Here is a 57,671-nt window from a genome sequence, read left to right as displayed (position 1 = left end):
AGCACGGTCAGCGCGTCCGCTGGGGTCTGGCCCTCCTCGAGGATGGCGGCGGCGCGGCTGAGGATGCGGTCGACGTCGAGGCGGACGGCGGGGTCGAGGGCGATGGCGCCGCGCGCGGTCCGGACCAGGCCGGGGTGCTGGTGCCGGATCCGCCACAGGGCGGAGCGGAGGGCGCCGTGGGCGTGGCGTTCGTTGCACTCGGGCCAGAGTTGGCCGGCGATCCAGGCGCGGTCGTGCGGGCCCTGGAGGGCGAGGAAGGCGGCGAGTCGCTGGACGGCGGGGGTGGTGGCGACGGGGTCGGCGCCGCTCCGCAGCTCCCAGCGGTCGATGAGGGTCATCGACCACACGAGGGTGGGAAAGACGCCGAACACCAGTCCAGGTTTGTCCCCATTTGTCGCAGGGTCAATCGACCGAACGTGGCCGCTGCTCCCACATACGTCCCGCTTTTCTAGCTGGTCACCGGTCCGTTATCCGCGATCCGGTGACTACCCGGCGGTAGTAGCCCAGTGTGACGGCACGGTGACGCAGCGACAACGGAAGTGGTGTTAGCCACGGAGGGTTACCTGACGCACGCCGACCTGGGAGGCGGGGAACCCATGACGACATTGACGTGGCGGGCGCGCGGCCGATCGGCCCTGGCGCCGCTCCGGATCGACGGCCACGCTCTCCGACCTCGGATCAGCGTCGTCGTCCCCGCCCTCAACGAGCAGCGGAACATCGCCTGGGTCCTGCGCCGGATGCCGGCACTGGTGGACGAGGTGGTGCTGGTGGACGGGCGCTCGGCCGACCGCACCCGGGAGGTGGCGGGTGCGGTCCGCCCGGACCTCGTGGTCGTGACCCAGCGTGCCCGTGGGAAGGGTGAGGCGCTGCGGACCGGGTTCGCGGCCGCCAGCGGCGACATCATCGTGATGATCGACGCCGACGGCAGCATGGACCCGCAGGAGATCCACCGGTTCGTCACGCCGCTGTTGAACGGGTACGACTTCGTCAAAGGCTCGCGCTTTCTCAGCGGGGGCGGCTCCACCGACCTCACGCCCCTGCGCCGGCTGGGCAGCCAGGCGCTCGTCCGGATGGCGAACGGGCTCTTCCTCATCCGCTTCACGGACCTGTGCTACGGGTACTGCTCGTTCCGGCGCGCCTGCCTGCCCGCGCTGGCCCTCACCGCGCACGGGTTCGAGATCGAGACCGAGCTCGCGGTGCACGCACTCAAGGCCAACCTGCGCATCGCCGAGGTGCCCAGCTACGAGCTGCCCCGGCTGTCGGGCAGCTCGCACCTGCACACGTTCCGGGACGGGCAGCGCGTGCTGCGCACCCTGCTCCGGGAGCGGGTCTCCCGCCGGCCGCGGCCGGTCGTGGACCCGATCGACCAGCGCGCCCTGCGCGACTGGTGGGCGGTGCTGGAGGTCACCCGATGACCGTCGCCCTGCCGCGCCCGGCGCCGGCCAGCGAGTGGCCGGCGCCGGACCTACCCAGCCAGACGCCCGCCTGGCTGCGGTGCGTCTGCGCGGTCGGCGGCTACCGGGACGCGTCGCGGCTCTACGAGGTCGGTGACGGGCGGCGCCTCGTGCTCCCGCTGGTATGGCGCCGGGGACGCGGCGCCTCGCTGCCGCTGGGCTGGGGGCCGGGCGGGATCGTCGCGGACGGCGGGGTGCGCCCCGGCGACGTGCGCCTGGTCGGCGCCGACCTGGCCGGCCTGCGCGCGCTGGGTGTCCACATCAGACCCGACCCGGCGTACGCGGCGGTGTGGGAGGCGGCGATGCCGGCCGGCGTACGGCGTGAACGGCGGATGTCGCAGGCGCTGCCGCTGGACGGCGGCTTCGACCGGGTGTGGCGGACCCGCTTCCACTCCGACGCCCGCAACCGGGCGCGCCGCGCCGAGCGCCACGGCGTCACCGTCGAGCGAGACGACACCGGCCGGCTGCTGCCGGTCTTCCACGCGCTGTACGCGGAGTCGGTGGACCGCTGGGCGCGGCACGAGGGTGTGCCCCCGGCGCTGGCCCGGTGGCGGGCGGCCCGCCGGGAGCCGCCACGCAAGCTGCGGGCGGTGATGGCGGACCGGGCCATCGCCTGCCGGCTCTACGGCGCGTTCCTGGACGGCCGGCCGGTCGCCGTGATCGTCGTCCTCTTCGGCACCGGCACCGCGGTCTACTGGCGCGGCGCGATGGCGGACCGGCTCGCCGGCCCCTGCTACGCCAACTACCTGTTGCAGCGCACCGCCATCGAGGACGCGGTCGAGGCGGGATGCGCGGTCTACCAGATGGGCGACTCCGCACCGGACTCGCCGCTCGCGCTCTTCAAGAGCCGGTTCGGTGCGGTGGCGCAGCACTACGCCACGTACGACATCGAGACCGTGCCCGTCTCCGCGGTGGCCGGCCGGGCGCAGGCCGCGGCACGGCGGGTCCTGCGGGCGCGGGCGGACCGGAGCTAGCCATGGGTGCGGCGCGGTGGGTGGTGGTCGGGACCGCGGGCCTGGCCGCGCTGCTCGCGCTGACCGCGCTGCCACCGCGCCAGGAGTCGGCGCCGGTGGTGTCCGGGTACGACTGGGCGGCGCCCGCCGGCCACCGGCCGCACCCGAGCGGGTTCGCGGTGGGCGTGACGCACACCCAGTACTCCATCGACGACTGGGGCGACGAGGCCGCCATCGACTCCGCGCGCGGCGTGCTCAGGGCGGCCGCGACGTACCAGAACCAGCATCTGTTCGGCTGGGGCGCGCTCAACCCCGAGCCGGCGCCGGGCGTCTACGACTGGGAGTCGCTGGACCGCCGCATGGAGCTGATCCGCGCCACCGGCGGCACGCCGGTCCTCACCCTCTGCTGCGCGCCGGACTGGATGAAGGGCGGCCGGGCCGGCGAGACCGACTGGAACAGGCTGCACACCGCGCCACTGCCCGAGCACTACGGCGACTTCGCCGACCTGGCGGTGCGGGCCGCCGAGCGCTACCCGGACGTGCGGCACTTCCAGGTGTGGAACGAGCTGAAGGGCTTCTGGGACGACGCCGCCGAGCGCTGGGACTACGAGGCCTACACGCGCCTCTACAACACGGTCTACGACGCGCTCAAGCGGCGCGACCCGGGACTGTCGGTGGGCGGGCCGTACGTGGTGGTGGAGACCTGGGCCAGCCGCTCGGCCGGCGGGCACCCGTCCGTCCTCTCCGGACAGTGGGGGACCGTCGACCAGCGCAGCCTCGACGTGCTCGGCTACTGGCTGCGGTACAAGCACGGCGCGGACTTCGTCGCCGTGGACGCCGGCATGGTCACCCGGGACGAGGGGCCGCTGTCCCGCGACGCCCGGGTCAACACCGCGGTCTTCGGGGCCGTCACCGCCTGGCTGCGGCAGATCACCCCGCTGCCGGTGTGGTGGAGCGAGTTCCACGTGGGCCGCGCCGACTCGGGCGGCCAGCCGCGGCTGCTGGCGACCGCGGTCACCGCGCTGCTGCACATGGCCGAGCAGGGCGCGGCCGTGGCACTGGTCTGGCAGCCACAGCGCGGCGCCGAGGAGGCACACGGGGTACGGCCGCCGGCGCTGTGGAGCTCCACCGAGGTGGCCGGCGGCGGCCGCCCGCTGGCCTTCGCCGAGGCGCTGGCGTGGATGCAGGAGGTGCTCGCCGACCCGGCCGCGACGCCCGTCGCCTGGCCGGCGCCACACGTCGGCCGGCTGAACGGGCGGACCGGCTCCGTCGCCGTCGACACGCTGCCGCCGTACGAGGTGCGGTACGTACCGGCGGGAGGTGCGCCGTGACCGCCGTCCAGACGGGACTGTCCGCACTCGACGGTGCCGGCGTGCGGTGGTCGCTGATGCACGGCTGCGCCGGCGGGCGGGACGTCGACGTGCTGGTCGCCCCGGCCGACCTGGACCGGGCGATCGCCGCGCTGGAGCGGCGCGGCCTGCGCCGGGTGGGCCGGCGCCGGAGGTCCGGCGCGTTCCTGACCGGGTGGGCGCGGTTCGACCTGATGACCGGCTTCGCCTTCGGGCGGCGCGGCGAGCTGCGGATGGCGGCCGCGCGTGCCTGCCTGACCCGGCGGCGGCGGGCGGACGGCGCCTGGCTGCTCGCGCCGGAGGACGAGTTCTGGGCGCTGCTGCTGCACTGCCTGCTCGACCGCGGCGGCTTCGCCGACCGGCACCGGCGCCGGCTCGGCACGCTCGCCCCGGCCGCCTCGCTGTCCGGCCCGGTCGTGCGGGCGCTGCCCCCGGGCGTACCGATCGCGATCCTGCTCGCGCACGCCCGGGCCGGGCGCTGGCCGGCACTCGTCGCCGTACGACCCCTGGTGGTGCGTGCCTGGTGGCGGGCGGCGCCGGTAGCCGTGGGCGCGGCGCGTACCCGGGCGGCGGTACTGCGCACGGCCCGGCCGCTGCTGCGCGCGTGGAACCGGCGCGGCGCGAGCGTGGTGCTGCTCGGCCCGGACGGCGCCGGCAAGTCGACGCTCGCCGTCGGGATCGCGGCCCGGTCCGGCCGGCCCGTGCGCCTTGTCTACATGGGACTGTGGCCACGCAGCGGGGCGCCCTCGCCCGGACCGGTCGGTGTGGCACTCCGGCCCGCCCTCGTGTGGTGGCGGTACCTCGGCGCGCTGCGGCACCGGGCGTTGGGGCGGCTTGTCGTCTTCGACCGGTACGTGTACGACGCCATGCTCCCGCCGAGCCCGCCGCTGGTCCGGCTCAAGCGCCCGTACCTGTGGCTGCTGCGCCGCTCCTGCCCGGCGCCCGACCTGACCGTGGTCCTCGACGCACCGGGCGGTGTGATGGCGCGGCGGTGCGGCGACCGGGGCCGGGCCGAGCTGGAGGCCGAGCGGGCGCACTTCCGCCGGATCGCCGACCGCGTCCCGCGCGCCGTCCGGATCGACAGCGACCGGCCGCCCGAGGTCGTGCTGGCGGACGTCCTGGCCCACATCGGGCGGCTCCACGCGTCCCGGCGGCTGCGATGAGACGGCCGTCGCGGGCCTGGTTTTCCGCCGCCGCCGCCACGCTGCCCGGCCCGGCCTGGCGGGTCACCCGCGTCCGGGTCAGCGACACGCTCGTGGCGGTCGCGGTGGCCAGCTGCGACGCGACCGGCCGGCGGGTGGTGCTGAAGGTGCCGCACACCGCCGAGGGCGCGGAGAACCTGCGCCGGCAGGCCACGGCGCTCGCCGCCCTGTACGCCGACCCGCGCCTGGCCGGCTGGCGCGCGGTCGTGCCCCGCCCGCTTGGCCAGGCCGCACTGGCGGGACGGCCGTACTGGGTGGAGGAGGCGCTGCCGGGTGCGCCCGCGCGTACCCTCGACGGCGCCGAGCGGGTCGTCACCGACCTGCACGCCCGGACCGCACAGTGGACGGTGCTCGGCGCGGCCGAGGTCGACGCGTGGATCGATCGGCCGCTGCGCCGGATCGGGCGGGGGGCCGACCGGCTGCGGGCCGAGCTCGTCACCGCCGTCGCCGGACGCCGCGCCCGCACCAGCTGGATCCACGGCGACTTCTGGACCGGAAACGTGCTCGCCGAGGGCGGCCGGGTCACCGGGATCGTCGACTGGGACCGCGCCGGCCCGGGCCAGCTCCCGCTGCACGACCTCGTCCACATCAGAGTGATGGCGACCCGCGCCGAGCTGGGGGACGTGGTGGTCCGCGCGCTGCGCCACGGCCTGGCCGCCACGCTGCGCGTCGACACCGGGACCGCACTGTCCTGGCTGGACGGCATGCCCGAGCGGCCCGCCCTCCTTCTCTACTGGCTGCGCCACGTCGCGCTCTTCATCGACTCGGAGGGACACCGTGACAACCCACGCTGGCTACGCGGCAACGTCGACCGCGTACTCGCCCGTATCTGAGCCCACCGTCGTCATCTGCGCCTACACCTCGCGCCGCTGGCCGATGATCGTCCGTGCGGTCCGCTCGGCACGCACCCAGCGGACCGCCGCCGAGCGGGTCGTGCTGGTCATCGACCACAACCCGGCGCTACTGGCCCGGGCGGCAGCCGCGTTCCCCGGCGTGACCGTGGTGCCCAACGCCGGGCCGCGCGGCCTCTCCGGCGCCCGCGACACCGGCGTGGCCCACGCCGGCACGGAGATCGTCGCATTCCTCGACGACGACGCCGAGGCGGACGGCGAGTGGCTCGCCCGGCTCACCCGGCTGTACGCCGACCCGGACGTCGTCGCCGCCGGTGGTGCCGCGGTGCCGGACTGGGAGACCGGGCGGCCGCGCTGGCTGCCGCCCGAGTTCGACTGGGTGGTCGGCTGCGCGCATACAGGGCTGCCGCGGGCGGTCGCGCCGGTGCGCAACCTGATCGGCTGCAACATGTCCTTCCGGCGCGACGCGCTGCTGCGGGCCGGCGGTTTCGACCCGGCGCTCGGCCGGGTCGGCGGCGACGCGGCCGGCTGCGAGGAGACCGAGCTGTGCATCCGCCTGCGCGGCACGGTGCTCTACGACCCGGCCGCGGCGGTGCGGCACCGGGTGCCCGCCGAGCGCGGCACCTGGCGGTACTTCCGCCGCCGCTGCGCCGCCGAAGGCCGCTCCAAGGCCGTCGTGGCCCAGCTTGCCGGCGCCGGGGCGGCGCTGTCGGCCGAGCGGGACTACGTGCGCCACACGCTGCCCCGCGCCTTCTGGCGTTCGCTGACCGCCGGAAGGTTGCGCCAGGCGGGGGCCGTGGTCGCGGGGTTGGCAATCACCGCGGGCGCCTACCTCGTGGCACGGGCCGGCTACTTCGTCCACAAGCGACCGCCTCCACCGGAGCGGGTCCTCGCGGTGGATCTGGAGGACGGGATACCGGCGGTGCCGGCCGACGACCGGTACGCCGCCGCCCGGGTGCTGGTCCGCGTGCGGGGGGAGGTCCTCGGGGTGCTCCGCACCGACCTCCCGCCCGGCGGCCTCACCGCGCCGGCGCTCTCCGAGCTGATCCGGCGCCAGCTCGGCTGGGAGATCGACCACCAGGTCCGGCGGGCACCGGCCGAGACGCCGTTCGCCAGCGTGGTCGTGCCGACCTGCGGCCGGGAGACGCACCTGCGCCAGGCCTTGGCCAGCTTGACCACATTGGACTATCCACACTACGAGATCGTCGTGGTGGACAACCGGCCGGAGCGGCCCGGCACCGCCGGCCTCGTCGCCTCCTACGGCCCGCGGGTGCGGTACGTCGCCGAGCCCCGGCACGGCGTGGCGTACGCGCGCAACCGCGGGCTGGCCGAGGCGACCGGCGAGATCGTGGCGTTCGCCGACGACGACGTGGTGGTCGACCAGTGGTGGCTGCGTTCCCTCGTGGACCGTTTCGCGGACGCCGGCGTCGCCGCGGTCACCGGCCACGTGCTCGCCCGCGAGCTGGAGACGCCCGCCCAGCTGTGGATCGAGCGCTACGGCGGTTTCGGCAAGGGCTGCCTGCGGCGCCGCTTCGACGCCAGCGGGTACGAGACGGTCGAGCGCGGGCGGGTGCGCCGGGTGGCCGCCGCACCGCGGTCGCTGTACCCGTACCTGCCCGGCACCTACGGCACCGGCGCGAACGTCGCCTTCCGCACCGGTGTGCTGCGCGCGCTGGGCGGCTTCGACCCGGTGCTCGGCTCACCCGCCGCGGTACCCGCCGGCGAGGACATCGACGTGCTGATGCGGCTGGTGCTGGCCGGGCACGCCCTCGCCTACGAGCCGTCCGCGATCGTGTGGCACGCGCACAAGCGGGAGCTGCGGGCGCTGCGGCGCACCATCTACGCGTACGGCGTCGGCCTCGGCGCGGTCATGGCCAAGAGCCTCGTCACGGCCGACCGGGTGGGCCGGCGCGAGCTGATCCGGCGGCTGCCGCGCGGCATCGTGTACGCCTTCTGGCCGCGGTCGCCGAAGAACGCCGGCAAGCGCGACGGCTACCCGGCCTCGCTGACCGCGCTGGAGCTGTGCGGCATGGCGCTCGGGCTCGCCTACTACGCGTGGGCGGTGTGCTTCGGGTCGGAACGAGCGCGGTCGTGAACGACCTGCGGCCGACCGCCGTCCCGGTGCTGTGCTACCACAGCATCAGCGACGACGCGCACGACGGGACCCTGCGCTGGTCGGTGTCGCCGGGCGACTTCGACGAGCAGATGGCGCTGCTGAAGGAGCGCCAGTGCACGCCGCTGACCGTCACCCGGTACGCCACCTGGCTGCTGGGCGACCTGCCGATGCCCGAGCGGCCCGTGCTGGTGAGCCTCGACGACGGGTACCGCGACCTCGCCACGGCCGCGCTGCCGGTGCTGCTGCGGTACAAGCTGTGGGCGACCGCCTACGTGGTCACCGGGCGGATCGGCGCGGGCCGGCCGGAGCTCGACTGGGACCAGCTCGCCGCGCTGCGGGCCGGTGGCGTCGAGATCGGCTCGCACAGCCACACCCACCGGCCGCTCGACTGCCTCGGCGCCGACGAGCTGCGCGCCGAGGTGACCGGCAGCCGGCACGTGCTGGAGGACGGGCTGGGCGCCGCCGTCGACTCGTTCGCCTACCCGTTCGGATACCACGGCGACCGGGTGCGGCGGGCGGTGCTGCTGGCCGGGTACACCTCCGCCTGCGCGGTGAAGCACGCCCTCAGCCACGGCGGCGACGACGTGTACGCGATCGCCCGCGTGCTCGTCGAGCGGGACGCCGGCGCCGCCGGCATCGACGCCCTGCTGCGCGGCGAGGGCCGGCCGCTGGCCTGGCGGGGCGAGCGGCTGCGCACCAAGGGCTGGCGGGTCTGGCGCCGCTTCCGATGGGCACTGGGGCCGGGGTCATGACGGCCTTGGGGGTGCGCAGCCCGCTCTACACCAACGTGTACGCGCTCAGCCTCAACACCGTGGCCAGCCTGCTGCTGGGCGGCGTGTACTGGGTCGTCGCCGCCCGCCTGTACACCCCCGAGGACGTGGGCACCGGCGCGGCGGTCGTCTCGACGATGCTGCTGCTGAGCAGCGTCTCCCAGCTCAGCCTCAACGGTGCCCTCGCCCGGTTCCTGCCGACGGCGGGCCGCGACGGCGGGCGGCTCGTCGCGGCCGCGTACGGCGCGAGCTGCGCCGCGGCGGTGCTGCTGAGCACGGTGTTCCTCGTCGTCGTGCGGCCGTCCTCGCCGCTGGCCGCGTCCGCGTTCGTGCTGTCGGTCGCGGCGTGGAGCGTGTTCACGTTGCAGGACAGCGTGCTGACCGCGCTGCGCGGCGCCGCCTGGGTGCCGGTGGAGAACGCGGCCTTCGGGCTCGCGAAGGTCCTGTTGCTGGTGCCCTTCGCCCTGCTGGTGCCGGGCCTGGGCATCTTCCTGTCGTGGAGCCTGCCGGTCGCCGTCGCGATTGTCCCGGTCACCCTGCTCGTCTACCGCCGCCTGCTGCCGCGCCTCGACGGGACACAGTGGACCGGCGGGCTGCCCGGACGTGGCGTGCTGATCCGCTTCGTGACGCTCGACTACGTCGCGTTCCTCTTCCTCCAGGCCGGCACGAACGCGCTGCCGGTGCTGGTGACCGCGGTGCTGGGCGCCGAGGCGAACGCCGTCTTCTACGTCGGCTGGCTGGTCGGCGGCTCGATCGGGCTGATCGCCGACCACTTCGGGATGTCGCTGACCGTGGAGAGCGCGGCCCGGCCGGGACACCTCGCCACGTACACCCGGCACCTGCTGCGCAAAGGGCTGCTGCTGTTCGCCCCCGGCGCGCTCGTGCTGTGCGCGTTCGCCCCGATGCTGCTGCTGCCGTTCGGCGACCAGTACGTCCGGGACAGCGCCACCCCGCTGCGGCTCTTCGCCCTCGCGGTGGTGCCGCGCTTCGCGGTCGCGGTCTACGTCGCGGCCTGCCGGGTGCGCCGCCAGGTCGGGCGGATCGTGCTCGCCGAGGCGGCGGTCAGCACGATCGTGGTGTCCCTCGCGGTGCTCACCATGCCGTCCTGGGGCGTTACCGGCGTCGGCGCCGCGTACCTCGTGGCCCAGCTCGCGGTGGCGGCGGCGGTGGCGCCGGCCCTCGTGCGCCTGGTGCGGAGCGCGCCGTGAGCGGGCCCGGCGCGATGCCCGCGCGCGCCCTCCGGCCGGCCACCGCGTGGCGCCGGGTGGCCGAGGTCGCGACCGCCGCACCCGCCCCGGTCGCCCTGCTGGCCGGCCACGCCGCGCTGCGCGGGGCCGAGGAGGACGCGATCGGCTCACTCGGTCTCGTGGACGTGCTGCCGATGCGCTTCTGGGCCGCGATCCTGCTGCTCACCGTCGGGTTCGCCGCCGCGCTTTTCCTGGCCGCGCGCCCGGTCGTGCTGGCGGGTTACGTGGTCGCGTTCACCGTCCTGCTGCACGGCGCGGCCTCCATAGTGGAGTCGATGCCGCGCTTCGTGCCGGCGTGGCTGCACGTCGGGTTCGCGGACTACATCGCCCGCACCGGCCAGGTGGCGCCCGACCTCGACGCCCGCTTCAGCTGGCCGGGCTTCTTCACGCTGTCGGCGATGCTCACCCGCGTCGCCGGGCTGCCCGACGCGATGCCGCTGCTCGACTGGATGCCGGTCGCGGCCAACCTCTGCTACGCGGCCGTCGTGTACCGCCTGGCCCGGTTGAGCTTCCCCGACTCGCCGGGCGCCTGGCTCGTGGTGTGGCTGTTCGTCCCGGCGAACTGGGTCGGCCAGGACTACTTCTCGCCGCAGGCGGTCAACTTCCTGTTCTACCTGCTGATCTTCGTCGCGCTGCTGGTGTGGTTCCGCACGTCCAGGTTGGACCGCCTGCGGCACCGCCAGCACGGAAGGCCGCGGCACGGCGCCGGCCCACCCGGTCGCACCCTCCGGCTCCCGCGTCCGATGTGGATACTGCGCCTGGCCGGGCTGCCACGGGCACCACTGCGCGGCGAGCCGGAGCCGGTCGCCGCCGGCGGCCGGACGCTCGCCGGCGTCATGGTCGTGGTGCTGTTGCTGTTCACCGCGAGCACGATGAGCCACCAGCTCACCCCGGTCGCGATGGTCGCGCCGGTCGTGACGCTGGTGCTGGCCCGCCGCTGCGCGGTACGCGCGCTGCCCGCCCTGCTCGTGGTCATCCTGGCCGGCTACCTCAGCTATCTCGCGCAGGCGTACTGGTCGGGCCACCTCGACGAGCTCCTCACGTCGTTCGGGCGGCTCGGGCAGACCGTCGACAGTGGAATCGCCGACCGCGTGCGGGGCGACCCCGGGCACCTGTTCGCGTTGCGGGTGCGGCAGTGGCTGACGCTCGGCGTGTGGGGGCTGGCGGCGTTCGGGGCCTGGCGCTCGATGCGGCGCGGCCGCGGCGACCTGGCCGTGTTCGTGCTCGCGCTGGCCCCGTTCCTGCTGCTGTTCGCGCAGAGCTACGGCGGCGAGGTGTTCCTGCGGGTGTACCTCTTCGCGCTGCCGTTCGCGGTCGTCCTGGCGGTCGCCGCGCTGCTGCCGGCGCGGCACACCGCGGTGGCGGCGGTGCTCACCGTGGTGGTCAGCCTGGCCATGACCGGCGCGTTCTTCGTGGCCCGCTACGGCAACGAGAGCTTCGAGCGAGTACGCCCCGGCGACGTGGCCGCCGTCGAATGGCTGTACGCCAACGCGGCACCGGGCTCGACGTTCGTGGCCTTGACGTTCAACGTGACGTGGCGGGCGCGGCACGTCGACGAGTACCGGTACACGCCGCTGACCGACGACCGGGGACCCGACGAGGTGACGGACATCGAGGCGACGATGCGCACCAACCCGCGCGGCGCCTACCTGATCCTGACGCCGGGCCAGTACGTGATGGCCGAGTCGTTCTTCGGCAGGCCATCCGGCTGGGGCGAGGCGATCGAGCGCCAGGTCGCCACCTCCGGCCTGTTCCGGCTCGTCTACGCCCGCGAGGGCGCCAAGATCTTCGTCCTGGCTTAGGAGGCACCGATGAGCGTTCCCGCCCGTATCCTGCGACCGGACCCGCTCCCGGCCCGACCCGGCCCGGTCACCGGCGGCCGGCCGCCGTGGTGGCGCCGCAGCGGCGCGCCGCTGCTCCTGCTGCTTTCCGGGCCGACCGTCCTGCTGCTCGCCGCGCTCGACGCGCCGGCCCGCGCGGTGCCGGTGATCCTCTACGTCCTCGCCGTCCCGGGGATCGCCGTGGTGCGGCTGATCGGCGTGGCCGACCGGCTGATGGAGACCATGCTCGGCGTCGGCCTCAGCCTCGCGCTGGGCATGCTGGTCACCCAGATCATGGTGTACACGGGCGTCTGGTCACCGATGGCCGCCCTCGCGATCCTTGTGGCGATCGCGACCGCCTGCCTCGCACCCGCGCTGCGGAGAGGTGCGCCGTGAGCCCCGCGCTGCCGCCCACGCTGACCGAGTTCCTAGGCCGCGGCGACGCGGCGTCGTCCGTCTCGGTCGGCCTCGTGGTGCTGGGCGTCCTGCTCGCCGTGCTCGTCGCCCGCGTGCTGATCCAGTCCGCCGACCCGTTTCCGCGGCGCGACGTGCTGCACCTGCTGACCGTGGTGGCCGCGCCGCTGCTGGTGGTCTTCGCCGCGATCGTCCTGGAGCGCTTCCGTGACCTCTCCTAGCCTGGCACCGGCTCACCCGCCGGACGGCGCGGCGCCGGCGCCGGCACTTCCCGTGCCACTTCTCGGCGGCTACCTGGGCGGCCTCGTCGTCGCCGAGCTGCTGCTGACCGTGGACGTGCCATCCGGCGCGGCCGCGTTCGGAGCGCTGGCGCTCGCCGCGTGCCTCGGCCCGCTGCTGCCGCTCGACCGCCCCGGCGCGATGCTGCTGCCGGTGCTCGCCGCGCTTCCGGCAGTGCGACTGTCCATGATGGCCATCCCGGCCGCCGACCTCAGCCCGGTCGGTCGGAGCGCGGCACTCGCGGTGCCCGCCCTCGTCGCCGTAGGCGTGGTCGCCGGCGTGCGCCCGAGGTGCTGGCGCCTCCTACGCCGCGGCCCGGGCGGCTGGCGCCAGCAGGCGGCCGTGGCACTCGTGGCGCTCCCGCTAGCACCCTTCGCGGCCTGGCTCGCGCCACCACTGCCGGCCGGCGGCCTCGCCGCGGTCGCCGTGCTGGCGCTGACCGTGGTGCCCGAGGAACTGCTGTACCGCGGCCTGCTGGTCCCAGCACTGGCCGGCGTCGTGGGAAAGCGCGCGGTGCCGATCGCGGCCGCGGTCTACGCCGCCACGTTCCTGGGCTACGGCTCACCGCCGTCGGTCGCCTGCGCGTTCGCGGTGGGCCTGCTGCTCGGCTGGCTCCGCCAACACACCGGCTCCGCCGCCGGCGTGGTAGGCGCACGCGTGCTGCTCGTGCTCCTGACGGGGTGGCTGCTCGCTGCCTAGAAGACCTATTTCGAGAGGGCTACCGCGATGTGCGCCGTGGCCCATGCCGTCGCTCCCGCGGCCTCACCCGTCCGCCGCTGGTCACCGCCACCTCGCCGCCTCCGGCGAGAGGTGACGTAGTAGCCGTCGCACGCCCGGGGGTCGACCGCGGCGCACGCGGGCCTTTGACTGGCGCGCGTCGCGCGCTCTGGTCGTCGCGGTGCGCTCAGCTCGTCGCGGTGCGCCCGACTCGCCGCGGGAGCTGTGTTTCTTGGCCAACGTGGACGTCGAACGTGGGCACCGATCCAGGAATGGAAGACGGCGTCGGGTAAGTCGCCCCTTCGACGGGATGCCGATAACGGAGCGTAAACAGGTCGGCGAGGGGCTTTGAGATCTAGGAGACTTAGGGTTGAAATGGCGCCCTAACTCTCCTAGGTCTGGAATGTTGCGCTGTTCATGCTGCCGTCGCGGTTACTCGCGGCGACGACGCCTTAGCTGCGGCCTCCCGCAGTGGCCGAAACGGGCATTGTGGTTACGCGTGCTTACGATTTGTCTTCGCCCGGACTGATCCTTAGTGAAGCCACACTGAGCGCGCGTATTCGAACTCTTGGCATGTCGGAAACCGCACGGTCTGGCCAGGCAAATTGCGCATGATCGATCGCTGTCCGGGGCAGAAATTTCGCTACGGGTGCGGGATAATTGGTGGATGCGGCAGCTTCAGCTGTTCACCTCGGCGGCGCTTGCCAAAATGCGTGACCGGACCGCGTCGCGTAACTATTCTCCCGCGGCTGAGGAGTTTCGTGGCGCGCATGAGCGTCATCGTGCCTGGGGGCTGGCCCAGCGTCACGGCGAGCGCCGGCGCCGCCTGCGCGACAGCTCTTGTGCGACTCGAGCGGTGAGCCCGCGTGAGAGCCGCCCACGAGAGACGGCGCGACTCGTGCCCTCGGCGCCCGTGTCTGGCGTGGTCGAGCAGCGGCAACGCCCGGTGTCGGGCACTGACGCCTCGACCAGCCGAGAGTCCACGCGCCGGGGCGGGACGGACGGCGGCGTTCCGGCATCCGCACGCCAAGGTCTGCCCGCCCAGGCCGCCCAGGCCGGGCTGGTCGATGCTCGCGACCGTGCCGCGCCGCCTCGAAGGCCGGTATCTACCCCGGACGGACCCGCGCCGGCCAGGTCGCCGCTTCGCTCACCACAGCGAAAAGCCTTTGCCCACCGAGCGGGGCCGCGGTCCGGCATTGCGATTGCCGGTGCGTCGAGATCCGCGTTCCGTCATCCGGAGATTTCGCCCAAGCGGCCCGATCGCGGGATTGTGGAAACATTCCTGTCGCGCGGAGCGCCGACCGCGAGACGAATGCGAAGTCCGCCGATTCGCCGTGGCCGTGAGCCGCGTCGCCGAGCCGCTGAGAGCGAGCGGGGATGGACCGAACGCGGCCCGGAGTGGAGGTCGGGGGTTTGGCTCGCTTTGTGAGCCGCCGGCCTCCACTCCCGGCCGCGGGAAGGTACCCAGGAAATCCGCAGGTGTCGCGGACCGAAGGTGCCTCAGGCTGGTGCGGGTAGGCCGACCGTGTATTCGTGGGCGGCGGTGGTGGGAGCGGTGGCGGTGAAGCGTACGACGCCGGCCTCGTCCGCCGTCACCGTCGTCAGGGTCGTGCCGTCGCGGCGGACCGTGTAGCGGACGCGGGCGTGTAGGCCGGACACGGTGAACGCGATCGACGTGCCGGCGGTCTGGGCGGTGATGCGGACGGTGGTCGGGCCGGTGGGGGTGACCGCGGCGGTGCCGGACGACGGCTTGACGGTGAACGGGTGCGGGGTTATCGACGCGGCTGTCGTCAGGTGTAGGCGGGTGCCGGACGGGGTGGCCGTGGTGGCGGGGCCGCCGGTGAAGACGCGGCCGCTGGCGCTTGTCAGGTTGGCGGTGCTCGCCGCGTCGAGGGTCAGCCGGAGCGAGGCTTTGGGCTCGGCGACCGTCAGCGACGAGCCGACCAGCTCGATCTGCTGGCGGGCGGGCATCCGCACGCCCTGGAGGACGGTGCCGGCGGAGTTCACGAAGACCAGTGGGGCGCCGCTGGCGGTGCTGCCGGCGATCCGGTTGCCGTCCGCGTCGGTGAACTTGACCAGGTTGGCGCCGGCGCCCTCGATGGTGTTGGTGTCGAAGACGTTGCCGGTCGGGCGGCCGCTGCTCGTGCTGTAGGTCGGCAGGTCCGTGCCCTTGAAGAGGAAGATGCCGTACTTCGTGCTGGTCCGGATCACGTTGCGGCTGATCGTGTTGCGGGCGGAGCCGACCGAGAGCCGGACGCCGACCATGTTGTCGTCGAGCTGGTTGTTGGTGACCGTGTTGCCGGCGCTGTCGAAGATGGCGATGCCGGCGCCGTGCGGGTGGTTCCACACCCGGTTGCCGGAGATCACCGTGTTGGTGACGCCGCGGTGGATCATGATGCCGTGTACCTGGCCGGCCACGTCGGAGTCGCCGGTGGGTCCGGCCCAGGGCCGGCGGCCGTTGTCGTGGCTGGCGTTGTCGACGATCCGCAGCCGGTCGCAGCGCTGCGAGCAGATCACGCCGTGGTTGCCGTTGTGGGCGAAGGTGTTCTTCTCGATGACGAGGTTGGACGAGGCGTCGTGCGGGTCCAGGCCGTACGACACGTTGTGCTCGTACCGGTTGCCGCGAAACGCCATGTCCCGCGCGCCCCACGTGTACGTGCCCATGTAGTTGTGGTGGAAGCGGCTGCCGATCTGCGACCCGGTCACCTTCACCCGGGCGCAGAGCGCCGGCGCGGTGCGCGCGCAGGGCCGCGACTTGTAGGTGACGCCATAGCTCTCGGCGCCGTAGTAGCCGAGGTGCGACACCTCACTGTCCACGATGTCCAGTCGGGACTCCAGCGGGGTGCGGCCGTCGGCGGCCAGTGTGGACAGTACCCGGATGAACGCGCGGCCGCGGGCGCCGCCGGCCGGGACGGCCGGGTTGGTGTCGGGGCCGCCGGCGAGGTCGTCCCACGAGGTCACGCTCGTGGAGCGCATGTCGACGGTGCCGTGGTTGGCCATGATCTGGCTGACCTCGGTCGCGGCGCCGCTGGGCCGGCTGCGCAGGCGGAGCGTTTTCACCTCGCCGCCGTGCAGGCGCAGCGTGCTCCCGTTTTGCAGTACGAGGTCGGCGTCGAGCTGCCACACCCGCCGCGCCGCGTCCACCTGGACGAGCGGTGCGGTCGGGCAGGCCTGCTTGATGGAGGCGAGGGTGAAGGCCTGCCGGGCCACGAGGTAGATCGTGTTGGTGGACGCGGCGTACCGCACCGGTGCGGTGCAGGCGGCCGCGGATGCCGGCGTGGGCAGGCCGATCGGAGTGAGTGCGACGGCGGCGGTGGTCAGGACGGTGACGGTACAAGCGCTACGGCGAATCACAACAAGCGGTTCCTCGGTTAGGCGGTGTTGGTCACGTGGTCGGGTGCGGAGACGGTGCGTTCCTCGCGGCGTTCGCGGAGCCGGCGCAGCACCTCGAGGGTGATGGCGGCCGCGACGACGAGCAGGCCGAGCAGGGCGATCCAGCGCACCGGCATCGCGGGCAGCTCGGTGGTGCCGCGCAGCCGTACGGGGCCGCGGGCACCGGTGGGCGCTTCGACGCTGGTGTCCTCGAGCACCACGGCGGACAGGTCGTGGGCCCGTACACCCACGCTCTCCCCGCCCAGCCGGCCGCCGGTGAACGTCACGCTCGCGCCCGGCCCGGCGTAGAGCGCCTCGTCCTTGGCGGACACGCTGCTGAGCCGCACGGTGGCGACGCCCTTGAGGTGCATGCCGAGCGCCGCGCCGTCGACCGTACTGTCCACGATGGACATGCCGTCGGCGGCGGAGCGGATGCCCTGCCCACCACTCTGGGCGATCCGCAGGTGTTCGATGGTCACGGCGTGCGAACCGGTGTTGGCCTGCACTCCGGTGCGGGAGTTGGCCACCCGCAGACCGTGGACAACGGCGGTGGTGGCGTCGCCGCCGATCCGCACGCCGGTCAGGGCGCCGGTCACGGCGGTGTCGACGACGCTCGTGCGTTCGCCGTCGGTGGACACGGCGATCGCGCCGCCGTGAAACGCGCCGGACTCGACCCGGGCGTCCGGCACGCCCGGTGGCACGCGCAGCCCCACCGCGCCGGCCGCCGACTCGACGGTCAGCCGGCGGATCCGCACGCCACCGGCGGCGACCATCACGCCGACCCGCTGGGCGGCCCGCACGGTGCCGCCGTCGACGGTGCTGCCCGCCGACTGCCGCTTCACCAGGATCCCGGTGCGGTCGCCGGTGGCGTCGACGCCGGCGAGCACGCACCGCGGGCAGCGGTCCAGGACCACCCCGGACCGCCGGTTGTGCGCGGTGCGCAGCGGGCCGACGGACACGCCGCCGAGCCGGGAGAGCTCGACGCCGGTGCCGTTGGCCTCGCTGGCGACCCGGACCAGCGCCGGGGCGCGCAACGGCCCACGCAGCACCAGCCCGGTGCCGGGGTTGTCGCCGGCCGTCACGTCGGTGAAGGCCACCCGGCCGGCCTGGTTGACCAGCACGCCCGCCTCGGTGTTGCCGGTCGCCCGTACCCGGGTGAGGTTGACCCGGGCGGCGCGGTAGACGTCGATGCCCCGGCTGCTGGCGCGAAACGTGCTGTCGACCGCGTGCAGCACACCGCCCGCGCCGACCGTCACGCCGTGGTTGCGGGTGGACGCCGAGCCAAGCCCCTCGAAGGTGCTCGACACGATCGAGACGGTGGACCGGTTGAGGTAGCGCAGGTAGGGCCGGTGCGGCGACTCCGGCGCCGGGCGGCCGCCGGGTGCGGGCGCCGACGTGACGGTGACGCCGCGGAAGTACACCCGGGCGTGCGTGCCGGCCAGGAACGCCGCCGAGTCGACGAGGCGCAGCGTGCGCACCGGGGCCCGCACGTAGAGCTCGGTGCCGGGGCGCTGGGAGATGCCGGCGCGCAGGACGACCTCTCCCTGCCGGGACAGACTGGCCCAGGCCGGATCCCGGACCGTCCGCACCAGCGTGGCGATGGTGACCGCCCGGCGGGGCAGCGGCACGGTCCGGTGTACGACGCCGTCCTGTACGAGCTGGGCGTGGCCCGGGCGCAGGACGATGACCCGGCCGCGGTCGGCGGCGGCCGTGGCCGGCGCGGGTGGGAGCAGCGCCGCGGCGGCCCCCACCGCGGCCGCCACGAGCAGCGCGGGTCTCACGCGCCCTCCAGGGCGGGCTCGCCGGTGCGGACCACCGCACCGTCCACGACGGCCACCTGGCGGGTCAGCCACCGCTGCCTGCGGATCGTGGCCAGCGCGATGATCCGGATGACCGCCATGCCGAACGACAGCAGCACGAACGGCGGGATCAGGAAGAACGACGAGGGCCGGCGGCGCAGGTGCGGCAGCATCTTGACCGCCCGGCTGAACCACCACCAGCCCGCGAGGAGCCCGACGAAGAACCAGTCGTGGCGGATCACCGCGAGCGCCATGAACACCGGCGAGGCGAGCAGCGTGAAGCAGCCGATCGCCTTGTCCAGCATCGTGTACGCCAGGAACGGGTAGCGCCACGCCCACCGGTCGATGAACAGCGCCCGGATGTCCGACCGCCAGGTGTTGCGCGACCAGCGCAGCCGCTGCCGGAAGAAGGTCCGCGGGTTGCCGGGAAACGTGGACCAGACCCGTGCGGTGCGCTGGAGGACGGTGCGGTGGCCGCGCTTGAGGATCTGCGAGGTCAGGCACTTGTCGTCGCCGGACATGCACGGCACGCCGAGAAACTGCTCCGCCATGAAGTCGCCGGAGACCTCCAGCAGCAGGTCGCGGCGGTAGACGGCGGTCCGGCCGGACAGGCAGGAGATCGCCTGGCCCATGACGGTCTGCGCGGCGTTCTCGTCGAAGTAGCGGTAGTCGAGGTACATGTCGTTGACCCGCTGGAGGAAGCCGACCGGGTTGTAGACGTTCTGCCGGGTGCTCACACCGCCCACGCCCGCGTCGGCGAACGGCATCCGCACCCGCGCCGCGACGTCGTCGGCCCAGATCGTGTCCGAGTCGACGAGCGCGACGAGTGGCGTCGAGGCCGCCTCCCAGCCGCGCCGGAGGGCGTCCCGCTTGCCGGGCACGTCGGTGACCACGACCCGCACGGGGTAGCGGTCGGCGACCTCGCGGCACGTGTGGTCGCTCTCGTCGATCACGAGGATCACCTCGGCGACGTCGTTGCGCAGCCAGGACTCGATCGCGTACGCGAGGATCCGCGGGTCCTCCTGGTAGACCGGCACGACCACGGTCAGTGGCTCGCTGTGGTCGTTGGTCACCGGCCGGTAGAAGGCGGCCGGCACGCGGCGGACCAGCCAGCCGACCCAGCGCACCAGGCCGATGGTCGCGATCGGCAGGTAGTACAGCCAGTCGCTGAGAAACCGTACGTCAGAGCGCATCCGGGCCGCCTCAGCGCGCCACGCTGGAGTCGGACTCGGCCTGGAGTGTGGCCAGCTCGCGCTCGACAAGGTCGGCCATCTGCTCGTTCACGTCGACGACCGCGCTCAGCAGGGGCATGTCGATCTCGTGCTGGGCCGCGAAGCCGAGGAACCCGTTGGTGTCCTTGGGCAGGCACACGCCGCCGTACGGGGCGCCGCCGCGGATGCCGTACTCCGGGTTGTACGAGGCTTCCGCCGAACGGGCGACGGTCGTGGCCACCTCGTCGTGGTCGACGCCGATCGCCTGGCAGACCCGCCACATCTCGTTCCAGAAACTGATCTTCGCGGCATTGAAGATGTTGTGCGCGCATTTGATCATTTCGGCGGTGGTGGGCTGGTCGAACACCCGCAGTTCCCCGCCGAACGGGGCGAGCAGTGCCGACAGCCGCTCACGCACCCGCTTGCTCCGCGCGCCGATGACCGTCATCCACGGCCAGCGGAAGTCCTCCACCGCCGAGGCGGCGCGCAGGAACTCCGGGTTGCTGGCCAGGCAGAAGCCGGTGCCCTCGACCTTGCCGGACGCCTGCTCGAGCAGCGGCCGGACGAGGTCCTCGGTGGTGCGCGGCGGCACGGTGGAGCGCACCACGACGGTGTGTACCGCGTCGGCCTGTGCCAGCGCCGCCCCCACGTCGCGGACGCCGCGCTCGAATACGGACAGGTCGTACCGCCGGCCGTGGTGCGGCGTCGGCAGCGTCAGGAAGACGAACGACTCCGGTTCGTCGCGCAGGTCGAGCCCGATGCGGGCGTCGAGGCCCTCGGCGCGCAGCGCCTCCACCCGTTCGGGCAGGACGTCGATCAGCGTGACCTTGTGCCCGCGCTCCGCGAAACCATGGCCGGTCGCCTTACCGACGACGCCCGCGCCAACAACGAAGACCCGTTCCATGACAATCGCCCCCCGTGGAATAAATAGGTCGAATTACCCCTATAAACCCTATGGAGCATTTGCGGTGTACGGCGATTGCCACGCCTGTTCTTTCGGATTTGATTTAGGTCACGCGGCCGGCGTGGGGCTTGCCGCGGGATCCGGCGACGCGGTCGGTGCCGTGGACGGGCTCGGTGACGCCGGCCCGGTGGCGCCGAGCACGAGCCGGCCCGGCCCGGTGAGCCGGAAGCTCGTCATCTCGCCGTCGCTCTCGCCGGCCACCGCGACACCCTCGAAGGTGGCCGCGGCGTGCTGGCCGGCGACGCTGAGCACGTACTCCTGACCGGACCGCGCCGCGACGTCCACCACCGGATGCTCGGCGGTGAGGTCGGCGGTGAGCGAGAGCCGCTCGCTCACGGTCGCGTAGACCCGACCGCCGTAGCCGAGCCGGGTGCCCTCGACGAGGTGCCACGCCGTCAGCGCGTCGCCCGCCTGCCGGGCCCACCCGAGGTGGCCGTCGGTGGTGAGGCCGCCGGCCGTCCGCTCGGTGCCCTCCACCTGCTTGAGGACGGTGTCGGTGTGCCCGTCGTACGCGACGGTCGCGGCCAGGGCGCCCGGCTGGCTCAGGTCGGCGAAGACCGGCGGCGCGGCCGACGCGGCACGCGGCACCGCGAGGCTCAGGAACTGCGCGTCCGCCGCCCGCTGCTGGACCCGCAGGTACGTGGTCGCCTCGGTGTCCGGCGCCTCCTTCTTGGCGCCGAAGAGGTTGCTCCAGCCGCTGCCGACCGACTCCTGGCCGCCGGCCGGGAGGGTCAGGGCGTACAGCTTGGCGCTGTCGCCGAAGACGTTGTCCGGGGTGGTCCAGACCGCGACCGGGCCCTGCTGCGCGAACGCGCCGCGGGCCCGCAGATAGCTCGTCCACTCCTGCTGCTGCGGCGAGCGCAGGCTGTCGGCGACGACCACGTAGTCGTGGGCCGGGAAGAGCACGCCGCGCCGCCACGACTTCGTACCCGGCTCGCCGGCCACCGTCTGGTCGTAGTAGGCGAGCTTCTCGCTGTAGTCGGCGGCGGCACCGGCGAGGTTGACCGTGTTGGCGAAGACGTCCCGCACGCCGGCGCCGTCCATCGTCACCACGTTGTGGCGGTCCGGCGGCGTCCACGCCGAGCGCTCCGAGAACCGCTTCGGCCCGTACCCGCTGTCGTTGAGCAGCACCGTGTTCTCGGCGTTGAGCAGCACCTGCATGACGTCGCAGTGGTCGTGGTTGTTCGACTGCGGCGCCCCGTAGAACATCACCCAGCGGGTGGCCCGGTCGCCGTACCGCCAGTCGCTGCGCATGACCGTCGTGTTGCCGCCGCGGTCGTAGAAGTCGAACCCGTCCGCGTCCGGCGCCACCTCGGCGATGTCCTGGTCGATGTGGACGATCTCGTCGGGCCACAGGTAGACCTGGTTGGAGGCGCCGGTCCAGTTGTCCGGGTAGCGGGTGGCCGCCCAGTCCTGCGCGAAGAAGCGCCACTGGAGCACGTTGCCGAGCTTGGCGGTGCCGCTCAGCTTGGTCTCCGTGGCGCGGTAGGCTCCGGCCACGACGGCGGTCCAGGCGGTCTTGACCCAGGAGTCCTCGACGTTCATCAGCCAGCCCTGCGGGCCGCTGTCGCGGACCATCCACTCGAAGACCGGCCGCATCACGCCGAACGCGTCGACGCCGGCCGCGTTGCGCGCCGCGTAAAGGAACGGCACGACCTGGAAGATCTGGTACGTCCAGTAGTACGCGTAGCCGTCGAGGTAGACGCCGTCCCGGGTGAACATGTACCGGTACACCGTGTTGACCTGGTCCACGGCGAGCCGGAGCCAGTCGCGGGCGGCCGGGTCGGCGGAGAAGCCCAGGGCCCATAGCCCGAGCGCGAGGGCCGCCTTGGAGCGGTGGTTGTGCGGGCGGGGGTTGCTGCCGTGCGGCTGCTCGCCGTTGAGCCAGTCGGCCAGCCACGCCGCCCCGCGCTTGATCGACGCGCGTGCCTCGCTCAGGTCGGCGTCGCCGGCGCCGCCGGCCAGGTAGTCGTACGCCTGCGTGTAGTTGGTCAGCTGCGCGGCGATGTAGGCGTCGTCGGCGTCGAAGTCCCGGAAGGCGGATGCCAGCGCGGACAGCGCCTGGTCGCGGTAGCCGGGGTTGCCGGTGACCGCGAACGCGAAGGCGTACGCCTTGGCCCGCCGCGAGCCGATGTCGTCGGGATGGTCACCCTCGAACTCGCCGTTCGTCACGTCGGCGAGGATCTTCTGCCAGTTGCGCGCATAGAGCCGGTGCGGGTCGGCCGCCTTGCCGGTGACCCGGTCCCGGATCGCCGGCAGGTCGGACTCGACGAAGTCCAGCCGCGGATGCCGCTCGTCGGCGGGCAGCGGTATCTCCGGCAGCGCGATGCCACGGTCCGGATAGGACGTGAGCTCGGAGTCCGAGTCGCCGCAGGTGAGCAACGACGAGTCCGCCGCGCCGGGCGGCGACGGCGTGCCGCCGACCCCGCCGTCGCCTGACGACAGCATCGCGACGCGAGGCGTGTAGTTGGCCGCGACGACCGCGCCGACCAGGAGCGCCGCTCCGATCCCGAACAGCGCCAGACTGGTCCGGCGTCGCTTCAGCAGTCCCAAGGCTCGAGTCCCATAATGTCGCCCTTATCTCAGATGCCTGGTTTGCCCAAGCTAACCGCGCAGCGCGACGCCAGCGGCGATGCCACGCCGACACGACAAGGGGGCTTTGGGCTTGAACCGCGGGCCCGCCGGCCCGCGGGAGCGTGCGGTCCGCAGGTGATGCGGACGTGGGCAAATCTGCTTATAAAAGGCGCTGGTAGCGGTGGGCGAGGGCGGAGAGGGCGAGCGCCGCGGCGGCCGTGGCGGCGGCGGACCACATGATCGCGGTGAACGTGTGCGGCACCAGCCACTCCGTCGCCACCACGAGGCCGGCGCAGGAGATCCAGAGCGGGGCGGACGGCCAGCGCGCGCCGGCGGCCACCTGGGCGTTGACGACCACGAAGACGAGCGCGTAGAGCGCGCCGGTCAGCGCGAACACCGGCGCGTAGCGTCCCAGGTCGACGTAGTCGGCGCCGCCGGCGAGGCGGAAGGCGAGCGCGCCGGACAGCGCCGACGCGGCGACCAGCGCGGCGCCGGACGCGGCCACGACCGCGGTCGCGACGAGGAGGCTGCGCCGGCTGCCGCGGGCGAGGCGGGGGAGCGCGATGACCGTCACCACCTGGGGTGCCCAGATCGCACCCTTGGTGAGGACGGTGCCGACCGCGTACGCGCCGGACGACGCGGCCGGCAGCAGGTGGCGGGCGAGCAGCAGGTCGGCGTACGAGACGGCGAGCATGGCCAGCGTCGCCGAGCTCGCGGTGACGACCTGGCGGGCGGTGATCCCGCCGCCGGCCGCCGGCGTGGCGCGGGTGAGCAGTGCCAGAGCCGGCGGGATCAGCAGCGCGGTGGCCGTGCCGGCCAGGACCGAACCGGTGAGGCCGGCGCCGAGCAGCAGGCCGGCGACAAGGCCGCCGTACCGGCCGACCGCCAGGATCGCCATGCCCAGGGCGAGGCGGCGGAAGCGTTCGTCGCCTTGCAGCTCGCCGAGCCAGCGGCCGGCGACCACCACGGCGCCGGTGTAGAGCGCCAGCGGCGGGACCGTCGCCAGCGGGAGGTCGAGCAGGCCGCCGGCGACCGGGGTGAGCGCGAGGACGGCGCCGGCGCAGGCGGCCGCGGTCAGCCAGCCGACCCGCCCGGCCGGTGCGCCGGGATGCCTGGCGCGGTGGACGGCGCCGGCGATCTGGAGGCCGAGGCCGGGCACGCCGGCGATCGCCGCGACCGCCGCGATGGTGACCAGCGCGCCCAGGTCGCCGGCGCTGAGCTGGCGGGCGCCGAGCACCGGGACCAGGTAGGCGATCGCGTTTCCCGCGACGCCGGCCAGCCACACCCAGGCGGCGGACGCGCCGACACGTGGGGCGGGGGAGCGGACCGCCTGGGCCTGAGCCATCGTCGCAGGTTACTGGTGGGAAACTTGGCGGTCCACCCGGTACCTGTAAAGCGAGCGAGGAGGCTAAGGTTCCCCACCATGGCCGGCAGCTTGTCATCCACCCTGAGTGCCCGGTTCGCGGCGGGCCTGCCGGCCGGCCTGGTCGGGTCCGCCATCAGAGCCGTGTACCCGCGGGTAGAGCCCGAGCTGGCCCGGCTCGCGAGCTACGCGCCCCGCGGCGGCACCGCCGTCGACGTCGGCGCCTGGTACGGGCCGTGGACCCGTGGCCTGCGCCGGCTCGCCGACCGGGTGGTGGCCCTGGAGCCCGCCGCCGACCTGGCCCGGCTCGTCGCCGCCGCGTACCCGGACGTGCGCGTGGTCCAGGCGGCCGCCTCCGACCACGTCGGCACGGCGACGCTCTACCTGCCCGACGGCGGCGCCGGGGTCGGCACCTCCTCGATCGAGGGAGCGGGCGGCGAGGGCCGGCCGGTGACGGTGCCCCGGGTGAGCCTGGACAGCCTGGAGCTCACCGGCGTCGGCTTCGTCAAGCTCGACGTCGAGGGCCACGAGATGCCGGCGTTGCGCGGCGCCGAGCGGACCATCCGGCGGGACACGCCGCTGCTGCTGGTCGAGCTGGAGGAGCGGATCCAGCCCATCTCGCCGATCCTCGACCTGCTGGGCGGGTGGGGCTACCGGCCGTACGTGATGCCGGGCCGGCGCTGGCTGCCGCTCGACGACTTCGACCTCGTGGCGCACCAGAAGGCGGCGGTGGGGCGGGTGCGGCACAGCTTCGCGCGCCGGGTGGTCGCGCCCTGGCCGCGGTACGTCAACCTGGTCCTCTTCCGGCCCGAGGGGCGCCGATGAGCGTGGAAACGGCGCCGCCGCGGGCGACCGTCAACATCAACATCGCCATGCCCGCGTGGGTCCTGCGCGACCCGATACACGTCGTCGCGGCGGTGCTGATCGTGGCCAGCGTGGTCTGGCGGGCCAGCATCACCACCCGGGGCTACCTCGCCGCCGACGACTTCGTGCTGATCTCACAGGCCGACTCGGCCAGCCTCAGCGTGGGCCACCTCTTCGAGCTGTACAACAACCACCTCATGCCGGCCGGCCGCCTGGTCATGTGGCTCGTGCAGCAGGTGACCGAGCTGGAGTACTGGCCGTACGCGACGCTGATGGTCGCCGGCCAGGCCGCCGTGAGCATCGCCTTCTACCGCCTGCTGCGCCTGATGCTGCCGGCGACCTGGGCGCTGCTCGCGCCGCTGTGCCTGTTCCTGTTCTGCCCGCTCACCCTGGAGATCAGCGCGTGGTGGGCGGTCGGCGTCAACCTGCTGCCGATGCAGCTGGCACTGATCATGGCGGTGACCGCCCAGGTCCGGTACCTCCGCACCCGCCGGCCGCGGCACCTCGCCGCGCTCGCCGGCTGGGTGGTGTTCGGGCTCGTCTTCTTCGAGAAGTCGCTGCTCGTCGTCGCGCTCGTCGCGCTGCTCACGGTCTGCCTGTACGCGCCCGGCGGCCCGATCCGCGCGGTCGTCACGGCCATCCGCCGCTGGCCGCTGTCCTGGCTCGTGCTCACCGGCGTCTCGGTCGCGTTCCTGGCCGTGTACCTGACGCTGTCCACGTCGTCGCTGCGCGAGCCGTCGTCCGGTCGCGAGGTGGCGACGTTCCTCCAGCAGTTCTTCGGGCAGTCGGTCAGCGCCGGGATGCTCGGCGGCCCCTGGTCGTGGCTCGACACCGGCGACGGGCCGGCGGTCGCCGCGCCCACCTCCACCGCCCAGCGGGTCTCCTGGGTCCTGGTGCTGGCGTTCGTCGCGCTGACCCTGTGGCTGCGCCGCGGCGTCGCGCTGCGCGCGTGGACCCTGCTGCTGCTCTACTCCTCGCTGTCCGCGGCGGTCATCGGCGCCACCCGCCTCGGCTCGGCGTACAGCGGCGTGGCCGGCCTCGTCCCGCGCTACATCGGCGACGTCCTCGTGGTCGCGGCGATCTGCGTGGGCGTGGCGCTGTGCGGCCTGCGCCCGATCGACGAGGAGAAAGAGCCGGAGCCCGTGCCGGCCCTCCCGCGGCGGTTCGGCGGTGCGCTGGCGGCGGGCACGGCGCTGCTCGTGGCCAGCAGCCTCTACAGCGGCGTCGACTTCGGCACCGACTGGGCGTCCAAGCTCGGCCGCGACTACGTGAAGACGGCCCGGGCGGGCCTCGCCGAGGCGCCCGCCGGCACCGTCTTCTGGGACCTGCGGCTGCCCGCGACGATCGTCGACCCGCTTTCCTATCCGTGGAACATGCAGTCGCGCTTCTTCGCGCCGCTCGACCGCGACCCGGTCTTCGTGACCCAGGGGCGGCAGCTGTGGGTCTTCGACGACTCCGGGAAGGTACGCCCGGCGTGGGTCAAGGGCGTCAAGGCCCAGCCGGGGCCGGCGCGGGGCTGCGGCTACCAGGTCGCCGGCGGGCAGACGGTCACCATCCCGCTCGCCGGTACCGTCACCGAGTACTGGCAGGCGGTGCGGGTGGCGTACATCGCCGACCGGGACACCAAGGCGACGTTCCGGCTGGGCACGGGCGAGGTGCGCTCGTTCGACGCGCACCGCGGGCTCAACGCCGCGTTCATGCTCGTCTGGGGCGGTGGCGGCCAGGTCGAGATGACCATGCTCGACCCGCGGGCCAACCTCTGCACCGACGAGATAGAGATCGGCCAGATCGTGCCGCAGCCGGTCGGCTAGCCGGTGCGCCAACGGCTCGTCCCACACGCCGCGGCGGCGCTGATCACCGCGGTCGTGCTCGCCCCGCTCGCCGCGCCCGGCTACGTCCTGCGGTACGACATGGTCTTCGTGCCCCGGCAGCGGCTGAGCTGGGAGATGGTCGCGCCGGCCGGCGAGCTGCCCCGGGCGGTGCCGCTGGACGCCCTGGTGTCGCTGGCCAACCTCGCCGTGCCGGGGTGGCTGCTCCAGCGGATCGTGCTCGCCGGGATCGTCTACTTCGCCGCCCTCGGCATGGCGCGGCTGGTGCCGACCGAGCGGACGCTGTCCACAGTGGTCGGCGCGTTCGCGTACGCCTGGACGCCGTACCTCGCCGAGCGGCTGCTGCTCGGGCAGTGGGGGCTCCTGATCGCGTACGCCGCGCTGCCCTGGATCGTGGCCGCGGCGCGGGACGTGCGCGCGGGCCGGCCCGGCGCGCTGGCCCGGCTCGTGCTCGCGGCCGCGCCGGCCGCGGTGACCCCGACCGGCGGCCTGATCGCGTTGGCGACGGTGGCCGTGCTGACCTGGAAAGCGGCCCTGCCGGTCGCCGCGCTCAACGCGCCGTGGGTGGTCGCCGCGCTGACCAGCGCCGCCGGTGGCCGGTCCGACCCGGAGGGCGTCGGCGCGTTCGCCGCGCGTGGAGAGAACTGGAGCGGCGCCTGGGGCGCGCTGGCCGGCACCGGCGGCATCTGGAACGCGCAGACCGTCCCCGGCAGCCGCGCGTCGGTGCTGGTGCCATTCGCGACCGCGGCGGTCCTCGCCGTCTGCGCCGCCGGCTTCGTCGCGCTGCGCCGCCGGTGGCACGCCGCCCGCGCCGACGGCGAGTGCAACCGTGGCGACGGCGGTCGGCCGGGCGTCACCGTGCGCCTGGCCGTGCTGGCCGGCGGCTCGTTCCTGCTCGCCCTGGCCGGCACCGGGCCCACCGCGCCGGCCCTGGAGTGGCTGGTGGCGCACGTCCCCGGCGCCGGGCTGCTGCGCGACGGGCAGAAGTTCCTGATCCCGTACGCCCTGCTGCTGGCCGTCACCTTCGCGGTCGGCGCCGAGGTGCTCGCCGAGCGGCTGGCCCGGCGCCTCGACGGTACGGCCGGGCGGGTGGTGCTCGTCGCGGCCGCCCTCGCGCCGGTGGCGATCCTGCCCGACCTGGCGTACGGCGCCGCCGGGCAGCTGCGGCCGGTGCACTACCCCGCCGACTGGCGGGAGGTGGCGGCGCGGGTCGACGGTGAGGTGCTGTCGCTGCCGTTCCACGGCTACCAGGCCTACCGGTGGAACCACGACCAGGTGGTCCGCGACCCGGCGCCGCGCTACCTCGGCGTACCGGTGCTGATCAACGACGCGCTGCGGGTGGGCGAGGTGACGGTCGACGGGGAGAGCCCGCGGGCCGCGCGGGTCCAGGCCCTGCTCGACGCCGGCGAACCCGTCGCGCGGATCGGCGTCCGCTTTGTGCTGGTCCGCAAGGAGCCCGGCGTGGACGTGCCGGCGGGCGCGCTGGCCGGGCTGCGCCCGGTGTTCGACGGCCCGTACCTGGCGCTGTGGGAGAACCCGTCGGCCGCCGCGTCCCGCCCGGAGCCGGTCCGCCGGTGGCCGGCCGCCGCCGCCCACCTGCTCGCCGCCCTCGTCGTGCTCGCCGCCGGCATCTCACTGCTGCGCACAGTGCGTACTCCGTGGTAACGTCCGCACACTCGTAAATCCGAGGAGGATTCCAATGGCCAAGCTGGCCACGTTCGTCGTCGCGGCCGTGCTCGGTGCGGCGCTGGGCTTCATCGGCATTTACGCGACGGTCGGCGCGGTGAGCCCGTCGGCCGACACGGTCGCCGACGAGGTCAAGCAGGACCCCGCGCAGACCGTCTACGGCACCCGCTGACCCTGCGGCACCCCGGCTAGCCGGTCGCTCACCAGGCCGGCGAAGGCGTCGCCGGACGCCTCCCACGTAAAGCCCCGCGCGTAGACGCGCCCCGCCCTGCCCATCTCCGTGCGGCGCTCGTCGTCGCGCAGCAGGCGGCGCACCGCCCGGAGGAAGTCGAGCTCGTCGTCCACCAGCGTGCCGGTGTGACCGTCCAGGATGGCCTCGGAGACACCGCCCGCCGACCGGAACGCCACCGACGGCGTGCCGTGCGCGGCGGCCTCCACGATGGTCAGACCCCAACCCTCCTTGATGGACGGAGTCAGCGCCACCCACGAGCGGCCGAGCAGCTCGTGCTTGTCCGCTTCAGTCACAAAGCCGGCGAACCGGACGCGGTGCTCGATGCCGAGGTCGGCGGTCAGCTCGCGCAGCGGCGCCTCCCACCAGCCCTGACCGGCGATCACCAGCTCGATGGTGGGCAGCTCACGCGCCAGCAGCACGGTCGCGCGCAGGGCCAGCTCCACCCGCTTGTGCGGGACGAGCCGGCCCAGCACGAGCAGGCTCGGATGGTCGGTGCGGGGGACCGGCGAGGTGAGGACGGCGGGCGTGCCGTTGCGGATGATGGTGATCCGCTCGGCGTCGACGCCCAGGCCGACAAGCTCGGCGCGGCTCGACTCGGACACCGTGACGTACGGGCAGGAGCGGTAGACGCGTACCGCCAGCCGCGACTCGATCCACCAGCCGATCCGGGCCGGCACCGGGCCGAAGATCACCCGCCACTGCTCCCGGTGCACGTGGTGGACCAGCGCGATCACCGGCCGCCGCGCGTAGACCCGGCTCAGGAACGGCAGCCCGTTGCACACGTCGACGATCACGTCGGGGCGGCCGAACCGGCGGCCGGACAGCGGGCCGAAACCGAGCGCGCCGGCCAGGTAGACGAGCGCGGCGAACAGGTACACCGTGTGCCGGCCGCCGCGCCGCACGACCTGTACCCCGTCGGGCTTGACCTCCTCGGCCGCCGCGCCGGCGTAGGCCTGGCACAGGATCGTGGCCCGGTAGCCGCGCGCGACCATCTCGGCGGCCATCCGCTCGATGTAGACCTCCGAGCCGCCGCCTTCGGGGTGGCGCGTGTCCCGCCAGTTCAGGAACAGTATGTGGCGACTTAGGGCCTCGGTCATGGTCCCTCGTCACCCCTACTCACGAGTACGATATGCGGTCGCGTCACACTAGGGCGCTCACCGGACCATCCGCAATGGGGAGGCACAGCAGTGACGGACGGCGGCAGCCGGCGCCGGCCGGAGTTCTGGCCGGTCGTCCTCTTGAGCGTCGCCCTCGTCGCCGTGCTCGGCGGCTGGACCGCCGTCACCTACCTCCAGCGCACCCGCAACGACCCCGCCTGCACCGACCGCACGTCACTGCGGGTGGCGGCCGCGCCGAGCGTGGCGGCCGCGGCCCAGGAGGTCGCGCAGGCGCTCGCCGCCCGCGACCGCTGCCTCGACGTCGTCGTCGAGGCGCGCGAGTCGGCCCAGGTCCTGCGCGACCTTGTCGGTGCGGCGCCCGCGGGCTCCTCGCCGAGCGCCGCGCCCCCGCCCACGGCGGCCACCGCGCCGCCGCCCGACGTCTGGCTGCCGGAGTCGACGCTCTGGCTGCGCCGGGCCCGCGACGGCGGCGCCTTCCAGGTGCCGGAGGCGGGCGTCTCGGTCGCGACCACACCCGTCGTGCTCGCCCTCGACCAGCGGTCGGCCGCCCGCCTCGGCTGGCCCGCCCGCACCCCGGACTGGGCCGCCCTCGTCGCCGCCGAGCGGCCGCCGGTGCCGGTCGTCGTGCCTGACCCGGCGGTCAGCCCGCTCGGGTTCGGCGCCCTCGTCGGCATCCGCGCCCTCGCCGGCGACCGGGCCGGGGCGGCCGCCGCGATCATGCGCCGCCTGGCGCCGCGTACCGCCGCGATGACCGGCGAGGCGCCACCCGCGCCGGGCGGGCCGGGCCGCGCGGAGACCGCGGTGGTCAGCACCGAGCAGGAGGTGCTGCGCGCCGGCACGCCGCAGGTGGCGGTCTACCCCAAGACACCGGTCCCCGGCCCCGACTACCCGTACGCCGTCCTCTCCTCGACCGGCTCGCGGGACGCCGCGGCGGCGTTCCTGCGCGCGCTGCGCGCCGACGAGGGCGGGGCGGCGCTGGCCCGGCACAGCCTGCGCACGGCGGCGGGCGCCCCGCTCACCGGCCCCTCGACACCCGGCCGGATCCGCGACACGGCGTACCCGCCCGCGCCGGTGCCCGCGGCGGCGGAGGCGGCCGCGCTGCTCAACGCCTGGGGCGGCGTCCACCTCACCGCGCGGCTTCTCGCCGTGCTCGACGTCTCCGGCTCGATGGCGGCGCGGATCGGGCCGGGGGAGTCCCGCCTGTCGGCGACCGTCAAGGCCGCGCAGGGCGGCGTGCGGCTGCTGCTCGGGGCGACCGAGATCGGGCTCTGGACGTTCTCCACCGACCTCGACGGGCAGCGCGACTACCAGCAGATCGTCCCGGTCGGGCCGGTCGGTCCGCGGCGCGCGGAGATCATCGAGCGGCTCGGCCAGGTCCGGGTCAAACCCAACGGAGGCACCGGCCTGTACGACACCACCCTCGCCGCCTACCGCGACGCCGCGCGCAACTGGACCGCCGGCCGGATCAACCTCCTGCTGGTGCTGACCGACGGCACCGACGACAACGCCAGCGGGATCAGCCGCCCGCAGCTGCTGCGCGAGCTGGCCACGTTGCAGGACAAGCGGCGGCCGCTGCCGATCCTGTTCATCGGCGTGGGCCCGGACATCGACCGGGCCGAGCTCGACCAGATCGCCAAGGCCACCGGCGGGCGGGTGGCGCTGACCGCCAACCCGGCCGGCATCCGGCAGATCTTCTTCACCGCGCTGGCCGAGTTCAGCTGCCTGCCGCCGAAGTGCCGCCGATGACCGCGGTGCTGGAGAAACCCGCCGTGGCCCCGGCCGTGACCGCCAGGCCCGCCGCCGCGACTTCGCGAAGAGGCGCGATCGCGGGCGCCCTGCTGCTCATCGCGGTCGCGGTCGTGCAGCGGCCCGGCGAGGTCACCTTCGACACCAAGCTCGACCTGGCCGTCGACCCGCTCGGCTTCATGGGCCGCGCGCTGCACCTGTGGAACCCCGAGGCCACCTCCGGCGAGCTGCAAAACCAGGCGTACGGCTACCTGTTCCCGATCGGGCCGTTCTTCGCCGGCGGCGACGCGCTCGGCGTACCGCCGTGGATCACCCAGCGGGCCTGGTGCGCGCTGCTGCTGTGCACCGCCTACCTCGGCGTGCTGCTGCTCGCGCGGGCGCTGCGGATCGGCTCGCCGACCGGGCGGCTGCTCGGCGCGCTCGGCTACGCGCTCGCGCCCCGGATGCTGACCGAGGTCGGGCCGCTCTCCTCCGAGATGCTCCCGGTCGTCATGCTGCCGTGGGTGCTGCTGCCCCTGGTGACAGTGCGACGCATCGGTTCACCCCGCCGCGCGGCCGCCCTGTCCGCCCTGGCCGTGCTCTGCATGGGCGGCATCAACGCGGCCGCCGTGGCGATGTCCCTCGTGCTGCCCGCGCTGTACCTGGCCACCCGCCGCTGGGATCGCCACCTGGCCGGGCTCGCCGCGTGGTGGGCGGTGTGCGTCGCCGGCGTGACGCTGTGGTGGATCGCGCCGCTGCTGCTGTTCGGCCAGTACAGCCTGCCCTTCCTCGACTACATCGAGTCCTCGGCGACGACCACGGCCGTGACGTCGCAGTTCCAGGCCTTGCGCGGCACCAACCAGTGGGTCGGCTACATCGTCCAGGGCGAGCCGTGGTGGCCGGCCGGCTGGGTCCTCGTCGACCGGCCGTGGCTGATGGCGGCGACCGCGCTCGTCGCGGTGACCGGCCTCGTCGGGCTCGCCATGCGCGGCCTGCCCGAGCGGCGCTTCCTCGTGCTCGGCGCGATGACCGGGCTGACGCTGCTCACGATCGGCTACCTCGGCACGCTCGACAGCCCGTTCGCCGCCACCGCGCGCGACCTGCTCGACGGGCCGCTCGCGCCGCTGCGCAACGTGCACAAGTTCGAGCCGGTGCTGCGGCTGCCGGTCGCGCTCGGCCTGGCGTACGCGGCCAGCCGGCGGTTCGGCCTACGCCGCGTCCGGATGCCCGCGGCGCCGGTCGTGGCGTGCCTGTTGCTCGCGGCGGCCGCGCCGGCCTGGATGCTCCTGTTGCGACCCGGGCCCGGCTGGTCGGACGTGCCCGGGCACTGGCGGCAGGCGGCCGGCTGGCTCGCCGCTCAGGACCCGACCGCGCGTACGCTCGTCGTGCCGGGGCAGGGGTTCGCGCAGAACACCTGGGGCCGCACGGTCGACGAGGCGATCCAGCCGCTCGCCGGAGCGCCGTGGTCGACCCGCCACCAGATCCCGCTCGGCTCCGAAGGCAACATCCGGGTGATGGACACGGTCGAGGCGGTCCTGGCGCAGGGGCGCGGCTCGCCCGGCCTCGCCGACTTCCTGGCCCGCGCCGGCTACCGCTACCTGCTGGTGCGCCACGACATCGACCGGGCGGCCACCGGTGCGCCGCCGATCGCCGTGGTGCGCCAGGCCGTCGCCGGCTCACCTGGCCTGAGTCCGGTGGCGTCCTTCGGCCCGGCGGTCGGCGCCGGGAGCAACCCGGTCGACGCCACCGCCGCCGTGCCGTCGATCGAGATCTACGAGGTGCGGTCGTCCACCCCGGTCGTCTCGGCGACGGCGCTCGGCAACGTGCCGGTGGTCAGCGGCGGGCCTGAGTCGCTGCTCAGCCTGCTGGAGCAGCGGCTCGTCGACGGCCGCCAGCCGGTGGTGCTGGCCGGAGACGCGGGCGGGCTCGACCCGGCGGGCCGTTCGTGGCTCGTCACCGACGGGCTGCGCCGCCGCGAGCTCAACGTCGGGCGGATGCGAGACAACCTGAGCCAGACGCTGACCGCCGACGAGCAGACCCGCCAGCGCCGGCTGCGCGGCGACCTGAGCCCGTTCGCCACCCCGGGGCACGAGACCGTCGCGGCCTACCAGGGCATCCGGTCGGTCGACGCGTCGAGCAGCGCCGCCTTCGCCGACACGGTCGGGCCCAGCGAGCCGTCGTACCTCCCGTTCGCCGCGCTCGACGGCGACACCCGCACGTCGTGGCGCTCCGACCCGTTCGCCGCGCCGGTCGGTCAGTGGCTCGAGGTCACGTTCGACACGCCGCGGCGGGTGGACGACCTGACCGTCGACTTCGTCGACGACCTGCGGGCCGGTTCGCCGGTCGGGTACGTGCGGGTCAGCACCGACCAGGGCGCCGTCGACCGCGAGGTGCCCGGCACCCCCGGGCCGCACCGGCTCTCCACGCTGCCCGGCCTCACCACCACGGTCCGGGTGACGGTGCTCGCGCTGCGGCCCGGCCACAGCGGCGGTGCTGTGGCGCTGCGCGAGCTCGGCATCCCCGGCCTGGCGGCACAGCGTGCCCTGCGCGCGGCCGACGACGTCACCGGCGGGCGGCCGCCGGTCTACGCGTTCAGCCGCGCGCCGCAGGACCGGGGTGCCTGCTTCACCGCCGGCGGGCAGACCCGGTGCGACCAGTTCCTGGCCCGCGAGGGGGAGGAGCCGCTGGGCGTCGACCGGTTCTTCAGCACGCCGGTGGCGTCCGCGTACGCCCTGCGCCTGACCGTGCGGCCCCGCCCCGGCGGCCCCGTGCCGGTGGACCTGCCGGTGACCGCGTCGGCGTCGTCGGTGCTGACCGGCGACGCCACGGTCGGCGCGCACGCCGCCGTCGACGGCGACCCCACCACGGCCTGGCTCGCCGAGCCGGTCGACGGCGCACCGACCCTCCGGCTCGCCTGGGACGGCCAGCGGCGGATCGACCGGCTGCGGCTCGTCACCCCGGAAGCCCCGGTGGCCGCGGCACCGCAGGCCGTGCTCCTGCGTACCCCCGCCGGCGAGACCGCCGCGAACGTCGGCGCCGACGGATGGGTCACCTTCCCCCGGCTGACCACCGACCGGCTCGAGATCGAGGTGACCGGCTACGCGGCCACGCGCGCCGACACCCGCGGCAACGGCTGGCCGGCCCCGGTCGGCGTGGCGGAGGTCGAGGTGCCGGCCCTCGGTGGGCTGCTGCGCCCGGCCACCCTGTCGACCGCCGTCACCGCGCCGTGCGGCAGCGGCCCCACGGTCGAGCTGGACGGCGTCGCGTACCCCACGTCGGTCTCCGGCACGCTGGCCGACGTCCGCGCCGGCCGGCCGCTGCCGGTGACCGTGTGCGACGAGTTCGCCGGCGACACGGTCGAGCTCGCGGCCGGCGAACACCGCCTGCGCACCAGACCCTCCGCCGCCTTCCTCGTCGACTCGGCCGCGCTCCTGCCGCCCGGCGCCGGCACCCCGGCCGCCCCGGTGGAGCGCGCCGTCGAGGTCGTCGAGTGGCACCCCACCGCCCGCACCGTCACCGTGGCGGCCGGCGACGCGGCGCTGCTCGTCGTGCCGGAAAACTTCAACGCCGGCTGGAAGGCCACATTGGACGGCCGGTCGCTGCGCGCGCTGCGGGTCGACGGGTGGCAGCAGGCGTTCGAGGTGCCGGCCGGGGTCGGTGGCACGGTCACGCTCACGTTCGCCCCCGACAGGCCCTACCGCGCCGGTCTCGCGGCGGGCGCCGGCGCCGTGGTACTCGTCGGCCTGCTGGCGCTCGCCCCCGCGGGCCGGCGCCGCCGCCGGTCGGATGTCGCACCGGCGCGGGGGACAGGCTGGTTCGTCGCCCTGCCCGTGATGGCCCTCGCCGTGGCCCTCGGCGGTGTGGCGGCGGCCGTGCTGCTGCTCGCCGCGATGCTGGTGCGCCAGCTGCGGCCGGGCGCGCTGCCCGCGATCGCCTTCGTGGCCGGGGCCGGCGGCGCGGCCGTCGCGGTGGTCGGCCGCCTACAGGGGCACGGGCAGGAGTGGGCCTACGGCGGCTTCGTGCAGGCGGCGACGCTCGCGGCCGTCTGCGCGGTCGCCGCCACGCTCACGCCGTCCGCCCGCGCCGCCCCGGATCCGGTGCTCGAACCCGCGCCGCCCCCGCCGCACCGCGCGACGCTCGGCCGCTCGATCCGGCTGTTCCGCGGCTTCCTGCACGAGCAGAGCGACCCGGACCGGTTCTACTCGATGCTCGCCGACGACTCCGTGCGCCAGCTCGGGTCCTATGTGGACCTCGACGGCGCGGTCGTGCTCGACGTCGGCGGCGGGCCCGGCTACTTCGCCGCCGCGTTCCGCGAGGCCGGCGCGACCTACGTCGGCCTCGACCCGGCCGTCGGCGACTTCGCGGCCGCCGGCGCGCCGGTGACCGGCATGATCCGCGGCGCCGGCACCGCCCTGCCCGTCCGCTCCGGCAGCCTCGACGTCTGCTACTCCTCCAACGTGCTGGAGCACGTGGCGGATCCGGAGGCGATGCTCGACGAGATGGTGCGGGTGACCCGCCCCGGCGGCACCGTCTTCGTCTCGTTCACCCCGTGGCTGTCGCCGTGGGGCGGGCACGAGACGGCGCCGTGGCACTACCTCGGCGGCGAGCGGGCCCGCCGGCGGTACGTGCGCCGCAAGGGCAAGGAGCCGAAGAACCGCTACCGGCACACGCTCTTCCCGATCAGCGCCGCCCGGGCGGCGCGCTGGGCCCGCGCGGCCCGCCGGCAGGGGCGCGTCGAGGTGGTGGCTGTTCTGCCCCGTTACCACCCCCGATGGGCGCATTGGACCGCCCGGCTTCCGGTCCTCCGGGAGCTCCTGACGTGGAACTTCACGATGATTCTGCGCCACGTGGAGGGTCAGGGGTCGCAACAGATGTGACTCAGTAGTAACCTGCTCGCCTACCGGCGGACTTTTTCAACCCCCACCTGTCCGTCCCTACATTGTGGAGGGCACTATGAGCTCCCGCGTGACCCACGCCGTGCTCTTCGGCCTTGGTGTTCTCGCGTTGGTGTTCGCGGCGGGCCTGGCCTTCATCGTCGGCCCCCGGGTAAACCAGCTGCCCTACGATCTGGAGCGCACCCAGACGGTCGCCGAGGCCCCCAACGCGACCTTCTTGCAGATAAAGGACGGCAAGGCCGAGGTCAACCAGGGCACCCTGCGTTCGACCATCACCGTGCAGCCGGACGCCGCAGCGACGGCGAAGCTCGAGGGCGACCTCGACGGCAAGGCCGCGGTGTGGCTGGTCGGCCAGCAGGTCGTCCGCACCGACAACGGCGAGCTGGTCAGCGCCTACAGCACCGAGCTGGCCATCGACCGCAAGTCCGCGGCCGCCCAGCCGTGGGACGGGCAGTGGCTCGACACCGGCAACGAGCGGCAGAGCGTCGCCTACACGGGGCAGATCTACAAGTTCCCGTTCGGCACGGAGAAGAAGACCTACCAGATCTTCGACCGCGACATCAACGCCGCCCAGCCGGCCGTCTTCGTCAAGACCGAGGAGATCGAGGGCCTGGAGACCTACCAGTTCACCCAGGAGATCCGCGGCGGGCGGCAGGAGGTGCCGGCCGACCGGCTCCAGCTGCTGCTGGGCCAGCTGATCCCGGGCGCCACCTCGGGCCAGATCGTGTACAACAACACCCGCACCGTCTGGGTCGAGCCGACCACCGGCCAGTACCTCAAGGTGCAGGAGGTCCAGGAGAAGAACCTGGTCGCCGACAGCGGCCAGTCCGTCAACGTCCTGAACGCGACCTTCACCTACACCAACGACACCGTCGCCAGCGCCGCCGACCGCGCCTCCAACAACCGCCAGCTGCTGCGGATCGTCAACCTGTGGGCCCCGATCGGCCTCGTGGTGCTCGGCCTGGTCCTGATCGTCCTGGCCGTGCTCCTGAGCATGCGCCGCCGCAACGCCGGCAAGCACGCCGGCCGCGCCCCGGCCCCCGCCCCCGCGCCCGGCACCACCGCGGCCGCGGTCCCGCCAGCACCACAGGCCCGCTGAGAACGTCCTCTTAGGACCCCGCACCTGTACCGTGATTTCGGCGCCCTGGCGCTCTACCTGGCCGTCCGCCTCGGCGTCCGCGACGGATTCGCGGACGCCGACAAGCGGCGACCCATCGTCGTCAGGATCCTTCCGCGGATTTACCCCCGTCCGCGTCACCTGCGGACCGTATGCGTGGGCCCCCGGGGAGCAGCGTCCGATGCCAGATCTTGGAGAGTTAGTGCGCCATGTCAGCCCTAAGTCTCCTCGATCTCGAAGTCCCGGCGCCTGGGCTGGTAACGCCGCGTCACAACCGGTGCGACCTGCGGGCACCCCGTCCGACAAGGGTCCGGCCCACCGTGGGGCTTGCGGCGCGTACTCCGGCGGGAGCGGCGGTCCGCGGGTGACGCGAACGCGGGCGAATATGCCTGGGAAAGAAGCGTCACACGGTGCGGAGGTCGATGCTGTGCCAGGTGGTGTTGTCGCCGCCGCTGGTCGACCACCAGAGCACGCCGCCGCGGTACGAGACGCGGCTCGCGGCCTCGGCGACGTTGACGAGCTGGCGGGTTTTCAGGTCGTAGATGAGCAGGCGCGCGCCGCCCACTGCCGTCGCCAGGGTGCTCGAGTCGCCGGCCAGGACCTCGAACCGGTCGAGTACGGCCACGTCGGCGATCGCGGCGGTGGCGCCGTCGTCGGTGGCGGTCTGGCGGTCGCTGCCGTCCGGCCGCATCAGGACGCTGCGCACCGGGTCGTCGCCGCGTAGCGCGAAGAGGCGGCACCACGTCGGTCCACATTGGTCGGGTGTGTCGTCGCCGGCCTTCACCGTGGTGGTCTGGCCGGTGTCGAGGTTGAGCAGGCGCATCGGGCCGCGCTGGCCGCTGCCGGTGCTCACCAGCCAGGGCCAGGCGGTCAGCGCCCACGCGCCGGGCTCGGTGCGCACCCGCACCGGGCCGCCGCCGAGCGGCACCGAGCGGATCTCGGTCGACGACCGGGCGGCGGCCGTCCAGTGCAGCTGGCCCGCGGCTGCCACGATGTCGTGGTCGGAGTTTTCGAACGACACCCAGCCGGTGTCCGCGGTGACCTTCCGGGGTGCGCCGCCGGCCAGGGCGGCGCGCCACAGCTCGGTGCGGGTGACGCCGTCCTCGGCCGTGACCGACTCGGCCCACACGAGCTGGTCGCCGTCGCGGGTGAAGCCGGCGTAGAACCGGCCGGTACCCCGGCGCAGCTCCCGGATCGCCCCGTCCGCGGCGCGCAGCACCAGGCGCACGCCGCCGCCGCGCGGGTCGAGCGCGGTGCCGACCGACGCCCGCTCGTCGAGGAAGTAGACCGGGGTGTACGCGGCGCCATCCGGCAGCGTGCCGGGGATGGTCGCGCGCGTGACCTGCGGCCAGGCGGCCGCCACGGGTGGTGGCGGCGTCTTGGGCGAACGCGCGCCGACCGGCGTCTGCGCCAGCAGGGCTCCGGCCGCGACGAGGGCGGCGACCAGCCCGAAAAGGCCGCTGCGCATCCGTCCCGCCACGCCCGTAACGGTAGCCACCTACCCGGCGGGCGCGACCGCACCGTCCGTAGGGTGGCGTTGTGCGATTCGGGGTGCTGGGGCCGCTCGCGGTGTGGACCGACGCCGGCGAGCCGGTGGCAGTGCCGGGGCGCAAGGTCCGGGCCCTGCTCGCCGACCTGCTGGTGCACGAGGGCCGCCCGGTGTCCGCCGACCGGCTCGTCGCGGACCTGTGGGGCGAGGCGGCGCCGGCCGATCCCGGCGCGGCGGTACACGTGCGCGTCGCCCAGCTGCGCCGCGCCCTCGCCGGCGCCGAGGCGGGCGGCCGTGATCTGGTCGTCTCCCAGCCGCCCGGGTACGCGCTGCGGGCCGAGCCGGACGCCGTCGACGCGGCCCGCTTCGCCGCGCTGGCCGGCCAGGCACGCTCGGCGGCCGACGCCCGCACCCGCGCAGGGCTGCTGGCCGAGGCGCTGGAGCTGTGGCGGGGGCCGGCGCTGGCCGACTTCGCGGACGAGGAGTTCGCCGGGGTGGCCGTGTCCCGGTGGGAGGAGCAGCGGCTGGCCGCCCTGGAGGCGTACGCCGAGGCCCGGCTGGAGCTCGGCGAGCACCGAGACCTCGCCGTCGACCTCGCCGAGGCGGTGACCCACCACCCCTACCGGGAGCGGCTGCGGGCGGCGCACATGCGCGCCCTCTACCGCGCCGGCCGCGTCGCCGAGGCGCTGGACAGCTACCACGACCTGCGGCGGCGGCTCGACGACGAGCTGGGGCTCGACCCGTCCGCGGAGCTGGCCGCGCTGCACCAGGCGATCCTGGCCGGCGACCCGGGCGAGGACGCGCCGGCCGAGCCCACCCGCCCGGTGCGCCCGACCACCAACGTGCCGGCGTCGCTGACCGCGCTGATCGGCCGCGAGCAGGCGGTGCGCCGGGTACGCGAGCTGCTCGCCACCGGCCGCCTGGTGACGCTGACCGGCGCGGGCGGGGTGGGCAAGACGAGCGTGGCGCTCGCGGTCGCCCGGAGCGCGGTCGACGTACACCCGGACGGCACCTGGCTCGTCGACCTGACCACCTGGGACGGCCGGGGCGACGCGGCCGAGCCGCTGCTGTCCGTGCTGGGCGTGCCCGACCCGCCGGGAGCGCCCAAGCCGGCCGCCGAACGCCTCGCCGCCGCGCTCCGCGACCGCCGCACGCTGATCGTGCTGGACAACTGCGAGCACGTCGTCGACCAGGTCGCCGGCCCGGTCGCGGCGCTGCTCGCGGCGGCGCCCGACCTGCGGGTGCTGGCCACCAGCCGCGAGCCGCTGCGCCTGCGCGGCGAGGTGCGGTGGGAGCTGCCGCCGCTGGAGGTCCCGGACACCGACGACCCGGCCCGCCTCCTGCGGTCGCCGGCGGTGCGGCTCTTCCTGGCCCGCGCCGGCCTCGACCCGGCACCCGAGACGGTCGCCGACGTGGCCGAGGTGTGCCGCCGCCTCGACGGCATCCCGCTCGCCCTGGAGCTGGCCGCCACCCGGGTACCGGCGCTGGGCGTGGCCGAACTGGCGGCCCGGCTGCGAGTGCCACACGACAGGTTCGGCCTACTCGGCACCGCCCCGCGCGACGCGCCCGCCCGCCAGCGCACGCTCGCCGCGGTGATCGACTGGAGCTGGCAGCTGCTGTCCGACCCGGAGCGCGCGGTACTGCGCCAGCTGGCCGTCCACACCGGAGGGTGCACGCTGTCCGCCGCCGAGGCGGTGTGCGCCGGAGACGTGCTCGACCTGGTGGCCCGCCTCGTCGACCGCTCGCTGGTGGTGCGCGTCGACGACTCCCGCTTCCGGCTGCTGGAGTCGGTCGCCGCCTACTGCCTCGACCGCCTGCGCGAAGCGGGGGAGGAGGCACCGGCGCGCCGCCGCCACGCCGCCTACTACCTGACGCTGGCCGAGGAGGCCGACGGCCGGTTGCGTGGCCCCGCCCAGCGCGAGTGGCTGCACCGCCTGGACGCCGAGGCGGCCAACATGCGCGCCGCCATGGAGACCTTCCGGCGGGAGGGCGCCGCCGGCGAGGCGATCCGGCTGGCGAGCGCCCTGGTCTGGTACCGCGTGATGCGCGGACGCCTGAGCGAGGCGCGCCGTGCCCTGGCCGCGGCGCTGGAGGTGCCCGGCCCGGCGCCGGAGGCACTCCGCGCCGAAGCCGGGTGCTGGGCCGCCGGCCTCGCGATCCGGCAGGGCGAGGCCGGCCCCGAGGTCATGGCGCGGCTGACCATGCCGAGCGCCCGCGCCGAGTGGTTCATCGCCGCGTCGATCATCGACTTCGGCGACGAGGCGGCCACCGGCAAGCTGCTGGAGAGCGCGCTGGAGGCGTTCCGCGTGGCGGGGGACCGGTGGGGCGAGGCGGCCGCGCTGAGCACCAGGGCGATGCTCGCGCACATGAAGGCCGACCCGGCCGCGCTCGAACACGACGCGCGGCGCAGCGCCGACATCTTCGCCACCCTCGGCGACGACTGGGGCGTACTCCAGGCCACCGACTGGCTGATCGGCCTCGCCGACATGACCGGCGACCGGGCGGAGGCCGCGCGGCTGGCCCGGTCCGGCCTGCGGATGGCCGAGGAGCTGGAGTTCTGGCCCGACGTGGCCGGCCACCTCGCCTGGCTGGCCTGGATCGCCGTGCAGGAGGGCGACCACCGCCACGCGCTGGAGCACGGCGAGCAGGCGCGGCGCCTCGCGGCCGAGCAGGGCCAGCGGGCCGGGGAGGTGTTCGCCACGATCACCCTGGCGTACGCCGCCCGCCGCGCCGGCCACCTCGACACCGCCGAGCAACACCTGCGCTGGCTGCTGGCCTCGGCCCGCGCCCAGCAGAGCGGCGAAGCCAGCCCCCCGTACCTCGCGATGGTCCTCACCGAGCTGGGCCTGCTGGCCGCCGACCGCCGCGACCCGGCCGCCGCGCTGGCGTGGCAGCGCGAGGGCTTCGACACCCACCGCGACACCGATTCGCGGCCCGGCATGGCCTGGGCGGTGGTCGGGATGGCCGCCGCGCTGGCACTGGACGGCCGCGCCGCCCTGGCCGCGCGACTGCTCGGCGCCGCGGCCACCGCCCGCGCCGCCGCGGACCTGCCGCTGTCCGATATGGATCAGGCAGAGCTGGCCCGGACGACCGAGGCCGTCCGGGCCGCGGAGCCAGACTTCGAGGCCCTCTTCGTGCAAGGCCGCGCCCTCACGCTGGAAGAGGCGGCCGAAATGCCCTACTTGGGCGCGTAGATGTGCACGACGATCCCCGACTCGAAGCGCTTGATGTCGGCCAGCTTCAGGTGCGTCGTGTCGAAGCCGGCCCCCTCGAACAGCCGCTTACCCGCCCCGACGATGACCGGGAAGTACCAGAAGTGGAACTCGTCGATCAGCCCGTGCTCCACCAGCGTGCGGTCGAGCTCACCCGTGCCCCACTTCAAGAGGTTCTTGCCCGGCTGCTCCTTGAGGCGGGCCACCTCCTCGGCCACGTCACCCTGGAGGAGCGTCGAGTTCCACGTCACCTCGGTGAGCGTCCGCGACGCCACGAACTTCGGGATGTCGTTCATCGTGTCCGCCTGCGGCCCGCTCTGCGCCGACCACGCCTCCGCGAACCCCTCGTACGTCACCCGCCCGAGCAGCAGCGCGTCCGACGAGGTCAGCAGCTCGGCGGCGTATCCGTCGTGGTCGGCGTCCCAGTAGGGCTGCCCCCAGTGTTGTGGCTCAGCCCGCGACGCGGTCGAGGGCCGGGTGTCGTCGATGACGCCGTCCAGGGACACGAACGTCGACTCGATCAGCTTGCGCATGTCGGTACCTCCGGTAGTGGTCTCGCTTCCTGCACACCACCCTGCGGGGGCACCCTTACGGTTTTCTTCAGGTCACCCTTCGGGCTGGGTTTTGTCTCATTTGCCCGCGTCCGCGTTTGGTCGCCCGTCGTTGCTCCCGCGGGCTCCCGCTCCGCTGTTGGTCGCGGTTTTGTGCGGCGCCTCCGGCGGGGCCTCGGCGCCGGCGCTGGTCTGCTCCCCTGCGGGTGGACGGCGGCATACGGCACGGCTCGGCTTCGCGCGCTGGCTGCGGCTTCGCTGGGGTCAGGCTTTGGGCGCCTGCTGCGCCGGGTGAGCGCTGCGGGGCGGCGTCTTACCGGGGGGTGGGCTTGCAGCGGACCGCTTGGACCTTGCCGCGCAGCGTGCAGCGGCCGGCGCCGTGTGGCACGAGCACCGTGTGGCCGGCGCGGACCTCCAGCGGCGGCTCGTGCTCGGCCTCCAAGCGGCCGGCTCCCGCCGTCACCACCACCACCGAGAACGCCGGCTCCAGCACGCTCGCGCCGCCGTCGGGCCGCAGCCGCTCCACCGCGAAGAACGGGTCGGCCGCGGCGGGGAGCAGGTGCGCGCCGCGCGGGCCGGAGAGGTCGCCCAGGCGCCTGGGTGACCAGGCCTGCCGGTCCACACAGGACAGTGCCAGGTCGTAGCCCAGCCCCAGGTGGCCGCCCTCCGGGCCGTCGGCGAAGCCCTTCCACTCCAGCAGCACCGAGAAGTCGGTCGGCTCCTGTACCTCGACCATGAGGACGCCGGCGCCGATGGCGTGGGGTAGGCCGGCCGGGCAGAGGACGGCGTCGCCGGCCCGGATCGGCACCTGGTTGGTGGCGGCCAGCATCTCGTCGATCCGCTGGTTGGCCACCCAGTCGGCGAGCTCGTCCGGCGGGACGTCCCTGGCGAAGCCCAGATGGACCGCCGCGTCCGGGTCGGCCTCGACGATGACCCAGGCCTCGGTCTTGCCGTACGGCGAGGCCAGGTGGTCGTCGGCGAACGCGCGGTCGGGGTGCACGTGCAGCGGCAGGCGTTCGCCCGCGTCGAGCAGCTTGACCAGGATCGTCGGGTCGGGGCCGTGCGCGGCCACGTGTTCGGCGCCCAGCCACCACTCCGGCCGCTCGGCGATCGCGTCGGCGAGCAGTGTGCCGTCCGGCAGGACGGAGAGGCCCAGCGGGGCCTGGCCGAAGCGGCTCGTGGTGGAGCCCACCCAGTCTTCCGGGTAGTACGGGTCGTCCGGCGCCGCGATGCCCCGGAAGCGGTGGATCCGGCCGGCCCCGCGGTAGAACGAGCGGGGCGTGTTGGCCGGCAGCAGCGTCAGTGCCATGTGCGATACCACTCCGCGGGCAACTCCTTGAGCACCTCGTCCAGCGGGCGCGTGGGCGTGTACGGCCTACCGTACTGGCGGGTGATCGCGTTCAGCTCGTCGAGCCGGGCGCGGGCCGCGGCGATCGCGCGCTCGCGGGCGGCCGGCTCGTGCGTGGAGACCGCGTCGCGCCAGATCGAGCGGCCGGCGAGGTAGCCGGAGGCGCCCGCCTGGCAGGCGATGCGCACCTGTGTCTTGAAGTCGGTGTACCCCACGCCGGCCGAGAGGATCACCCATGGCACGTGCACGGCCGCGTCGAGCTCCGCGCAGGCCTCGGCCGCCGCGTCCTGGCCCGCCGCCGTCTCCACGTACCCGGGGAACTCGACCTTGAGCATGTCGACGCCGAGCCGGTCGGCGGCGATGGCGGAGGCGATGATGCCGCGCACCCGCGCGGCCTTCCACTCCTCGCCGGTGGGGTCCTCACCCGGCAGGGGGTACCAGATCGGCTCGACCACCAGCGGCAGGCTGAGGTCGGCGCACTGGGCGACAAGGTCGGCGACGAGCCGCCGCTGATCCTCGGCCACCGAGGTGTCGGGGCGGTAGAACCACAGCAGCTTGAGCACGTCCGCGCCGGCGAGCTTGACGCGCGTGGCGTTCCAGTCCGCGCGGATGCGGGTGCGGCGGGGCCCGGCGGGGTGCTGGTAGTCCTCGTCCTCGATGCTCGACATGAGCCCGACCGCGCCGGGCACGGCGCCCGAGCCGACCAGGTGGCCGAGCGCGTAGAGCGGGTCGAGCAGGACCGCCGAGACGGACGGCGCGACCGCACGGACGACCGCGTCCTTGGCGGCGACCACGTCGGCGAACCGCACGGTGGCGGGGTCGGGGGCGAGCAGCTCGGCGAAGTCGGACAGGTGGTCGATGGCGCAGATGAGGAAGTAGCCGTCGGCGCTGGTCACGCGCTGAAGGCCGCGGACCTTGCCGGGGTCGACGGTAGTGCTCACGACTTGCGAGAGTATGCCGATCTCTGCGGGTTCGTCAACGCTGTACGGCATGAATGCGTAGGAAACCGCAAGCAACAGCGTTCTAGCGATTTTCAATCGACGTACAGCTATATTCGCGGCGGATGGGAGACCGACTTCGAGGAGCTTCTATGCGCAGAATCCGCACAGCCATCGCCCTCGCCGGCATCGGCGCGGCGCTCGCCGTCGGCCTGGCCGCACCGGCCCAGGCCGCTGCCACGACGACCCGCGCCGCGGCCGCCGCCGACCCGATGCTCTTCGGCGTGTACTACACGCTCGAGTACTGCGAGTACTTCGGCAACAGCCTCGTCTCGGGCGGCCAGTTCAGCTCGTACTACTGCTCCTACCAGTACTACCCGTCCGACGGCCAGTACCACTGGTACCTGTACGTGTGGTTCCGCTGAGCCGTCCCAGGTGGGATGAGGTCCGCCGGCCGGGCAACCGCCGGCGGACGTCACCGCCGGTCTGGATGGACGCCTGAACCGCTTCCGGCGTGCCGGCGTATTACCATCGTCGATAGTCGAGCTCGCGGCGACATCACGCGCGAGTGGGGTGGTGAGGGCAGTGACCGCGGATCTGCATGCGTTGTCCGGTGCCTACGCCCTCGACGCCGTCGACGACATCGAGCGCGCCGCCTTCACCCGCCACCTCGCCGACTGCGAGCCCTGCCAGCTCGAGGTGGCCGAGTTTCGCGAGGTCACGGCCAGGCTCGCCCTCGACGAGGGCCCACCGGCCCGGATGCGTGACAGCGTCCTCGCGATCGTGGCGCAGACCCGCCAGGTCAGTCCCGCCGACCGGCCCGAGCGTGACACCGCGCCCGCCGCGCGCGCCGAGCGGTGGCGGCGGGCCACGCTGGGCGTCGCCGCCGCGGCCGTGCTCGCGGTCGTCGCCACCTGGGTCGTGATGGACCAGCGCCTCTCCGACGAGCAGCAGCAGGTGCGGTCGCTGCGGTCCGAGCGCGAGCGCATCTACGCGGTCATGAATGCCAAGGACGTCCAGATGCGCGGCGCCGACCTGCCGACCGGCGGGCGGATCGCCGCCGCGGTCTCCGACAGCGAGCACGGCGGCGTGGCCATGCTCGCCGGCCTGTCCAGCCCACCGGCGGGCCAGACCTACCAGATGTGGGTGGTCACCGGCGCGACGTCGAGGCCGGCGGCGCGGCTGCCGGTCGGCGTCCAGGGTGGCACGCTGGTCTTCGACTGGACCCCGGGCGCGACCGCCTTCAGCATCACCCGCGAGCCCGAGATCGGGTCGCTCACCCCGACCATGGACGCGTTAGCCACCATCGACCTGTCCTGACCGGGCGCCGCCCGGTGCGGCTCGCAGCCGGCCGACGTCTACGTGGCGAAGCGGCGCGCGAGGTCGCGGTGGCGGCCGGCCGCCTTTGCCGCCTGGTCGGGGGTGATCTCCATCTCGGGCATCCGGCCGAGGCGCTCGACCTGGTCGGCGAAGCGCAGGTGCTCGCGCTGGGCGTGCTCGCGGCAGGCCAGGCAGGTGACGCTCTCCGGCCGCGGCGAGGTCATCGCGTAGGGCACCCGCAGCCCGCAGCCGGTGGTGACCGAGCTCGGCGCGTCGGCCACCAGCCCGAACGCCGACGCCATCACGTCGCGCATCGGGACGCTGGCCTCGACCACCTTCCGGTCGACGTGGATGTGTGGATCGCCCATCTGCCGCGCGCCTCCATCCGAGCCGCCACAGGGCGACTCCTCGCCCGCCCCCCCGATTGTCTCGCCGGCACGGCGGACGCGCACCGCATCCGCGCCCCTCGAACCACCGCCCGGGTCGCGGGCCGTCGGGATGGGCGCGGGCGAGTGGGTGTGCGCGTGGCTCGCGACCCGGGCGCGTAGACGGGGCAGCTCGACAGCAAACGCGGTGACCGCGACCAGCGGCGGACAGGAGCGACGGCCCCGGACCACGACGCACATCGCGGTAGCCGGACCTGGATCGCGGCTTACGGGAAGTAGCGGTAGATGACCTCGGCCACGGCGACCGGTTTGTCGGCGCCGTCGCGTTCGACGGTCATGGCGAGGGTGAGGTCGACGGCGCCGCCGGGGGCCTCGCGGGCCGACTCGACGTGTGCGTGCAGGCGGATCTTCGAGCCGACCGGGAGGGGGGACGGGAAGCGGAGCTTGTTGAGGCCGTAGTTGACGCCCATGCCGATGCCGTCGATGCGCAGCAGCTCCGTCCACATCGGAACGAGCAGCGAGACGGTCAGGTAGCCGTGGGCGATCGTGCCGCCGAAGGGGCCGGTGCGGGCGCGTTCGGCGTCGACGTGGATCCACTGGTGGTCGCCGGTGGCGTCGGCGAAGCGGTCGACCCGTTCCTGGGTGATGTCCCACCAGTCGCCGGGGCCGAGCGTGGTGCCGGCGAGGTTGCGGAGCTCGTCGAGTCCGTTGACGGTGAGCATCTGGTGTGCCTCCTGGGGTCAGTGACGGTCGCGTAGCCGCTGCTTGAGGACCTTGCCGGAGGCGGTCCGGGGCAGGCTCTCGGCGAACACCACGGTCTTCGGGATCTTATAGCGGGCGATCTTGCCGTCGAGGAAGGCCAGCAGGGCGGCCGGGTCGAGGGTCTTGCCGGCGCGGAGCACGACCACGGCCCGGCCGACCTCGCCCCACCGCTCGTCGGGCACGCCGATCACGGCGCACTCGGCGACGGCCGGGTGCTGGTAGATCACGTCTTCGACCTCGGCCGGGTAGATGTTTTCGCCGCCGGAGATGATCAGATCCTTGATCCGATCGCGGATGTAGAGGTATCCCTCGTCGTCGGCGATCGCGACGTCGCCGGTGTGCAGCCAGCCGTCCGCGGTGAACGCGGCCGCGGTCTCCTCGGGCAGCCCCCAGTAGCCGGCCATCACGTTGGGGCCTTCGATCAGCACCTCGCCGGGCTCGTGCGGTGGCACCGGGGCGCCGTCCGGGCCGGCCAGGCGCACGTCGGTGAAGAACGCCGCCGTGCCGGCCGAACCGGCCTTGGCGGGGCTGTCGCCGACCCGCAGGAACGTGGCACCCGGCGCGGCCTCGGTCAGGCCGTAGCCCTGGAGGAACGTCACCCCGCGCTGCCGGTAGGTCGCGATCAGCGGCTCGGGCACCGGCGCCCCGCCGCAGATGGCCGAGCGGACCGACGACAGGTCGGCCTCCGCCCAGCGCGGTGACCGCGCGACGGCCAGGAACATCGCCGGCACCCCGAACAGGAACGTCACCCGGTGGCGCTCGATCAGCTCCAGCGTCTCGTCCGGGTCGAAGGCGGACACCAGGATCGCGGTGCCGCCCTTGCAGAACGTGGGCAGCACGGTCTGGCCGAGCGCGGCGACGTGAAACATCGGCGCGCTGACCAGCGTGACCTCGGTGCTGGCCAGGTCGACGTCGACGAGCAGGTTGACGGTGTTCCAGGTGACGTTGGCGTGGGTGAGCATGACGCCTTTGGGCCGGCCGGTGGTGCCGGAGGTGTACATGAGCATGCAGGTCTCGCCCGGGTCCACCGGCAGGTCGATCGGCTCCGGCTCCACGATGGACAGTGCGGCCTCGTAGTCGTCGCCGAGGCGGAGCTGGAACGGCGGGGGAGTCAGCCGCTCGACCACCGTCGCCAGCCGGGGCGACCACACGAGAGCGGTGGCGCCGCTGTCTCGCAGGATGTAGGCCAGCTCGGGCGCGGCGAGGCGGGTGTTGAGCGGGACGAACACGGCGCCGAGCAGCCCCGTGGCGAAGAGCGCCTCCAGGAACGTCGGGTGGTTGGGGCCCAGGTACGCCACCCGGTCGCCGCGACCGATCCCGCCCGCGGCGAGGACGTGGGCCAGCCTCGTCGCGCGCGCGGCCACCTCGCGGTAGGTGTACTCGTCTCCATCGTGGACGGTCGCCACCCGCTCCGGGGACATGCGGGCGCGGCGGGCCGCCCACGAGCCGATCCCCTGGTTAAGCACCTTTGTCCTCCAGGCCGAGGAGGCGCACCGCGTTCTCCTTGAGTATTTTGGGCCGCACCCCGGGGCGGATGTCCAGCTTTTCGAAGTCGGCCAGCCAGCGGTCCGGTGTAATGACCGGAAAGTCCGAGCCGAAGAGCACCTTGCCGGACAGCAGCGTGTTGGCGTAGCGCACGAGCTGCGGCGGGAAGTACTTCGGCGACCAGCCCGACAGGTCGATGTGCACCAGCGGCTTGTGGGTGGCGACGGCGAGGGCCTCGTCCTGCCAGGGAAACGACGGGTGCGCGATGACGATCTTCAGGTCGGGAAAGTCGGCGGCCACGTCGTCGAGGGCGAGTGGGTTGGTGTACTTGAGCCGGATGCCGCCACCGCCGCGCACGCCCGCGCCGATCCCGGTCTGTCCACTGTGAAACAGCGCGACGGCACCGGCGGCCTCGATCGCCTCGTACAGCGGGTAGCACACCCGGTCGTCGGGGTGGAAGGCCTGTAGGCCGGGGTGGAACTTGAAGCCGCGCACCCCGTACTCGCCGACGAGCGTGCGCGCCTGGCGCACGGCGTCCGCCCCGCGCCACGGGTCCACGCTGGCGAACGGGATGAGCACGTCGGCGTTGGCCGCGCAGGCCTCCGCCACCTCCTCGCTCGGGATCGGCGGGTGCCCGGTGGCGGTCTCCGCGTCGACGGTGAAGACCACGGCGGCCATCCGGCGCTCGCGGTAGTACGCCGCGATGTCCGGGATGGTCGGTGTCCGCTCGTGGCCGGACTTGAAGTAACGGGTCGACGCGGCCATCAGCTCGGCCGGCAGCGACTGGTGGCCGTCGCGGCCCACCTCGGCGTGGACGTGCATGTCGACGGCGACCAGCGCGTCGAGGTCCATCACTCCGGCACCCGCGGAGCTCTGCTGTCTGGCTCGCTCCGCTCGCTGGGGCCCGGGCTGCCGGCTCGATCCGTGCTGGGCGCTCCGCGCCCAGCTTCGGGTCGAGCCAGCCCCGGGGCCGGGATGCCGACCTGTCGCGCCTCGCGACCGAGGGAGCTGGGCCAGACGGCGGCGATCGCGTCGGCGTCCCACCCGCCCTCGCGGATCGCGGTGGCCACCTCCTCCGCGTGGGACCACAGCGTGAGGCGGTCGCCGCCGATGCCGATCGCCTGGCCGGTGACGTCGCCCGCCTCGGCGGAAGCGAGGAACACGACGAGCCCGGCCGCGTCCGCCGGCGCGCCGAACCCCTCCCCGGTACGCAGCCAGCCGGGCAACGGCGTGCCGTCCGCCTGCCACGCCTCGACGTACGGCGCGAAAGCCGGGATCGTCGCGGTCATCGCCGTCGCGGCCACCGGGATGACCGCGTTGACGGTGATCCCGGCGCGGGCGCACTCGAGCGCCCAGGTGCGCACCATCCCGACGATGCCGGCCTTGGCGCCGGAGTAGTTGGTCTGGCCGAAGTTGCCGCGCTGCCCGGCGGGGGAGCCCACGGCGACGATCCGGCCGCCGTCGCCCTGCTCGCGCATCCGCCGCACGGCCGCTCGGACACAGGTGAACGTGCCTCTCATGTGGACGGTGACGACCTCGTCGAAGTCTTCGTCGGTCATCTTCCACAGCACCCGGTCGCGCAGGATGCCGGCGTTGGTGACGAGCACGTCGAGGCGGCCGAACTCTTCGACGGCACGGTCGACGAGACGCTCGGCCGTGGCGGTGGGACCGACCGCGCCCGGCTCGGCGACCGCGGTGCCGCCCTCGGCGACCAACTGCTTCGCCGCCGCCGTGGCGGCCGCGGGGTCGGCGTCGTTGACCACCACCGACGCGCCGGCCGCGGCGAGCGCGCTCGCGTACGCCAGCCCGAGCCCCCGGCCGCTGCCGGTGACGACGGCCACCCGGCCCGTCAGGTCCACCATGGACGCTCCTTTCAACGACGACTCGATGTCAGGCGGGTCCGCACGGAAGGCACGATCCCGCGCGGGAGGAAGAGCGCCACCAGCACGAGCACCACCGCGTACACCGCGTAGGAGAGCACGCTCGGCGCGTAGCTGGGCATGCCTGGCTGGGTGCCGATGGTGGTGAGCAACTGCACCAGCAGGATGACCGCAGTGGCGCCGGCGACCGCGCCCCAGACCGTGCCGAGCCCGCCGACGACGGCCATCACCACGTACTCGATGGACAGCAGGATCGGGAACGAGCCGGGCGCCAGGTAGCCGAGGTAGAACGCGTAGACGCCGCCGGCCAGCCCGGCGAACGCGGCGGAGAGCGCGAAGACCGCGAGGCGGTAGCGGCCCACCGGCACGCCGCTCGCCGCGGCGGCGACCTCGCTGGTGGCCAGTGCCCGCAGCCCGCGCCCCGGCCGGGAGGCCATCACGTTCGCGGTGACGAGCACGGTCAGGCCGAGCACGGCCCAGGCAAGGTACGCGTAGCCGAGGTCGCCGGCGAGCTCGTAGCCGCCGACGGAGAGCCGCGGGATGCCCTGTAGGCCGATCGCGCCGCCGGCCCACTCGCCGCGGGCCAGCAGGGAGAGCAGGATCAGCTGCATCGCCAGCGTCGCGAACGCGAGGTGGTGCCCGCGCAGCCGCAGCAGTGACACGCCGACGGCGGTGGCGAAGAGCGCGGCGACGACCGGCGCGGCCGCGAGGCCGGCGAGGGTGGGCACGCCGTGCGTGGACAGCAGGCCCGCCGTGTACGCGCCGATGGCGTAGAACGACGCCTGGCCGAGCGAGACCTGCCCCGCGTACCCCATGAGGAGCGAGAGCCCGACGGTCACGGTGGCGGCGAGGCCGAGCAGCGTGAAGACGGCGAGGTGGCTGCTGGACAGCAGCGGCGGCAGGGCCAGGACCACCGCGACCGCCGCCGCGACAAGGAGGTGGCGTCTCATTCCGGCATCGCCTCCGTCGGTGTCCGGGCCGCGCGCACCACCATGACCGCGAGCATCAGGCCCAGAGCCAGTTCCAGCTGGTACGCGCCACCGCCGTAGCCGGCGATGACGGTCTGTGCCACGCCCAGCAGCAGCCCGCCGGCCAGCGTCACCGACGGGCGGGTCAGTCCACCGAGGACGGCGGCGGCGAAGCCGTTGACGATGAGCGTGACGTCGCTGTCGAACGTGACCTGCTGCACCGGCGTGACGAGCACGCCGGCGAGGCCGCCCAGCGCGCCGCCCAGGCCGAACGACAGCAGCCCCATCCTTGTCACGTCGATCCCGACGACCCGGGCGGCGTACCGGTTGGACGCGCACGCGGACAGGGCCTTGCCCAGGTCGGTGCGGGCGAAGAAGACCGCCAGCAGCGCGAAGACCGGCAGCGTCACGCCGATCACGAGCAGGTACTGCGCCGGTACGCGGGCGCCGGCGACGGACACCGACCCGCCGACACCGGGGAAGGACCGCGGCTGGTCGCCCCAGACCAACACCTCGACGGCGTACGCGAAGACACCCAGCCCCAGCGTCACGATGAGCGCCGCGCGCGGGCTGGTGCCGGGCTTGCCGATGGCCACGATCCCGACGAGGACGCCGGTGACGGCCGCCGTGGCGACGGCCACCAGCTCCGCCACACCGTGCGGCAGGCCGGTGGCGAGCAGCGTCGAGGTGAACATGGCGGCGATGACGGCGAAGGCGCCCTGCGCGAAGTTGACCACGTGCGTGACCCGGTAGATGACCACCAGGCCGCTGCCGACGAGCGCGAAGCCCGCGCCGATGCCGGCGCCGGTCAGCAGGTACTCCAGCAGCTGGCTCACCGCGTTGCCTCCACCGGTCCGCCCAGGTACGCGGCGGCGACCCGGCTGTCCGCCGCGAGCTTGCCGGCGGCCCCTTCGGCGACCACCCGCCCGGCCTCCAGCACGTAGCCGCGGGAGCAGAGGTCCAGGGCCATCCGGGCGTTCTGCTCGATGAGCAGCACGGCCAGCCCGCGCTCGCGGTTGAGCGTGCGCAGGTGCTGGACCAGCCCGGTGACGACCATCGGCGCCAGCCCCAGCGACAGCTCGTCCACCGCGAGGACGTCGGGGCGGGCCATGAGCGCCCGGCCCACGGCGACCATCTGCTGCTGGCCGCCGGAGAGCCGGCCGGCGCGCTGGCGGCGTAGCGGGGCCAGCTCCGGCAACACTTCGTACACGTGGCCGGTGTCCCGCCCGCGGCGGCCGTTGCGCCAGCCGCCCAGCCGCAGGTTGTCGTCGACGGTCAGGTCGGGGAACATCTCCCGCCCCTCCGGCACGTGGGCCAGCCTGCCTCCGATGTGTACGGTGCCGGAAGCCGGCCGGACCAGTCCGGAGAGCGTGTTGACCAATGTGGACTTGCCGGCGCCGTTGGGCCCGATCAGCGCGACCATCTCCGCCTCCTCGACGGCCAGGCTGACGCCGTCGAGCGCGGTCGCCGCGCCGTAGCGGACCACGAGGTCGTCGACCCGGAGCACGGTCATGCCCGGGCCTCCTCGCCCAGGTACGCGGAGACGACCGCGCCGTCGGCGCGGATCTGCGCGGCCGTGCCCTCGGCGAGCACCCGGCCGAGGTGCAGCACGGTGACCCGGTCGGCGAGCCGGGTCACGAAAGCCATGTCGTGCTCGACGAGGATCATCGCGAGCCCGTCCGCGCGCAGCGCCTCCAGCAGGTCGGCGAGGGCCCGGCGCTCCGCGGCGCGCAGGCCGGAGGCGGGCTCGTCGAGCAGGAGCAGCCGGGGGCGGCCGCACAGCGCCCGCGCGAGCTGGAGCGCGCGCTGCTGTCCTAAAGGGAGGGTCTCGGCCGGCCGGTCGGCCCAACCGGACAGCCCGACCCGCTCCAGGCACTCCCGCGCCCGGCCGCGGATCTCGGCCTCCTCGCGGCGGTGGGCCGGTGCCCGCAGCGCCGCCGCGACGAGACCGGAACGCGTCGTGGCGTGCGCGCCGACCATCACGTTCTCCAGCGCGGTCATGCCGTGGAAGACGCGGGCGCCCTGGAAGACCACGCCGACGCCGAGGGCGGCGCGGCGGTGCGGGGCCAGCCGGTCGATCCGCGCGCCGTCGAACGTGACGGTGCCGGCGTGCGGGCGCAGCTGCCCGCCGACGAGGTTGAACACAGTGGACTTGCCGGCGCCGTTGGGGCCGATGAGGCCGCGCAGCTGGCCGGGCGCGACCTCGATGTCGACGTCGCGGACGGCGTACACGCCGCCGAAGGAGCGGCTGAGCTGGTGCACGGTCAGGAGCGCGGCCATCGGGAGTCAGCTGCCGGTCAACGTGGCCAGCTGGGACTTGGCCCAGTCGGTCGGCACGAACGCGCCGCCGGTGACCGTGTTGATCGAGATGAACTCCGGCTTGAGTCCACTGTGGTCAGTGGCCGAGTAGGCGTAGGTGCCGTTCGGGGTGAGCAGCCGCAGCCCTTCGAGCGCGTCGCGGACCTTGGCCCGGTCGGTCGAGCCGGCCGCACCGATCGCCGCGACCAGCAGCTTGACCGCGCTGTACCCGTCCTGGGCGAACTGCGGCGGCGGATAGCCGTACTTGCCGTTGAAGGCCGTGGTCAGCTCCTCGATCGCCTCGCGCTGCTTGCCGGCGGGCAGGTGCGTGCCGACGACCCCGATCGAGCTGGACAGGGTCACCCCCTCGGCCGCGGCGCCGGCCGGTTCGAGGAACAGCTTGCTCGCCTGGGCACCGGTCAGCATCAGCGGGATGTCGACGCCGGAGTTGGCGTATCCCTTGGTGAAGGCTACCGCGGGCGGGCCGGTGGCCCACACGGCCAGGCCCTGCGCGCCCGACGTGCGCACGTGCGCGAAGACCGCGCCGAACTCGGTCGCCGTGGTCTGGAACTCCTCGGTGGCGACGAGGTTCACGCCGTACTGCGCGGCCTTGTCCCGCATGCCCTTGAAGCCGGCGACCGCGTACGAGCTGCGGGTGTCGTAGGCGACGGCGACCTTGCTGACGCCGGTCGCCTTGTAGTACTGGAGCATCCGTTCGGCGTAGGTGGCCGACGTCGCGGGGACCACGAAGACGTAGGGATGGACCGGGTTGACCTGTTCGTCGGCGGGCGTGAGCGACAGGTAGGGGATCTCCTCCCGGTCGACGAGCGGGATGGTCGCCAGCGCCGAGTTGGAGAACGGCGAGCCGATGATGGCGTCGGAGCGCCCCTTGAGGTCGTTGAAGGCGAGCACGGACTGGTCCGGCTGGCTCTTGTCGTCGAGGACGGCCAGCTCGATTTTGCGGCCCAGCACGCCGCCGGCGCTGTTGATCCGCTCGACGGCCAGCTCGACGGACTTCTTGTTTTCCGTGCCGAGCGCGGAGTAGTTGCCGGTGAGGGAGACGATCTGGCCGACCCGGATCGGGCCGTCACCGCCGGCGGAGCCGGCGTCATCGCCGCAGGCGGCGAGGGGCATCGCGAGGGTGAGTGTGGCGAGAAAAGGCACGTATCTGCGCACGAGTACCTCCCAGTACTACGAGTGCGCGCGGGCCGGTGACAACACCGTGCCGGCCTGCGCCTAGCCATTGAAGTTAGGCGCGCTTGCGGCGACCGTCAAGATTGTGCCTAACATGATCCCGATCGTTACGCTCACCGCGAGGAGGCCGCCCCGTGTCGAGCAGCACGACCACCGCCGCGGAGCCCGGCGCGGACCAGACCGGACCACGCCCGCAGACGCTGCTGTTGATGCTCTTCGGCGACTTCGTGCTCGACCGCGACGTCTGCGTCTTCTCCGGCAGCCTCATCGACGCGCTCGGCCGGCTCGGCGTCTCCGAGCACGCTACCCGCTCCACCCTCACCCGGATGGTCAACCGGGGCCTGCTGCGCCGGCAGCGCGACGGCCGCCGCATGTACTTCGGGCTGACCCCGCGATCGGTCGAGCTGCTCCACGACGGGCAGCACCGCATCTGGGAGATGGGCGCGGTCAACGACCGGTGGGACGGCACCTGGACGCTGCTCTGCTTCTCCCTGCCGGACGCCTGGCACCGCGAGCGGCACGGCCTGCGGTCGCAGCTGGCCTGGGCCGGCTTCGGCCCGTTACAGGGCGGGCTCTGGATCGCGCCCGGACACGTCGACGTGGGCGGCATCGTCGGCGGCCTCGGCGCGGAGGCGCAGGTACGGGTCTTCCGGTCCCGGGCCGACGAGCTCACCGACGTCGACCGGATGGTCCGCGACGCGTACGACCTGGACGGGCTCGCCGCCCGCTACGAGGAGTTCCTCGCCCGCTGGGGCGACGGCGGGCGGGTGCCGGCCGATCCGATCGCCGCCCGGCTGTCGCTGGTGGCCGAGTGGCTGCGGGCGATCCGCCGCGACCCGCGCCTGCCGGTGCGGCACCTGCCGCCGGACTGGCCCGCCGTCCGCGCCCAGAAGGTGTTTCGCGACCTCGACCTGGCGCTCAACCCGCCGGCCCGGGCGCTAGCCGCCACTCTGCTAGACACCCGGCCCGACAAAGACGCCGGCCCGCGCTAGGCGCACGCGGTGCCGTTGAGCGTGAAGCGCGCGGGCGCCTGGTTGGTGCCGCTGTAGGTGCCCTGGAAGCCGAACGTAACGCTGGCACCCGGGGCGATCGTGGCGTTGTACGACATGTTGCGGGCCGTCACCTGCGTGCCCGACTGGGTCACCGTGGCGTTCCACGCGTTCGTCACCTGCTGGTTGCCCGGCCAGCTCCATTGGACGGTCCAGCCGTTGACCGCGCTGGCCGACGTGTTGGTGACCGTGACGCCGGCGGTGAACCCGTTGCCCCAGCTGTTGGCCGTGTACCCGGCGCGGCACGCACCCACCGGCGGACCGGTCGTCGGGGGAACGCTGGTCGGCGGAGCACTCGTCGGGGGAGTGGTCGGCGGCGTCGTGGGCGGCCCCGTCGTCGGCGGCGGGCTGGTCGGGTTGCCGCCGGTGATGCCGAAGAACTGGATCGCCGCCAGCGCCATGCCGGTGGACGGCAGGCTGTGACCGGCCCCGTTCACACTGATCGCCTCGACCAGCGCGGTGCCGCCGGCGACCCACCGCCGCCGGTTCCAGCTGGGCTGCGGGGTGTCCGTGGCGGTCGGCGTGAGGCTCAGGCCGTGGACGTTGGTCCACTGGTCGACCGACTCCTGGAGCAGCTGGAACGGCACGAGCGTGTCGTTGGTGCCGTGCCACAGCTGGATCGGCGGACGGGGCCCGGTGTAGCCGGGGTAGGCCTGGCGGACCGCGTCGCCCCACTGCTGCGGCGTGCGGTCCATCCGGCCGTTGGTGCACTGGCTGGCGCCGGGCGGGTAGTCGGCCGCGTTGGCGAAGCAGTTGAAGGGCACGCCCATGAAGGACGCGCCGGCCTTGAACAGGTCCGGGTACACGGCCAGCATGTGCTGGGTCATCATGCCGCCCGACGAGCTGCCTGTCGCGTACACCCGGTTGGGG

Annotated in this window: 46 protein-coding genes (2 of these 46 cut by a window edge); 23 read left to right on the top strand and 23 right to left on the bottom strand. The window is 74.0% G+C overall.

Annotation, left to right across the window (positions count from 1 at the left end):
• Positions 1–338, bottom strand: partial view of an AfsR/SARP family transcriptional regulator gene (locus ACTMTJ_RS35840; RefSeq protein ID WP_441223132.1) — the 5' end (the start) only. 388 nt of this gene lie to the left of the window's left edge; the window shows 338 of its 726 coding nt (coding positions 1–338); the start codon lies at positions 336–338; its stop codon lies beyond the left edge, outside the window.
• Positions 339–596: 258 nt separating this feature from the next.
• On the opposite strand from ACTMTJ_RS35840, the gene ACTMTJ_RS35835 reads away from it, so the two are divergent.
• From ACTMTJ_RS35835 to ACTMTJ_RS35780, 12 genes are read left to right on the top strand one after another with little or no spacing between them, the layout of a single operon-like run.
• Positions 597–1,415, top strand: a complete 819-nt coding sequence (locus ACTMTJ_RS35835) for a glycosyltransferase family 2 protein (RefSeq protein WP_441223131.1) — start codon at positions 597–599, stop codon at positions 1,413–1,415.
• Positions 1,412–2,428, top strand: a complete 1,017-nt coding sequence (locus ACTMTJ_RS35830) for a GNAT family N-acetyltransferase (protein WP_441223130.1) — start codon at positions 1,412–1,414, stop codon at positions 2,426–2,428. The genes ACTMTJ_RS35835 and ACTMTJ_RS35830 overlap by 4 nt, the downstream gene beginning before the upstream one ends.
• Positions 2,429–2,430: 2 nt before the next feature.
• Entirely contained in the window at positions 2,431–3,738 is a 1,308-nt protein-coding gene (locus ACTMTJ_RS35825; RefSeq protein WP_441223129.1) for a hypothetical protein, read from the top strand.
• The gene (locus ACTMTJ_RS35820; RefSeq protein WP_441223128.1) at positions 3,735–4,919 is read left to right on the top strand and encodes a hypothetical protein; all 1,185 of its coding nucleotides are present in this window, start codon (positions 3,735–3,737) and stop codon (positions 4,917–4,919) included. The genes ACTMTJ_RS35825 and ACTMTJ_RS35820 overlap by 4 nt, the downstream gene beginning before the upstream one ends.
• The gene (locus tag ACTMTJ_RS35815) at positions 4,916–5,791 is read left to right on the top strand and encodes a phosphotransferase family protein (RefSeq protein WP_441223127.1); all 876 of its coding nucleotides are present in this window, start codon (positions 4,916–4,918) and stop codon (positions 5,789–5,791) included. The genes ACTMTJ_RS35820 and ACTMTJ_RS35815 overlap by 4 nt, the downstream gene beginning before the upstream one ends.
• Entirely contained in the window at positions 5,736–7,904 is a 2,169-nt protein-coding gene (locus ACTMTJ_RS35810) for a glycosyltransferase (RefSeq protein WP_441223126.1), read from the top strand. Before ACTMTJ_RS35815 ends, ACTMTJ_RS35810 begins: the two co-directional genes overlap by 56 nt.
• Positions 7,901–8,677, top strand: coding sequence for a polysaccharide deacetylase family protein (locus tag ACTMTJ_RS35805; RefSeq protein WP_441223125.1), 777 nt, complete (start codon positions 7,901–7,903; stop codon positions 8,675–8,677). Before ACTMTJ_RS35810 ends, ACTMTJ_RS35805 begins: the two co-directional genes overlap by 4 nt.
• The gene (locus ACTMTJ_RS35800) at positions 8,674–9,903 is read left to right on the top strand and encodes a lipopolysaccharide biosynthesis protein (protein ID WP_441223124.1); all 1,230 of its coding nucleotides are present in this window, start codon (positions 8,674–8,676) and stop codon (positions 9,901–9,903) included. Before ACTMTJ_RS35805 ends, ACTMTJ_RS35800 begins: the two co-directional genes overlap by 4 nt.
• The gene (locus ACTMTJ_RS35795) at positions 9,900–11,744 is read left to right on the top strand and encodes a hypothetical protein (RefSeq protein ID WP_441223123.1); all 1,845 of its coding nucleotides are present in this window, start codon (positions 9,900–9,902) and stop codon (positions 11,742–11,744) included. The genes ACTMTJ_RS35800 and ACTMTJ_RS35795 overlap by 4 nt, the downstream gene beginning before the upstream one ends.
• Before the next feature lie 9 nt (positions 11,745–11,753).
• Positions 11,754–12,158: a hypothetical protein gene (locus ACTMTJ_RS35790; protein ID WP_441223122.1), complete on the top strand. Its 405-nt coding sequence runs from the start codon at positions 11,754–11,756 to the stop codon at positions 12,156–12,158.
• The gene (locus ACTMTJ_RS35785) at positions 12,155–12,397 is read left to right on the top strand and encodes a hypothetical protein (RefSeq protein ID WP_441223121.1); all 243 of its coding nucleotides are present in this window, start codon (positions 12,155–12,157) and stop codon (positions 12,395–12,397) included. Before ACTMTJ_RS35790 ends, ACTMTJ_RS35785 begins: the two co-directional genes overlap by 4 nt.
• Complete coding sequence (locus ACTMTJ_RS35780) at positions 12,384–13,154, top strand: CPBP family intramembrane glutamic endopeptidase (RefSeq protein ID WP_441223120.1); 771 nt, start codon at positions 12,384–12,386, stop codon at positions 13,152–13,154. Before ACTMTJ_RS35785 ends, ACTMTJ_RS35780 begins: the two co-directional genes overlap by 14 nt.
• 1,518 nt (positions 13,155–14,672) lie before the next feature.
• Here the strand turns inward: ACTMTJ_RS35780 and ACTMTJ_RS35775 are convergent.
• The 6 genes from ACTMTJ_RS35775 to ACTMTJ_RS35750 all read right to left on the bottom strand — a co-directional run bounded on the left by ACTMTJ_RS35775 (position 14,673) and on the right by ACTMTJ_RS35750 (position 24,437).
• Complete coding sequence (locus ACTMTJ_RS35775) at positions 14,673–16,526, bottom strand: right-handed parallel beta-helix repeat-containing protein (RefSeq protein WP_441223119.1); 1,854 nt, start codon at positions 16,524–16,526, stop codon at positions 14,673–14,675.
• A gap of 17 nt (positions 16,527–16,543) precedes the next feature.
• Positions 16,544–18,325 (bottom strand): hypothetical protein, encoded by a 1,782-nt coding sequence (locus tag ACTMTJ_RS35770; protein WP_441223118.1) that lies wholly within the window; start codon positions 18,323–18,325, stop codon positions 16,544–16,546.
• The gene (locus ACTMTJ_RS35765; RefSeq protein ID WP_441223117.1) at positions 18,322–19,536 is read right to left on the bottom strand and encodes a glycosyltransferase; all 1,215 of its coding nucleotides are present in this window, start codon (positions 19,534–19,536) and stop codon (positions 18,322–18,324) included. Before ACTMTJ_RS35765 ends, ACTMTJ_RS35770 begins: the two co-directional genes overlap by 4 nt.
• A gap of 10 nt (positions 19,537–19,546) precedes the next feature.
• Positions 19,547–20,458 carry a 2-dehydropantoate 2-reductase N-terminal domain-containing protein gene (locus ACTMTJ_RS35760; RefSeq protein WP_441223116.1) on the bottom strand — a complete coding sequence of 304 codons (912 nt, stop codon included), beginning with the start codon at positions 20,456–20,458 and terminating at the stop codon, positions 19,547–19,549.
• 108 nt (positions 20,459–20,566) lie between these two features.
• Positions 20,567–23,071, bottom strand: a complete 2,505-nt coding sequence (locus ACTMTJ_RS35755; RefSeq protein ID WP_441223115.1) for a hypothetical protein — start codon at positions 23,069–23,071, stop codon at positions 20,567–20,569.
• Between the two features lie 181 nt (positions 23,072–23,252).
• Complete coding sequence (locus tag ACTMTJ_RS35750) at positions 23,253–24,437, bottom strand: polysaccharide biosynthesis protein (protein WP_441223114.1); 1,185 nt, start codon at positions 24,435–24,437, stop codon at positions 23,253–23,255.
• Between the two features lie 78 nt (positions 24,438–24,515).
• On the opposite strand from ACTMTJ_RS35750, the gene ACTMTJ_RS35745 reads away from it, so the two are divergent.
• Genes ACTMTJ_RS35745 through ACTMTJ_RS35730 form a run of 4 tightly spaced genes read left to right on the top strand, consistent with a single transcriptional unit; the run spans position 24,516 to position 29,006 of the window.
• Positions 24,516–25,280, top strand: a complete 765-nt coding sequence (locus ACTMTJ_RS35745) for an FkbM family methyltransferase (protein ID WP_441223113.1) — start codon at positions 24,516–24,518, stop codon at positions 25,278–25,280.
• The gene (locus ACTMTJ_RS35740; protein WP_441223112.1) at positions 25,277–27,130 is read left to right on the top strand and encodes a hypothetical protein; all 1,854 of its coding nucleotides are present in this window, start codon (positions 25,277–25,279) and stop codon (positions 27,128–27,130) included. Before ACTMTJ_RS35745 ends, ACTMTJ_RS35740 begins: the two co-directional genes overlap by 4 nt.
• Positions 27,131–27,133: 3 nt before the next feature.
• Positions 27,134–28,813, top strand: a complete 1,680-nt coding sequence (locus ACTMTJ_RS35735; protein ID WP_441223111.1) for a hypothetical protein — start codon at positions 27,134–27,136, stop codon at positions 28,811–28,813.
• A gap of 34 nt (positions 28,814–28,847) precedes the next feature.
• Positions 28,848–29,006 carry a hypothetical protein gene (locus tag ACTMTJ_RS35730; protein WP_441223110.1) on the top strand — a complete coding sequence of 53 codons (159 nt, stop codon included), beginning with the start codon at positions 28,848–28,850 and terminating at the stop codon, positions 29,004–29,006.
• Here ACTMTJ_RS35730 and ACTMTJ_RS35725 read toward each other — a convergent pair.
• Positions 28,991–30,163, bottom strand: a complete 1,173-nt coding sequence (locus ACTMTJ_RS35725) for a glycosyltransferase family 4 protein (protein ID WP_441223109.1) — start codon at positions 30,161–30,163, stop codon at positions 28,991–28,993. The two genes, ACTMTJ_RS35730 and ACTMTJ_RS35725, sit on opposite strands and share 16 nt — an antisense overlap.
• A 90-nt stretch (positions 30,164–30,253) precedes the next feature.
• Here ACTMTJ_RS35725 and ACTMTJ_RS35720 point away from each other — a divergent pair, with 90 nt between their 5' ends.
• The 3 genes from ACTMTJ_RS35720 (at position 30,254) to ACTMTJ_RS35710 (ending at position 37,903) form a co-directional block, all read left to right on the top strand.
• Entirely contained in the window at positions 30,254–31,930 is a 1,677-nt protein-coding gene (locus ACTMTJ_RS35720) for a substrate-binding domain-containing protein (protein ID WP_441223108.1), read from the top strand.
• The gene (locus ACTMTJ_RS35715; protein ID WP_441223107.1) at positions 31,927–36,786 is read left to right on the top strand and encodes an alpha-(1->3)-arabinofuranosyltransferase domain-containing protein; all 4,860 of its coding nucleotides are present in this window, start codon (positions 31,927–31,929) and stop codon (positions 36,784–36,786) included. The genes ACTMTJ_RS35720 and ACTMTJ_RS35715 overlap by 4 nt, the downstream gene beginning before the upstream one ends.
• A gap of 76 nt (positions 36,787–36,862) precedes the next feature.
• Positions 36,863–37,903, top strand: coding sequence for a DUF3068 domain-containing protein (locus tag ACTMTJ_RS35710; protein ID WP_441223106.1), 1,041 nt, complete (start codon positions 36,863–36,865; stop codon positions 37,901–37,903).
• Positions 37,904–38,324: 421 nt separating this feature from the next.
• Here ACTMTJ_RS35710 and ACTMTJ_RS35705 read toward each other — a convergent pair whose 3' ends face one another.
• Entirely contained in the window at positions 38,325–39,401 is a 1,077-nt protein-coding gene (locus tag ACTMTJ_RS35705) for a hypothetical protein (RefSeq protein WP_441223105.1), read from the bottom strand.
• Positions 39,402–39,460: 59 nt separating this feature from the next.
• Here ACTMTJ_RS35705 and ACTMTJ_RS35700 point away from each other — a divergent pair, with 59 nt between their 5' ends.
• A complete protein-coding gene (locus ACTMTJ_RS35700; protein ID WP_441223104.1) occupies positions 39,461–42,604 on the top strand; it encodes a BTAD domain-containing putative transcriptional regulator in 3,144 nt (1,047 codons plus the stop codon).
• Here the strand turns inward: ACTMTJ_RS35700 and ACTMTJ_RS35695 are convergent.
• From ACTMTJ_RS35695 to ACTMTJ_RS35685, 3 genes are all read right to left on the bottom strand, one after another.
• Complete coding sequence (locus tag ACTMTJ_RS35695) at positions 42,589–43,155, bottom strand: dihydrofolate reductase family protein (protein WP_441223103.1); 567 nt, start codon at positions 43,153–43,155, stop codon at positions 42,589–42,591. The genes ACTMTJ_RS35700 and ACTMTJ_RS35695 overlap by 16 nt on opposite strands.
• Positions 43,156–43,486: 331 nt before the next feature.
• The gene (locus ACTMTJ_RS35690) at positions 43,487–44,482 is read right to left on the bottom strand and encodes a class I mannose-6-phosphate isomerase (protein WP_441223102.1); all 996 of its coding nucleotides are present in this window, start codon (positions 44,480–44,482) and stop codon (positions 43,487–43,489) included.
• Entirely contained in the window at positions 44,473–45,462 is a 990-nt protein-coding gene (locus ACTMTJ_RS35685; RefSeq protein WP_441223101.1) for a tagatose 1,6-diphosphate aldolase, read from the bottom strand. The genes ACTMTJ_RS35690 and ACTMTJ_RS35685 overlap by 10 nt, the downstream gene beginning before the upstream one ends.
• 149 nt (positions 45,463–45,611) lie before the next feature.
• Between ACTMTJ_RS35685 and ACTMTJ_RS35680 the strand changes: the two genes are divergently transcribed.
• Together ACTMTJ_RS35680 and ACTMTJ_RS35675 are read left to right on the top strand one after the other, a co-directional pair.
• Positions 45,612–45,884 (top strand): hypothetical protein, encoded by a 273-nt coding sequence (locus ACTMTJ_RS35680; RefSeq protein ID WP_441223100.1) that lies wholly within the window; start codon positions 45,612–45,614, stop codon positions 45,882–45,884.
• A 160-nt stretch (positions 45,885–46,044) separates the two neighbouring features.
• Complete coding sequence (locus tag ACTMTJ_RS35675) at positions 46,045–46,779, top strand: anti-sigma factor domain-containing protein (protein ID WP_441223099.1); 735 nt, start codon at positions 46,045–46,047, stop codon at positions 46,777–46,779.
• A gap of 38 nt (positions 46,780–46,817) precedes the next feature.
• On the opposite strand, the gene ACTMTJ_RS35670 is transcribed toward ACTMTJ_RS35675, so the two are convergent.
• From ACTMTJ_RS35670 to ACTMTJ_RS35625, 10 genes are all read right to left on the bottom strand, one after another.
• A complete protein-coding gene (locus ACTMTJ_RS35670) occupies positions 46,818–47,147 on the bottom strand; it encodes a hypothetical protein (protein ID WP_441223098.1) in 330 nt (109 codons plus the stop codon).
• A 284-nt stretch (positions 47,148–47,431) separates the two neighbouring features.
• Entirely contained in the window at positions 47,432–47,887 is a 456-nt protein-coding gene (locus ACTMTJ_RS35665) for a MaoC family dehydratase (protein ID WP_441223097.1), read from the bottom strand.
• An 18-nt stretch (positions 47,888–47,905) separates the two neighbouring features.
• Positions 47,906–49,393, bottom strand: coding sequence for an acyl-CoA synthetase (locus ACTMTJ_RS35660; protein WP_441223096.1), 1,488 nt, complete (start codon positions 49,391–49,393; stop codon positions 47,906–47,908).
• On the bottom strand, positions 49,386–50,264 hold the full coding sequence (locus tag ACTMTJ_RS35655) for an amidohydrolase family protein (protein WP_441223148.1): 879 nt from the start codon (positions 50,262–50,264) through the stop codon (positions 49,386–49,388). The genes ACTMTJ_RS35660 and ACTMTJ_RS35655 overlap by 8 nt, the downstream gene beginning before the upstream one ends.
• Entirely contained in the window at positions 50,264–51,274 is a 1,011-nt protein-coding gene (locus ACTMTJ_RS35650) for an SDR family NAD(P)-dependent oxidoreductase (RefSeq protein ID WP_441223095.1), read from the bottom strand. The genes ACTMTJ_RS35655 and ACTMTJ_RS35650 overlap by 1 nt, the downstream gene beginning before the upstream one ends.
• A gap of 11 nt (positions 51,275–51,285) precedes the next feature.
• Positions 51,286–52,242: a branched-chain amino acid ABC transporter permease gene (locus ACTMTJ_RS35645; RefSeq protein WP_441223094.1), complete on the bottom strand. Its 957-nt coding sequence runs from the start codon at positions 52,240–52,242 to the stop codon at positions 51,286–51,288.
• The gene (locus tag ACTMTJ_RS35640) at positions 52,239–53,096 is read right to left on the bottom strand and encodes a branched-chain amino acid ABC transporter permease (protein ID WP_441223093.1); all 858 of its coding nucleotides are present in this window, start codon (positions 53,094–53,096) and stop codon (positions 52,239–52,241) included. Before ACTMTJ_RS35640 ends, ACTMTJ_RS35645 begins: the two co-directional genes overlap by 4 nt.
• The gene (locus ACTMTJ_RS35635) at positions 53,093–53,773 is read right to left on the bottom strand and encodes an ABC transporter ATP-binding protein (protein ID WP_441223092.1); all 681 of its coding nucleotides are present in this window, start codon (positions 53,771–53,773) and stop codon (positions 53,093–53,095) included. Before ACTMTJ_RS35635 ends, ACTMTJ_RS35640 begins: the two co-directional genes overlap by 4 nt.
• Positions 53,770–54,540 carry an ABC transporter ATP-binding protein gene (locus ACTMTJ_RS35630; protein WP_441223091.1) on the bottom strand — a complete coding sequence of 257 codons (771 nt, stop codon included), beginning with the start codon at positions 54,538–54,540 and terminating at the stop codon, positions 53,770–53,772. Before ACTMTJ_RS35630 ends, ACTMTJ_RS35635 begins: the two co-directional genes overlap by 4 nt.
• A gap of 6 nt (positions 54,541–54,546) precedes the next feature.
• Positions 54,547–55,734 (bottom strand): ABC transporter substrate-binding protein, encoded by a 1,188-nt coding sequence (locus ACTMTJ_RS35625; protein ID WP_441223090.1) that lies wholly within the window; start codon positions 55,732–55,734, stop codon positions 54,547–54,549.
• A gap of 152 nt (positions 55,735–55,886) precedes the next feature.
• On the opposite strand from ACTMTJ_RS35625, the gene ACTMTJ_RS35620 reads away from it, so the two are divergent.
• Positions 55,887–56,744 carry a PaaX family transcriptional regulator gene (locus tag ACTMTJ_RS35620; protein WP_441223089.1) on the top strand — a complete coding sequence of 286 codons (858 nt, stop codon included), beginning with the start codon at positions 55,887–55,889 and terminating at the stop codon, positions 56,742–56,744.
• Here ACTMTJ_RS35620 and ACTMTJ_RS35615 read toward each other — a convergent pair.
• Positions 56,741–57,671, bottom strand: the 3' portion of a protein-coding gene (locus ACTMTJ_RS35615; RefSeq protein ID WP_441223147.1) for an extracellular catalytic domain type 1 short-chain-length polyhydroxyalkanoate depolymerase. Its footprint extends 443 nt past the window's final position; the window shows 931 of its 1,374 coding nt (coding positions 444–1,374); its start codon lies off the right edge, out of view — the gene reads right to left on this strand; the stop codon is at positions 56,741–56,743. The two genes, ACTMTJ_RS35620 and ACTMTJ_RS35615, sit on opposite strands and share 4 nt — an antisense overlap.

The organism is Phytohabitans sp. LJ34, from assembly GCF_052068095.1.
In the GTDB taxonomy this organism is placed as follows: Bacteria; Actinomycetota; Actinomycetes; order Mycobacteriales; family Micromonosporaceae; genus Phytohabitans.
The sequence above is the reverse complement of the archived record's forward strand: the minus strand, read 5'-3'. Positions and strand labels throughout refer to the sequence as shown.

Excerpts from the sequence above, each read along its gene's own strand:
- ACTMTJ_RS35835 (WP_441223131.1), top strand. The coding sequence starts at position 597 with ATGACGACATTGACGTGGCGGGCGCGCGGCCGATCGGCCCTGGCGCCG.
- ACTMTJ_RS35830 (WP_441223130.1), top strand. The coding sequence starts at position 1,412 with ATGACCGTCGCCCTGCCGCGCCCGGCGCCGGCCAGCGAGTGGCCGGCG.
- ACTMTJ_RS35825 (WP_441223129.1), top strand. The coding sequence starts at position 2,431 with ATGGGTGCGGCGCGGTGGGTGGTGGTCGGGACCGCGGGCCTGGCCGCG.
- ACTMTJ_RS35815 (WP_441223127.1), top strand. The coding sequence starts at position 4,916 with ATGAGACGGCCGTCGCGGGCCTGGTTTTCCGCCGCCGCCGCCACGCTG.
- ACTMTJ_RS35800 (WP_441223124.1), top strand. The coding sequence starts at position 8,674 with ATGACGGCCTTGGGGGTGCGCAGCCCGCTCTACACCAACGTGTACGCG.
- ACTMTJ_RS35790 (WP_441223122.1), top strand. The coding sequence starts at position 11,754 with ATGAGCGTTCCCGCCCGTATCCTGCGACCGGACCCGCTCCCGGCCCGA.
- ACTMTJ_RS35765 (WP_441223117.1), bottom strand. The coding sequence starts at position 19,536 with ATGCGCTCTGACGTACGGTTTCTCAGCGACTGGCTGTACTACCTGCCG.
- ACTMTJ_RS35760 (WP_441223116.1), bottom strand. The coding sequence starts at position 20,458 with ATGGAACGGGTCTTCGTTGTTGGCGCGGGCGTCGTCGGTAAGGCGACC.
- ACTMTJ_RS35750 (WP_441223114.1), bottom strand. The coding sequence starts at position 24,437 with ATGGCTCAGGCCCAGGCGGTCCGCTCCCCCGCCCCACGTGTCGGCGCG.
- ACTMTJ_RS35745 (WP_441223113.1), top strand. The coding sequence starts at position 24,516 with ATGGCCGGCAGCTTGTCATCCACCCTGAGTGCCCGGTTCGCGGCGGGC.
- ACTMTJ_RS35740 (WP_441223112.1), top strand. The coding sequence starts at position 25,277 with ATGAGCGTGGAAACGGCGCCGCCGCGGGCGACCGTCAACATCAACATC.
- ACTMTJ_RS35730 (WP_441223110.1), top strand. The coding sequence starts at position 28,848 with ATGGCCAAGCTGGCCACGTTCGTCGTCGCGGCCGTGCTCGGTGCGGCG.
- ACTMTJ_RS35725 (WP_441223109.1), bottom strand. The coding sequence starts at position 30,163 with ATGACCGAGGCCCTAAGTCGCCACATACTGTTCCTGAACTGGCGGGAC.
- ACTMTJ_RS35715 (WP_441223107.1), top strand. The coding sequence starts at position 31,927 with ATGACCGCGGTGCTGGAGAAACCCGCCGTGGCCCCGGCCGTGACCGCC.
- ACTMTJ_RS35710 (WP_441223106.1), top strand. The coding sequence starts at position 36,863 with ATGAGCTCCCGCGTGACCCACGCCGTGCTCTTCGGCCTTGGTGTTCTC.
- ACTMTJ_RS35695 (WP_441223103.1), bottom strand. The coding sequence starts at position 43,155 with ATGCGCAAGCTGATCGAGTCGACGTTCGTGTCCCTGGACGGCGTCATC.
- ACTMTJ_RS35690 (WP_441223102.1), bottom strand. The coding sequence starts at position 44,482 with ATGGCACTGACGCTGCTGCCGGCCAACACGCCCCGCTCGTTCTACCGC.
- ACTMTJ_RS35680 (WP_441223100.1), top strand. The coding sequence starts at position 45,612 with ATGCGCAGAATCCGCACAGCCATCGCCCTCGCCGGCATCGGCGCGGCG.
- ACTMTJ_RS35670 (WP_441223098.1), bottom strand. The coding sequence starts at position 47,147 with ATGGGCGATCCACACATCCACGTCGACCGGAAGGTGGTCGAGGCCAGC.
- ACTMTJ_RS35665 (WP_441223097.1), bottom strand. The coding sequence starts at position 47,887 with ATGCTCACCGTCAACGGACTCGACGAGCTCCGCAACCTCGCCGGCACC.
- ACTMTJ_RS35655 (WP_441223148.1), bottom strand. The coding sequence starts at position 50,264 with ATGGACCTCGACGCGCTGGTCGCCGTCGACATGCACGTCCACGCCGAG.
- ACTMTJ_RS35650 (WP_441223095.1), bottom strand. The coding sequence starts at position 51,274 with ATGGTGGACCTGACGGGCCGGGTGGCCGTCGTCACCGGCAGCGGCCGG.
- ACTMTJ_RS35645 (WP_441223094.1), bottom strand. The coding sequence starts at position 52,242 with ATGAGACGCCACCTCCTTGTCGCGGCGGCGGTCGCGGTGGTCCTGGCC.
- ACTMTJ_RS35635 (WP_441223092.1), bottom strand. The coding sequence starts at position 53,773 with ATGACCGTGCTCCGGGTCGACGACCTCGTGGTCCGCTACGGCGCGGCG.
- ACTMTJ_RS35630 (WP_441223091.1), bottom strand. The coding sequence starts at position 54,540 with ATGGCCGCGCTCCTGACCGTGCACCAGCTCAGCCGCTCCTTCGGCGGC.